Consider the following 53,559-nt stretch of genomic DNA (forward strand, 5'->3'; position numbering starts at 1 on the left):
GGCAGTAGGGCAGTAGGGCAGTAGGGCAGTAGGGCAGTAGGGCAGTAGGGCAGTAGGGCAGTAGGGCAGTAGGGCAGAGGCTCGAGCGCCCTTTAAACATATTGCCCTACTGCCCTACTCCCCTTAGCCACCAATCCCCCAGCGCCAACTGATCCGTGATCTCGAAGCGTTCGGAAACGCCGACACGGATCATGTTCAGGCTGCCCTCGCGGGTGTAGCGGAATTCACCTGATGCATTCGAGCCGGCGGGCCGACCGGCCTGGAATCTGATGACCCGGGTGCCGCCATCGGGCCAGGTCACGGTGACCTCGGCTTTGTCGCCCGTGTGGACAATGCCTGCCTTGCAACTGGTCATCGGCTGGCCGACATGGCGCGCGCAAGGAATTTCGTTGCGGGCACCCAGCGCCGGCGCGGGCCTGCCTGGCGGCTGCAGCCGCGCGACGGTTTGCGCGTTGGCCGGAGGCGCCGCATTGGCGGCGCGATTGCGGATGGGCTTGTCCGCTGCCGCGGGCGCCTGTGTCTCGCCGGCCGAAGGATTTTCGCTGGCAAAAAGCGCCAGGCGGTAAGCATCCTCGATGGCCGCCCTGCCGATTGCCTCAACGGCAGTCATCGTGGGTTCGCGACCGGTCGCATCCAGGCGCGCCGTCAGGTCCGGCGGCGGCTGATCTGCAGTTGCCGGGTTCGAGTCGCCGGCTGCAACGGCCGTGCTTTCGCCGGTCGCTTCGATATCCACCTCCGCAACTGCCGCCGGATTCTCGGGGTTCAGGTAGCGCGCGGGAGCCCATCCCGCCAGTTGCGGGTTGTCAATTTCTGCGACCTTGCACCAACGATAGCCATTGACGTCGTTGCAGCCGAGATTGTTGACGCTCGTGCCATTCGGCAGCCGAGCCTTGATCTTGCCCATCGCCGATGCCGTGGCGCGGACGTTCAGGAGATCGCCCGGAGCAAGATCGGTCACGATGGAGACGAAAGGCGCCTCCTCGGCCCTGGCCGGCAGCAGCGCCGTCAGCAGGAGAGGGGCGGCAATCAGCAGCGTCGTCCGGAGCGTAACTGTGCGCCTCATCATTTTGGCCGTGGGCGATAGAAGCATTGCCGAAGGCGCGGCCAGGCACCGAATCGCCACCGCATTCCAGGACGATTTTATAAGCGACGACATGGCGCTATGTAAGCCGGAAAATGCGGCTGGGGAATGGTGTTCGGTCCGCGGCATGAGCAAGCTCAGCGTGCGGCATGAACGCGTTGCGTTCAGCCGGACATGAACGCGTTGCGTTCAGCCGGACATGAACGTGTTGCGTTCAGCCGGGCGGCATGAACTCGTGCCTCGTTCAGCCTGGCATAAATCCGGTGCGCAGCGCGTAGGCCCATTCCGGCCGGCCCGCCTGTTCGGCCTGCCGCGCTGCCGCCTCATGGTTATAGTCGACGGCGATGGCTTCGAAGCGGTCGGAGCGGCCCGGCCCACCCAATTCGACGATGCCGTAACGTGCATGCGGAGAGCCTTGCTCGGAGACATGCGCCGGTGGCGTGTCGTCGCCATAAGCGGGGCAGCCGATGCTGCCCGGATTGAAGACCACCGGGCCGTCGGGGATACGGATCAGTTCGCTGCGGTGGCTGTGGCCACACAGCACGATGCGGCAAGCGGGATCGAGCGCGGCCAGCCGCCGCTTGATGGCGACCAGCGGCGCGCGCGCCAGCCGGCCGTCGGCCATCGTATCGGTCAGGTATTTTTCGTCATGGTCGGGTCGGGCATGAAAGGCGGTCACGGCTGGGGCGATCTCCAGCGTGAGGGGCAAGGCCAACAGTGCCTCGCGCTGGACCGATGTCAGCCGTTCCTGCGCATAGCGGTCGGACGGCCACATGGCTTCATCCGCGGTATCGCGGGCGACGCGGCGGTCGTGGTTGCCGCGAACTGTCGGCAGGGCGAGCGCTTCAAGCCGCTCCATGGTTTCGCGCGGCCAGAGCGGGCCGGAGACGCAATCGCCGAGATTGACGATGAGGTCAGCACCACCGCGCTGCCGCAGATCGTCGAGCACGGCGTCCAGGGCGAGGATGTTGCCGTGGATATCGGCGAGAACGGCAATGCGCATGGGAAGCTCCGTTGGGTCGACGAATGACGCGTCGGGAAGGGCGGACCTGGCAGGACTTTGGTTGCTCTCCTCTGTTACACCAGGGCTATCGCAGCTGGAAAGCGGAGGCTTTCGCTCTACGATGTACCCCCACCCCTAACCCTCCCCAGTCCAAACAGTGGGGAGGGTTAGGGGTCCACCTTCGCAAGAATCCAAAATGCGATTGCCCTGCCTGCTACACGGGGGCGAGTTTCGGCCTCAGGCGCGGACTTCGATCTCGGAGGCGCCGACCGCGGGCAGAGCCGGGTCGTCGACGGCTGCGGCGATGACGCTATCGAGCAGCCCCGGAAAGCGGACATTGAGATCGTCGCGGCGCAGCGTGATCAGCCGGCTGGTGCCGACGACCTCGGTGCGGGTGACGCCGGCCTCGCGCAATTTGGCCAGGTGGTAACTGAGATTGGTCTTTGAGCCGAGATCGAGGAACTGGCTGCAATTCAGCGGCACGCCCTCCTTGCTGGCGAGATAGCGCACGATGGCCAGCCGGGTGGGATCGCCGAGCACGGCAAGCACGTTCGGCAGGCTGATCTGGTCGGCGGTGGGGTGGGGCAGCGTCATGCCGGAGAACTAAGCGCAATCAGGGCCGATTTCAACGCATCTCCTCTTGGTGGTGCCCTCAGTTTCCACCTCCCGCTACCTTGTCCTGACATGGGGCTGTCAGCAGGGTTCGGCTATTCTCGGGCGGCTCATTGACAACATGCGCCATTATGTACAATTGTTCAATAACTTTTGAACTAAGGATTTCACCATGGACAAGCGCCTCTTCTGGCTTGCGCTCGGATCATTCACGATCGCGACCGAAGGCTTCGTCATCTCCAGCCTGCTGCCCGACATCGCGGGGGATGCCGGCATCTCGGTCCCGCTCGCCGGGACGCTGATCACCGCCTTCGCGCTCGCCTATGCGCTCGGCGCGCCGATCCTGGCGACGCTGACCGGCGAATGGGACCGGCGACGCGTCATCTTGTGGACGCTGGTGTTTTTCGTGCTGGGCAACCTGGCGGCGGCGCTCAGTTCCTCCTTCGAACTGCTGCTGATCGCGCGCATCGTCATGGCGCTGTCGTCCGGCCTGTTTGCGGCGACGGCGCAGGGGACGGCCGTGGCGCTTGTCGATGATCATCACCGCGCCCGCGCCATTGCCGTCGTCGTCGGCGGCACTACGGTGGCGGTGGCGGTCGGCGCACCGCTCGGCGCGCTTGTCGCGACGGTTGCCGGCTGGCGCGGCACGTTCTTTGCCATCGCCGGGCTCGGCGCACTGGCCGGCGCAATCCTGTGGTACCGGCTGCCGCGCGGCATCGTCGGCACCAAGCTGCCGCTCAGGCAGCGGCTGGCCGCAACGCTTCGCCCCGGCGTGCCGTCGATCCTGCTGACTACACTTTTGGCGCTCACCGGCGCCTTCACGGTCTTTGCCTTTGTCGCGCCGCTAGCCATCGAAGGTGGCGGCTTGAGCCCGATCGCGCTGCCCGGCATGCTGCTTGCCTTCGGCGTCGGCGCCGTCATCGGCAACATTGCCGGCGGTCAGGCCGCCGACCGCTTCGGCGCGACACGCACGGTCAGCTGGTCGCTGGCGCTGAGTGCGGTCATGCTGGTGATGCTTTCGGTCATCCCGGCCTTCCTGCCGCACAGCATCGCCGGGCCGGCGCTGATGGCCATGATGGTGCCGTGGGGCATCGTCGGCTGGGCCTTCCCGCCGGCGCAGGCCAGCCGCATCATCAGGCTGGCGCCCGACGCAGCGCCCATCGTGCTGTCGCTCAACGCTTCGGCGCTCTATCTCGGCGTGGCGCTGGGCGCCGTCGTCGGCGGCGCGGTGCTGCGCTATGGCGCGCCGGCTGATCTCGGCCTGGTCGCAGCGGTGTTCCCGATCCTGGGTCTTGGCGTCATGCTGGCCGGCCACCGGGCCGCCCGGGCGGTGGCCATGCCGGCGGAGTAAAGGGAGATCGCAGAAGCGTGGCGCTGTCCTCATCGCGCTGCCAGGCAGAATTTGGGCTCCTCTCCCTCACTCACATCTAGCCGAGCAAGGAACCCAGGTCCTGTAACCCCACACTACTTCCAGGTCCGGCGCCTCTCGATCTCGGCTTCGGATGGCTGTTGCTGGGCGAAGGAGCCAGTCTTGATCTCACCGGCGCGTTCATAGCTCGCTATGATGACGCCGGTGGTCGATGCCTGTGAGCGGTTCAGCTTGAAAGCCGCCGGGATTGCGCCGCTGCCAAACAGCCGCTTGCCCTTGCCCAGCACCAGCGGGAAGGTCAGCAGGCTGATCTCGTCGATCAGGTCGTTGGCGAGCAAGGTCTGGATGAGTTCGCTCGATCCCTGGATGAGCAGGTCCGGCCCGTCCTCCTGCTTGAGCTGGCGCAGGGTAGCCACGACGTCGTCGCCAAGCGACTGGCTGTTTTGCCACGACAGCGTGTCGGGCCGGTGGGTGGCCACATATTTGGTGACGGCGTTGAAACGATCGGCGATCGGATCGTCTTTCTGGTACGGCCAATGCGCGGCGAAGATGTCGTAGGTCTTGCGGCCGAAGAGCAGCGCGAAGGGTTTTGCGAAGGTCTCACCAATAAAGGCGCTCCCGACGTCGTCCCAGTAATGGAACGTCCAGCCACCGAATTCGAAGCCGCCGACCGGGTCTTCTTGCGGCCCACCGGGCGCCTGCATGACGCCGTCGAGGCTGACGAATGTCGCAGTGGTGATCTTCCTCATTGGATTCTCCCTTTAATCATCCGAGCCGTTGCCGCCGGATTTCGGCCAAAGGACGCGCGAGCGGACGCCTGTCCGACAGGGCCGGAAAATTTCTGGGCTCCGGCGCATGTCGAGCGGCAAGCACGGGACGCCTCGACGCGGCGACGTCATTGCGACCGCCTGCCGCCAACACTTTGCGACGAGAACCAGACGTCGCCGATGACGGCGGTGGCGGTGCGGTCCGGTGCCTTATCGGCCGTCAGCCAGATCTTGCGGCTGCGTGCCGCCTTGTCACGGTGGATTTTCGTCGAGGCCGCCGCGGCGCCGATGCAAGGGATAAACCATGATCGCATGAACGGATCGCAGGCAAACCCCTTATCCGTGCGTGTCACCATCACCGCGAGGCCAATGCGCTCGGCCGGACGCCACGGAAAGACCATGCGGCCGCCGGGCTTCAGCGCCTTCAGCCATTCGGCTGGGGGTGCCGCAACGCCGGCATTGACATAGATGATGTCGGACGGTGGCAGGCCGCCGACGACCCCATCGCCATGGATGACGGTCACATTGCCATAGGCTTCGAGATCCTTTCTTGCACGGTCGGCGAGACCGGAATCCAGTTCGAAGGCGGTGACTGCGCCGCCCGGCGAAACCAGTTTCGCCAGCAGAGCTGTGTAATAGCCGGTGCCGGCGCCGACATGAGTGACGACCTCGCCGGGTTTTGGCGCCACCTTGCCGATCCACATGGCATGCAGGAACGGCTCGCCATTGTTGATGCCCTTTTCGGCGTCGAGTGACACCAGCACGTTCTGATAGATGTGAACAGGATCGGCGCTCGGCGTTTCTACCTTGCCGTTGCCGGCGACGACCGTCCACGGCCCGGGCCCGAGAAAAGCTTCGCGCGGCACCGCGGCGAACACGTCCTCGAGGCGCGGATCGGCCGAACCTGCATTGGCAGCCATCAGTAGCGCGTAGAATTTTCGGGCTTCGGCAATTCTGGTCATGTCGCGTGAGAAGATAGCGCGATTGACCGAATTGTCGCGCAGCCCCACGAGCTGACTCAATGCAGGTCGAGAAAACCCTCAGCCGACGCGGCGAAGCGCGGCGCCGTGCGCTGCTCGAAGATTATATGCAGCTTGTCGCCGACCTGATCGAGAACGGCAACTAGGCCCGCCAGGTCGACATCGCGGCGCGGCTCGGCGTCGCCCAGCCGACGGTGGCCAAGATGCTGACGCGGCCGACAGTCCTGCCGGAACCGCCGCGCTGCCGCGGCGTTTGAGATCGTGCCAGCAATTGGCGCGAGACCGAGGAGGATACGATGGGCGTTGAACAGGCACCGACAGCGAAGGGCAAGCAAGCGGCCAAGGGATTGAAGCAGGCTGCGGCGAAGGACGAACGCAAGACCGAAGCGGATACTGGACGCCCGCTCAAGAAGGGCGGGGCCCGCTTCGAGGAGCGCTCGAAAAGCTCGGACGGCAAGAGCGCGGGCACCAAGCAGAAGATCTGAGCGTGACCGACAAGTCGAAGACCAAAAAAAGCGCCGGCAGGGCTCTCAGCCGCGGGTGTCGTGCAGGGATTGACCCCAGAGCCGGCGGCCCCGTCATGAGAAAAATACTGTGACTTGGCGCAACCATTGGGATAATTGTTTGTTGGGTCGGATCGGGCCATGAGATCGGCAAGATACCGATACGTGCATCGCGGGGAGTTGCCATGCTCTGGAAAGGTCGTCGTCAAAGTGACAACGTCGAGGACCAACGCGGCCAGGGCGGCGGGCTCAACCTGCCGCGCGGCGGCCCCGGCCGTCTCCGCATCCCGATCGGCGGCCGCTCCGGCGGCGGAATGTCGCTGTCGACCATCATCATTCTCGTGGTCCTCTATTTCGGGCTGAAGGCCATCGGCATCGACCCGCTTCAGATCCTGGCCGGTGGCGGCTTGGTGCCGGGTGGCGGCGGTCAGATCACCGACAACAGCGGAGAACAGGGCGGTGGCACCGGGGCGCCTGCCTCCGACGAGATGAAGCAGTTCGTTTCGACTGTCCTGGCCGAGACCGAGGACACCTGGACCGGCATTTTCCAGGCCGAGGGCCTGACCTACGAAGACCCCACGCTGGTGCTGTTCAGCGGCCAAATCCGTTCGGCTTGCGGCTTCGCCTCGTCCGCGGCCGGCCCGTTCTACTGCCCCGGCGACCGCAAGGTCTATCTCGACACCACCTTCTTCCAGCAGCTCGACCAGCAATTCGGCGCTTCAGGCGATTTTGCCCAGGCCTATGTGATCGCGCATGAGGTCGGCCACCATGTCCAGAACCTCACCGGCATCCTGCCCAAGTTCAACCAGATGCGGCAGCAGATGGGCGAGGCCGAGGCCAACCAAATGTCGGTGCAGGTCGAGCTCCAGGCGGATTGCTTCGCCGGCGTCTGGGCGCATTTCACCGGGCAGAAAGGCATTCTGGAACAGGGCGACATGGACGAGGCGCTGAACGCCGCCCAGCAGATCGGCGACGACACGATGCAGAAGAAGATGCAGGGCTATGTCGTGCCGGAAAGCTTCAACCATGGCACTTCGCAGCAGCGGCAGACCTGGCTGGCGCGTGGTTACAAGAGCGGCAAGCTGTCGGACTGCGATACGTTCAACACCCCGATCTGAGGTGTTTGGGCTCTCGTTGAAATGGCGTTGAAAGGGGCGGCGGTGCAGCCGCGCTATATCGACATTTGATGTCAGGATGAAAATTCCTGGCCTGTTCCCTTATTGTTCTGTGGGGCTTGCTCGCCTATAACGAGCTTTCCGCCTTCGCTGCGAGGCGGCTTCAGGAGTCGATACCGTCATGATCGAAGCCAAAACCGCCAGGCGGGGCCTTGCGCTTGTTTTCACCACGCTGCTGCTCGACATCACCGGCATCGGCATCATCATGCCGGTGCTGCCGGCCTATCTGCAGGAACTGACCGGCGTCGGGGTCAGCGAAGCGGCGATCGAAGGCGGCTGGCTGTTCTTCGTCTATGCGGCCATGCAGTTCCTGTTCGCGCCGCTGGTCGGCAATCTCAGCGACCGCTTCGGCCGTCGTCCGATCCTGCTGGCCTCGGTGCTGACCTTCGCCGTCGACAATCTGATCTGCGCGGTGGCCTGGTCGTATTGGGTCCTGTTCATCGGCCGGGTGCTGGCCGGCATCAGCGGCGCCAGCTATTCGACCGCCTCCGCCTTCATCGCCGATGTCAGCACCGACGAGAACAGGGCGAAGAATTTCGGCCTGCTTGGCATCGCCTTCGGCGTCGGTTTCGTCATCGGCCCGGTGCTGGGCGGGTTGCTCGGCGAATTCGGGCCGCGCGTGCCGTTCTGGGGCGCGGCGGTGCTTGCTCTGATCAACTTCATCGTCGGCTGGTTCTTCCTGCCGGAAACGCTGGAGCAGCATCACCGGCGCCGCTTCGAATGGCGCCGCGCCAATCCTCTCGGCGCCCTGAAGCAGATGCGCAATTACAAGGGGATCGGCTGGATCGGCCTGGTGTTCTTCCTGATGACGCTCGGTCACATGATGTACCCTGCCGTGTGGTCGTTCGTCGGCAGTTACCGCTACGGCTGGAGCGAACAGCAGATCGGCTTCTCACTCGGCGTCTTCGGCCTTGGCGGGGCGTTGGTGATGGGTTTTGTCCTGCCGCGCGTCATCCCACGGCTCGGCGAATGGCGGACCGCCGCCATCGGCCTTGCTTTTACCGCGCTCGCCGCCTTCGGCTATGCCGCGGCGTGGAAGGGCTGGATGATCTATGCGGTGATCGTGGCGACCTGCCTCGAGGCGCTGGCCGATCCGCCGCTGCGGAGCCTGGCGGCGGCCAAGGTGCCGCCCTCCGCGCAAGGCGAATTGCAAGGTGCGATGACGAGCGTGTTTTCGATCACCAGCATCATAACGCCGCTGCTTTATACGGGAATCTTCGCCTGGTTCACCGGGCCGAGCGCGCCGGTGACGTTCGGCGGCGCGCCCTTTGTGCTCGGCGGCATCTTTCTCGCCCTGTCGCTGATCGCATTCGTGCTCAGGGTCGAAAGACCGGCCGCGGTGAAAGACGTCGCGACGGCGACGGTGGCCTAAAGCGTGTCGCGTTTGAACGGACTCATGCGACGCGCTTTAAGTTCTGGTTTTGATGCATCTCGTTATCGCAAAACCGCTGCGTACTCTCGGGTCAGGCCCGAGGGCATGCTTTTGCGCGCCATGCATTGGCGCATGCCCTAGGGTTCAATCCATTGCCCCGGAATATCCAGTGCCTTCGCCAGCAGCGCCCGGGTCTGCGCCGATGGCTTACGGCGATTGGACTCAAGATCCGACAGGAAACCCTGGCTGACACCGATCGTGGTCGCCAATTCGGCCTGCGTCAGCCGCCGCCAGTTGCGCAGCGCCTTGAGCCGGCTGGAGCCCCGCAAAATTTCCATGGTCACGTCCGCAGGCAGGGGGTTTTCCGTTTTGAGATCAGCCTTTCGCGCGTCGTAGATCGCCACATCGGCAGCGTCTTCAAGAGCCTCTTCGGCCGCGTGCAACAGAGCCTCGTAGTCCGCTTTTGGGATAACGACAAGTTCTTCGCCAGTTGGCGTCGTTATGATTTGGGGGGCGTTCATGGTGTCCTGTCCTGCTATCACCGACGGTAGGTTGTCGTTTCTCGTTTGCCGATGTAGATCGCGAGGATCGTCGTGCGGTCTTCATCGAATATGATCCGGTAGCGACCGATCCGCAGTCTGTAGCCGTCCCTGCCGGCAAGGCGCTTGATATCTCCCCGCCCGCTGACGGCATAGGAGATCAGGCCTTCGGAGACCTGCTCGCGGACATCTGTCGGCAGGTTGTCGAGATCGCGAGCCGCCGATACCGAGAGGATAATCGTCTTCACGGTGATGATATCGCAGATTTATCGCCGAAAGTTAAGCGATATTATTGCCGAGACTTCTCGCGTACAGATAGTCAGCGCTCTGCCAGCGCCGGCTCGCCGCGCTTTTCGCGGATGAGATTGACGAAGCGGCGGAACAGATAATGCGAGTCCTGCGGGCCCGGCGAGGCTTCGGGATGGTGCTGGACCGAAAACACCGGCCTGCCGGTCAGGGTGATGCCGCAGTTCGAGCCGTCGAACAGCGAGACATGGGTTTCTTCGACGCCCGTGGGCAACGAGCCGGCATCGACGGCAAAGCCGTGGTTCATCGAGACGATCTCAACCTTGCCGGTGGTGTGATCCTTGACCGGATGATTGGCGCCGTGATGGCCTTGATGCATTTTGGCGGTCTTGCCGCCAAGCGCCAGCGCCAGCATCTGGTGGCCGAGGCAGATGCCGAAGACCGGGATGTCGGTCTTCAGCAAGTCCCGGATGACCGGAACGGCATAGTCGCCGGTGGCTTCCGGGTCGCCGGGACCGTTGGAGAGAAAGATGCCGTCGGGCCGCATGGCGAGGATATCCTCGGCGCCGGTGTTGGCCGGCACTACGGTGACCTTGGCGCCCAGGCCGGCAAGCAGGCGCAATATGTTGCGTTTTACGCCGTAGTCGATGGCGACGACATGCATGGACGGATCGGTCTGTTCGCCAAAGCCCTCGTCCCAGACCCACGGCGTCTCGCGCCAGACCGAGGACTGGCCGGAAGTGACGTCCTTGGCCAGGTCAAGCCCGATCAGGCCGGACCAGGCAACGGCGCCGCGCTTCAGCTCCTCGATGTCGAAGATGCCGTCGGGCGCGTGCGCGATGACGGCGTTGGGCATGCCCTTTTCGCGGATCAGCGCGGTCAGCGCGCGGGTGTCGATGCCCGAAAGCGCAACGATGCCGCGTTTCTTCAGCCATTGGTCGAGACCAGAAGCGGCGCGATAGCTGGACGGATTGGTGACGTCGGCCTTGAACACGGCGCCGACTGCGCCGGCGCGGGCAACCGGGTTGAGATCCTCGATGTCCTCGTCATTGGTGCCGATATTGCCGATATGCGGAAAGGTGAAGGTGACGATCTGGCCGGCATAGGACGGGTCGGTGAGGATTTCCTGATAGCCTGTCAGCGCGGTGTTGAAGCAGACTTCGGCGACGGCGGAGCCGGTGGCGCCAAGGCCGCGGCCCTCGATGACGGTGCCGTCGGCCAGCACCAGCAAGGCGGTCGGCTTCTCGGTGGCCCAAGTGGGGGTCGACGCGGCGGTCATCGTTGCCATGGCGGCACTCCTAAAGGCTGCGCCCTTCAATCGGTCCGGCGAACCATTCTGCGCAGCAAACCGCGCGCAGCGGCGATTTCGCAGCCAGCGCGCGCAAGCTTTTCGTATGGGCACGTCGTTGTCCCAAAACCGCTACGCACTTTTGGGCGAACGTGCACTAGAACTCAGTTCATGCAAGGCCCAGTACATAGGGGAAGGCGCCAGAGCGGTCAATGACGCTACGCCCGCAGGCGCGATTTATTTCGTCGAACAATATCAGCGGTTTGCCGGGCGGCGTCGAATTTGCCTTGGGCTTTCGGCACGGCTATTGTCCGTCGCATTCGAAGGAGAAAGCATCATGCGCGGCAAAATCGCCGAATCCCTGAAGAGCGCGATGAAGGCGCAGGACAAGCGCCGGCTGCCGACATTGCGGCTGATCCAGGCGGCCGTTCACGATCGCGACATCGCCAATCGCGGCGCCGGCAAGGAGCCGGCCAGCGACGACGAGATCCTGCAGATACTGGCCAAGATGGTGAAGCAGCGCGAAGAGTCGGCCAAGGCTTTCGACGACGGCAAACGGCCGGAGCTTGCCGCGCAGGAGCGCGACGAGATGGCCATCATCCGCGATTTCCTGCCGACGCAACTGGGGCAGGCCGAGACCGAAACGGCGATCCGCGCCGCCATCGCCGAGACCGGCGCCAGCGGCGTCAAGGACATGGGCAAGGTTATGGCCGTGCTCAAGGAGAAATACGCCGGCCAGATGGATTTCTCCACGGCGAGCGGCATCGTCAAGGGACTGCTGCAGTAGGATTTTGCCGCTGCAGCGAGTTCATAAAGCATTGGAGGAGGCGACAGCGAGGCGCCAGCCCTGGCCGCATATGATTGATTCTCAGGCGCTCTTTGGTTTCTGAGAGCGGGCGGGGCGGGCGGCAGCTCGCACCGACAGGTTCAGTGCCAAGGCGGCGCGAATGAGCGCCTTCAACGCCTCTTCATCGATCGTGTCGCCCTCATGGATGTCGATGGCGCGCCTGGTGTTGCCTTCGAGGCTGGAGTTGAAGAGGCCAGAAGGGTCCTCCAGCGAGGCGCCCTTGGCGAAGGTCATTTTCACGACATTCTTGTAGGTCTCACCGGTGCAGATAATTCCGGCGTGTTCCCACACCGGAACCCCTCTCCACTTCCACGCCTCGACCACTTCGGGATCGGCCTGCTCGATGAGGGTTCGGATCCGAGCGAGCATCTCGCCCCGCCAATCGCTCAGCTCGTTGATTCTCGCATCTATCAACTGAGAGGGAGTGTCTCCTCCTGCTCCCTCCGTCGAGGCGCTCTTTTTCATGGCTGTTGTCGCTTTGGTCATGATTGGTCCCAGTGGCTTTGTGCACGTCGGCGTCCGGCGTCTGGGCTTCGTTCCAATGCCGGGTGACAACTCTCAACATCGCGGAGGAACCTTCGTCCCTCCGGACCCGATTTGCAATTGGGATCACACGAAAATGGAGCTACGATTTGGCGGCGCTTATTGAACATTGTCGGCGTCGCCACCAGCGCCAGCGACCTTTCGCGACATGGGCTCGCAGAGATGCTCGCGAGCCGAGGCCGAACCATGAGGGGTCACGGCGATGTTGCACCGTCCCGATGGCAGACGCCCTTGGCTAATTCGCAATGCATCTCACATTCGCTCGCCGGGCAATTGGCTGGCTTGCTTCACCCAGGCGGCAAATTGAGCTTCGTCGACCTGGCCCTCATAAATGTCGAGGTAGCGCACGTCTTTGTGCTTGGACTCGCCGAGAGGGACAGGACGCAGCGACGTGCCCCGGAAGAAGGTCACTTTGACGTAGCGGGTGAAGACATGGAACGACAGGAACCAGCCCTGGCCCTCGATGCCGTAAAACGGCGAGTTCCATTTGACGGCCTTGTGCACGCCGGGGACGGTGCGCACGATGATTGCGTCGAGGAGCCGTCCGACATCGCTTTTCCAGCCCGGCATGGCCGCGATGTAGGCCTGCACGGGTGCGTCACCTTCGGCTTTCGCGATCTGGGGGTTGCCGCCTGCGAGGAGTGCCGGCTTCGCTTCCTTGCCGGACTGCGGCTTCGGCATCGCCTTGCGCGGTTTGGTTGCCGCGACCCGCACGGCGGCGGCCTTCGCCGATTTCTCGGACCTGTGGTCGGCCATTGTGTTCACTCCAAAGTAGGTGGACCCAATCGAAGACATTTGATTTTAGAAAGCCGCCCCTGAAGATCAACTTCAGAATCAGAGGGCGGCAGCGGAGCGATCGTACGTCATGGTTGAACTCGTCAAACCGGCGCTTGAACATCTGCCGTCGTATAAGGCCGCCCTTGAGCGCGGCTGGTCGCCGGACAATGTGCGGCTGATGGAGGCGACGCGCGAGCAGCTTGCGGCCATCGAAAAGAATCCAACGGCCTTCCTCGCCGATCTCGACGACCCCGATGCCAAGGGCGGTCCGATCACCTTGCCTGATGGGACGAAAGTGCCGCGCCTGCCGGGATTCCGGCGCTGGATCTGGGACGGCGAAGTCGCCGGCTCGATCGGCTTGCGCTGGCAACGCGGCACCGCCGAGCTGCCGCCACATGTGCTCGGCCACATCGGCTATGCCGTAGTACCATGGAAGCGGCGGCGCGGCTATGCGACAGAGGCAGTGAGGCTGATGCTCGGCGAGGCGAGGGCGCTCGGCCTGCCCTTCGTCGAGATCACCGCCAAGCCGGGTAATCTCGCCGCAGAAGGTGGTCCTGGCCAATGGCGGACGGCTCGTCGGGCGATTCTTCGAGGACGCTGTCTATGGCGGCGCCGAAAGCCTGCGCTATCGCATCGACCTGTAGCGCCTGCCGACTATTCGGCAGCGGCCGGCAGCGGCGGCATCGTGTTTCGGCGCCACTCCCAGATATGTGAGGCGAGCGCGACCGCCACGGCGACCAGCATGGCCATGGCGCCAACCACCGGCAGGCTGCGATAGCCATAACCGGCATTGAGCATGGCGGCGCCGAGCGAGGCGGCCAGCGCGATGCCGACATTGAAGCCGGCCGGGATAAGCGATGAGGCGAGATTGGAGGCGTCCGCCGTCCAGGTCAGGATACGGGTCTGGATCGGGGTGCCGATGGCAAAGCTGAGACCACCCCAGATAGTGATCGCAACGACCATCGGCACCGGGTACGGGCTGGCGGCGTAAATGACGGCAAGTGTCACCGCCTGCATGAAAAGCATGGTGATGAGCGACGGCATCAGTTTCCAGTCGGCGAGCCGCCCGCCAAGAAAGACGCCGATCGTCGCGCCGACACCGTTGAGCAGCAGCACCCAGGGCACCAGGGCCTCGCCGAGGCCGGTGACTTCAAGCAGCGTCGGCGTGATGTAGGTGAACAGGCCGAACTGGCCGATCATCAGCATCAGCATGAGGATTAGCGACGTCCAAACCTGCTGGCGTGCGAGCACGCGGACCTCGCTGCCGAAACTGACGGGCCGGCGCGACGATCCCGTCCGGCGCGGCAGGAGGGCGGCCATGGCGGCGATGGAAACCACACCAAGCGCGCACATCACCCAGAACGTCGCGCGCCACCCCCAAATATTGCCGATCGCCGTGCCGGCCGGCACGCCGATGACATTGGAGACCGTGAGGCCCGACAGGATGAGCGCCACGGCCATTCCACGCTGATCCTGGCGGACCAGGCCGACCGCAACCACCATCGCGACGCCGAAATAGGCGCCGTGCGCCACGGCCACTGCAATCCGCAACAGCAACATGGAGGCGAAGTCGGGCGCAAGGGCGCAGGCGGCCTGGCCGATGGTGAAGGCTGCGGCAAGGCCAAGCAGCAACGCCTTGCGGGAAAGCGTCTTGGTGGCGAGCGTCAACAGCGGTCCGCCGATCGCGATGCCGCCGGCGTAGCCGGAGACGAGGTAGCCGGCGGTTGGGATGGAGACGCCAAGGCCGTCCGCCACCTGCGGCAGCACGCCGGCGATGACGAACTCGGTGGTGCCGAATGCGAACGCAGCGATGAACAGGGCTATGAGGGGAAGCATGGCGCGGGAAGGCGATCCTTGAATGAGATGGCTCAAACCACGAACGAGAGCGGCGGGCAATCCAGAAATTCTCGATGCCGTTTTAGGTTTTCTTCATCGGTTCAGCCAGGCTCCGGCCGCACAAGACTAGACGGCCGTCGTCTTCCTTCCGTAGGGGATTTTCGACCACGCCCGCTCGTGAAAATAGTAGAGCAGCGATTTTGTGATGACCTCGGTCACGCCGATGGCCGCAGCGAGCTTGATGCTGCCTGTCACGATGAGCGAAATGATTATCGTGTCGACTGTGCCGGTAACGCGCCAGGAAAGCGCCTTGGCGAAACTGCGCGAATGGGTATCCATCGACGGCGGATTTGACCGATCCTTAGAGCGCCTTGCATTCTGGTGGAACCAAAGCCGCGCTCCAGGTCTTTGCTTGACGCGTGTTGTCGGACGCCAAGCGAAGACGGTTGGCTGAAAAATGCTCTAGCCGACAGACGGGAGGGTTAGCAAAGACTAATTTTCGCGCGCCGGCTCCAGGCAATTCCCGCGCTGGGCCCAATCTATCCGGCCTTCAGCCGCGAGCCGGTGAGCAGGCCGCGTTCCTCGAGCACGGGGTAGGCTATCGAGGCAAGCAGCGAATTGATCTGCTTCAGGTCGCGGATGGTGTCGAGATGGATGGAACTGGTCTCGACGCTCTTGGCGGTGCCGTCGCGCAGCCGCACGAAATGGCTGGCGCTGGTCTCCTTCTCGCGGTCGCGCAGCCGATCCTTTTCCAGCACCAGCTGGCGGGCGGTCTCCGGATCGCGCGAAACCAGCACGTTGAAGGCAAGCCGCGCGTTGGCGAGCACCGAGGCGTGGAAGGCGCTAAGCTCGCGCCAACCCTCGGGCGTGAACTCCAGCCCGCGCTCGAGCTTCTTCCTGACATGCACCAGCATGTTGCGCACGATGATGTCGCCGACCTGTTCGAGCTTGACGCAGGCGCCGATCAACTCCTGGCAACGCAGCGCCTCGTCCTCGCTCAGCGGGTTCCTGGTGACCTTGGCCAGATAGAGCTTTATCGACGCATGTTTCTTGTCGACGCGGTCGTCGAGCGCGGCCAGCGCCTTGATCTTGTCGGCGTCGGCGCTCTCATAGAGCTCGATGATGCGCTTCAGCATGATCTCGACCGTCTCGCAGACCCGCACCACCTCACGGGTGGCGTTGGCCAGCGCCTGGCTCGGCACATCGAGGGCGCTGTCGTTGAGCGCGGACAACTCGACGACGTCGAGCGCTTCTGCCGGCGCCGCTTTGGTGCCGAGCGCCACGATCTTTTCCGAAACGCGGTAGACGAGGCCGGCCAATGGCAGGCCGGCAACCAGGATCAGGATGTTGAAGAGGATATGGGCGTTGACGATCTGGTCGGGCACGGTGGCGCCGAGAAAGGCGACCGACGGTTTCAACCACAGGAACAGGATCAGCATGGCCAGCGAGCCCATGCCGCGCATCAGGAGATTGCCGATCGGTACGACACGCACGCCAGGCTCCGCATTGCGGGTGAGCAGCGGCGCGATGATCGACGAACCCAGATTGACGCCGAGCACCAGCATGATGCCGAGTTCGGGCGGGATGAAGCCGCGGCCGGCGAGCGTCACCATCAAAAGGACCGCGGCGATCGAGGAATGGAACAGCCAGGTAACCAGCGCCGCCAGCAGATAGGCGGTGACCGGATCGCTGGAGAAGTAGTCGACGACGACCGGCATCAGCGAGCTCTGGCGCAGCGGCTCCGAGGCCTGGCCGATCATTTCCAGCGACAACACCAGCAGGCCGATGCCGACCAGGATGCGGCCGAACTGGCGCCAGTCGCGCCGCTCGGTGGCCATGAACATGACGGTGCCGGCGACAAGACAGACCGGCACCAGCAGCGACAGGTCGAAGGTGAGCAGCTTGACCACCAGCGCCGAGCCGATCTCGGCGCCGCGCACGGCAAGCTGGCCCGATATGCCGCTGACGATGCCGGCGCCGGCGAAGGAGCCGACCAGCAAGGTGACGGCGGTGGAGCTTTGCAGGGCGATCGCCAGGCCGCAGCCGGCCAGAACCGCCATGAAAGGATTGCGCATGGTGGCGCGCAGCTTGTGGCGCAGCACATCGCCATAGGCGCGCTCGACACCTGTCTTCACCAAGCGGGTGGCAAACAGCATCAGCGCCACCGCGCCGGCAAGATGCAGCAAAACGACTGAACCGCTCATGTCAGGCTCGCATTCCGACAGCCACCAGCAATATGGGAGCCGTGATGGCAAAGGCGCAAAAGAGGGGGCGAATCAAGGACATTGCAAAGGTCGATACTACTCCGATTACTTTTAGCCGGATAATAAATTTTGCCCAATTCGGCCGGCTGTTGCGCGACAGGGCGTGTCGGAAATGGATGGATCGCAAAATGGTTGCATCGCCGGCCGGCTTCTTGATGGTCGCGCGTTCAAGTGCCGGCGACCGCTTCAGATCAGGTTTGAGCTGAGTGTTGAATTAGCTATTATAAATATTTGAAATCATTACTAAAATGTAATCCATGTGTTCAGTTTCGGTTCATTTTTCGGGCTCTATTGCTTGGGCATCGACAACCAAGGAGTACCCCGTCATGAAACGTATCATTCTTTCCGCAGTCGCCGTATCGATGCTGGCTGCGACGTCCCTGCAGGGCCAGGCAGCGCCGCTGAATGCGCCGAATGCACCGCAGTCGACCTACAGCCAGGTCGACTGGAAGAAGCCGGACAGGCACGTCAAGACGCGCGTCGTGGTGAAGAAGAAAGTCGTCGTCAAGATGAACCATTGGCGCAACGGCCAGAGATATTCGAGCTGGAGGCGCCACCAGCCGGTCCGCGACTATCGCCACTATGGCCTGCGTCGTCCGGGCCGTGGCCAGGAATGGATCCGCGTCGGCAACGACTATCTCTTGGTCAGCGTCGTCTCCGGCATCATCTTCGGCGCGATAGCCGCGCACTGACCGTCAAAAACGTCGACCGGCGCAATGCCGGATAGGAAGGAAGGCGGTTTGCAACGGCCGCCTTCTTTTTGCCCTGTGAAAACCGGGTATGGTTCGCATTAGGAGTCGTCGGGTTTCGCCGGCGTGATTATATGGAGGCAAACGAGCCGTTCCCGATGCGCTTTCCACCTGCCTTCCTCGACGAGATACGCGACCGCGTGCCGATTTCCTCGGTGATCGGCCAGCGCGTGGCGTGGGACAGGAAGAAGACCAACGCGCCGCGCGGCGATTATTGGGCGTGCTGTCCCTTCCATGGCGAGAAGAGCCCGTCCTTTCACTGCGAGGACAAGAAGGGACGCTATCATTGCTTCGGCTGCTCGGTTTCGGGCGACCACTTCAAATTCCTCACCGAACTCGACGGAATGAGCTTTCCCGAAGCGGTCGAGAAGATCGCCGACATGGCCGGGGTGCCGATGCCGTTGCGCGATGTCCAGGAGGAACGCCGCGAAAAGGAACGTGCCAGCCTGACCGAAGTCATGGAAATGGCGACCGCCTTCTTCCAGGAGCGGCTGCAGGGACCGGAAGGCGCAAAAGCCCGCGCCTATCTGCGCGACCGCGGGCTGACGCCGGCGACGCAGCAGTCGTTCCGGCTCGGCTATGCGCCCGACAGTCGCAATGCGCTGAAGGAGCATCTTGCCGCCAAGGGCGTGCCCAAGGCCGATATCGAGGCATGCGGGCTGGTGCGCCATGGCGAGGACGTTCCAATTTCCTACGATTGGTTCCGCGACCGCATCATGTTCCCGATCCCGGACTCCAGAGGCAAGATAATCGCCTTTGGCGGGCGGGCGCTGGCAGCCGATGCGCTCGCCAAATACATGAATTCGCCCGACACCGAGCTCTTCCACAAGGGCAACGTGCTCTATAATTTCGCCCGAGCGCGCCAAGCGCTGGGAAAGGGGGCGCTGGGAAAGGGGGCGCTGGCCAAGGGCGGCACGGTGATTGCCGTCGAGGGCTATATGGACGTGATCGCGCTGGCGCAGGCCGGTTTCGAAAATGTCGTGGCGCCTCTCGGCACCGCGCTGACCGAAAACCAGCTTGAACTGCTGTGGCGTATGGCCGGCGAGCCGGTGCTGTGCTTCGATGGCGACCAGGCCGGAATGAAGGCGGCATGGCGCGCCGCCGACATGGCGCTGCCGGCGGTCCAGGCAGGCCGCTCGGTGCGTTTTGCGCTTCTGCCCGAAGGCAAGGACCCCGACGATCTGGTCAAGGCCGAAGGGCCGGACGCGTTTGGCGCCGTGCTTTCCGAGGCGCGGCCGCTCGCCGACCTTTTGTGGATGCGCGAAACGGCCGGCGGCATCTTCGACACGCCGGAACGACGGGCGGAACTGGAAAAAACGCTGCGCGAACTGACCAGCCGCATCCGCGACGAGAGCTTGCGCTATCACTACCAACAGGAAATGCGCGAGCGAGTGCTAAGCTTTTTCGGCGCCCAGCGCGGCGCGCGCCAAACCTATCAAGGGGGGCGCCAAGATGGGCGGTCCGGCGGGCGCTTTCAGGGCAAGGGCTCAGCTGCTGGCGGGCAGTTCGCACGCGGCGGCAATGCCGGTGGACGCACCGCGATCACCGAAAGCCTTGGCCGCTCGGCGCTGGTCAAGCGCGGCAGCGAGGGGATGTCGGTGCGCGAGGCGACGATCATCGCAGCTCTTGTCAATCATCCGGCGCTGATCGACGAGAATTTCGCGCATGTCGAGTTCCTCGACCTCGCCAATACCGATCTGAAGCGATTGCACGCGGCGATCCTCGATGCGATGGCGCATGACATGGCCAACGACCGCAACGCGGTGATCGCGACGATCGAACGGGCCGGCTGCGGCGAGATCTGGGCGCGCGTGGTGGCGCTGATCAAACGGGCGCGGCAATGGCCGGCGCTGGAAACAGCCGGACTTGACGATGCCCGCGACGCCTTCAGCCAGGCGCTCCACTTGCAGCGCAGCGCGCGCACATTACATAAGGAGCTGAAACAGGCAGAAGCGGCGCTCGCCAGCGATCCCACGGACGAAAATTACCGGCATCTCGTCGAGATCCAGGCGCAATTTCGTGATGTGCAGGCAACGGAGGCGCTGATCGAAGGTTTCGGCGTGTCTTCGGGCCGGGCCGGGCGGGTGTAGGTCGAAGCTTACGAAAGAGTGAAAGTGCAGACCGTGCTTGCGCGTCGAATCAGCCGCGGCGCTTTAAGTCGGGTAATTGATTCGCTTTTTTCATGCGAATCATGCGAGAGGCGCTTGACCTTCTGGCAGAATGACGGAATCAGGACGATTCGAAACGTTAACCCGCGCCGGCGTCGACGGAAATGCAGCGATGTGAGGTACCGGTCACTGGACAGGCAGTCAGCCTGCCACAGATACCAGGGTTAATCTGGACTTAACGAGAGATGCAGTTACTGGCCCGGGGAAACGCGTTCTAGCGCGAGCGCATCTGATAAACCGGTACGGCAGCTTACGCGGCTTGATACTTATGCGGCTAGATACCTGGCCGCTTGGAGAAAATAAAGAATGGCGACAAAAGAAAAGGAAGAGGTCGAGACCGAACGTGAAGGCGCCACCGATGGCCCTCTGCTCGACCTTTCCGACGATGCTGTCAAGAAGATGATCAAGGCCGCCAAGAAGCGCGGCTATGTCACCATGGACGAACTGAATTCGGTGCTGCCCTCGGAGGAAGTCACCTCCGAGCAGATCGAGGACACGATGGCCATGCTCTCCGACATGGGCATCAACGTGGTCGAGGACGACGAGCAGGGCGAGGAGCCCGAAGCCGCCGACGCGGCTGCCGACGCCGAGGAAGACGCCAACGAACTGGCCGAGCAGACCGGTACCGCCGTTGCTGCGACGACCACCAAGAAAGAGCCGACCGATCGCACCGACGATCCGGTTCGCATGTATCTGCGCGAGATGGGCTCGGTCGAGCTTCTGTCGCGCGAGGGCGAAATCGCGATTGCCAAGCGCATCGAGGCTGGCCGCGAGACGATGATCGCGGGCCTGTGCGAAAGCCCGCTGACCTTCCAGGCCATCATCATCTGGCGTGACGAGCTCAACGAATCGAAGATCCTCTTGCGCGAGATCATCGACCTTGAAGCGACCTATGCCGGACCGGAGGCCAAGCAGGCGCCGGTGGTCGAGCGGATCGAGGAAGCCAAGACCGACGACAAGCCGCGCCGTTCGCGCGAGGACGAGGACGACATCACCAATGTCGGCGGCGACACCCGCGGTCTGACTGATGACGACGAGGAAGACGAGGACGAAGCCAGCCTGTCGCTGGCGGCGATGGAAGCGGAGCTGCGCCCGCAGGTGATGGAGACGCTCGACGTCATCGCCGACACCTACAAGAAGTTGCGCAAGCTGCAGGACCAGCAGGTCGAGAACCGGCTGGCTGCCGCCGGCACGCTGTCGCCCAGCCAGGACCGCCGGCTGAAGGAGCTGAAGGACCAGCTGATCAAGGCGGTGAAGTCGCTATCCCTGAACACGGCGCGCATCGAGGCATTGGTCGAGCAGCTCTACGACATCAACAAGCGCCTGGTGCAGAACGAAGGCAAGCTGTTGCGGCTGGCCGAAAGCTATGGCGTGCGCCGCGAGGAATTCCTGAAGGAGTATCAGGGCTCGGAGCTCGATCCCAACTGGACGCGCTCGATCGGCAATCTGACCTCGCGCGGCTGGAAGGAATTCACCAAGAACGAGAAGGACGCGATCCGCGACCTGCGCGCCGAGATCCAGAACCTCGCCACCGAAACGGCGATCTCGATCCTGGAATTCCGCAGGATCGTCAACCAGGTGCAGAAGGGCGAGCGCGAAGCCGCGATCGCCAAGAAGGAAATGGTCGAGGCCAATCTGCGCCTCGTCATTTCCATCGCCAAGAAATACACCAATCGCGGCCTGCAGTTCCTCGATCTGATCCAGGAAGGCAATATCGGCCTGATGAAGGCGGTCGACAAATTCGAATATCGCCGCGGCTACAAGTTCTCGACCTATGCGACGTGGTGGATCCGGCAAGCGATCACCCGCTCGATCGCCGACCAGGCGCGCACCATCCGCATTCCGGTGCATATGATCGAGACGATCAACAAGATCGTGCGCACCTCGCGCCAGATGCTGCACGAGATCGGCCGCGAGCCGACGCCGGAGGAACTGGCGGAAAAGCTCGCCATGCCGCTGGAAAAAGTGCGCAAGGTGCTGAAGATCGCCAAGGAACCGATCTCGCTCGAAACGCCGGTCGGCGACGAGGAGGATTCGCATCTGGGCGATTTCATCGAGGACAAGATGGCGATCCTGCCGATCGACGCAGCGATCCAGGCCAATCTGCGCGAGACGACGACGCGGGTGCTTGCTTCGCTCACCCCGCGTGAAGAGCGCGTGCTCAGAATGCGCTTCGGCATCGGAATGAACACCGACCACACGCTGGAGGAAGTCGGCCAGCAGTTCTCGGTCACCCGAGAGCGCATCCGCCAGATCGAAGCCAAGGCGCTGCGCAAGCTCAAGCACCCGAGCCGCTCGCGCAAGCTGCGGAGCTTCCTCGACAGCTGATGCCGGGCAACGAATAACAATTTAAAGGGCGCTGCGGCGCCCTTTTTCGTTCAGAGATTGTCTCGCCGGACGGTGCGGTTGTTGTTGCAGCATACCGCCTGTGGGAGGATAATCGGGTGTCGGATGCATTTTCTGGGCGACAAACCCGGATGCCCGCCCCGGCGGTGACGCCGAGCTCCGAGGCCTCCGGAGGGAGGTGTGCATGACAACCTATATCGTGCTGATCAACTGGACCGAGCAGGGCGCCAGAAATGTGCGCGAGTCGCCGAAGCGGCTCGATGCCGCCAAGAAGCTGCTGGGAGACATGGGCGGCTCGTTCAAGGCTTTTTATCTCACCATGGGCGAATGCGATATGGTGGCGGTCGTCGAAGCGCCCGACGATGCGGTGCTCGCTCGTTTCTCGCTGATGCTGGCGACAGGCGGCAATGTGAGGACGCGGACGCTCAAGGCGTTCCCGGAATTGGCCTATCGCGAAATCGTCGCCTCGCTCGGCTGAGGCGTGCGCGGCTATAGACCCGCGCAAGCTGACGGACATCGGACGGTCAGGCGCCGCTCGACGGCGCCCGGCCGGCCAGTCTGGCCCGAAGTGGCTTGCCCGAAATGTTGCGGGGCGAAGGTATTTCCCGGATAGTCAGCACAGCATTTCAACGCGCGTCTCGAGACACATGCCCAAGCCTCTGCTGACCGTCTGGTACAATACCCGTTGTCCGGTTTGCGATGCCGGCATCGTCAGGCAGAAGCGGCGGCTGGTCGAGGCGATCAAGGCCGGGCGGATCGCGTTTCGCGACATCAATACCGAACCGGCGGCGCTGGCCGGATACGGCGTGTCGCTGGACGACATCCGCCGCCGGCTGCATGCAACCGATGCGGACGGCAAGCTGCTGATCGGCGCCGACGTCGCAATTGCCGTCTGGCTAAGAACGCCGGGCGAGGGGTGGCTGGCAGCGCTGTTCGGCAACCGCGCCGCGCTGCCATTGACGCGCTATGCCTATGATCGCTTCGCCGATCTTCTCTATGCCTGGAACCGGCGCAAGGGCCGCTGGTAACCGGTATTAGCCAAGCTCGGTGACGAATCAATCTGGTGGCACCGTTCTCAGATACATCGTAAGATATATCTTGACTCAACGGCCTCATTCGCATAATTGAGATATATCGTAAGACATAACTCAAGGAGCAGGCAATGCACGGACATCATCATTTCGGCGGGCATGCCGAGCGCGTTTTCATGCATATGGCCGGCAAATTCGGCGGTCGTGGCGGCGGCTTCGGCCCATTCGGCCACGGCATGAGGGGTGGCGGGCGCGGCGGGCCGGGCGACATGTTCCGCGCCGGGCGTATGCTGGCCGACGGCGATCTCAAGCTGATCACGCTGTCGCTGCTGGCCGAGGCGCCGCGCCACGGCTATGACATCATCAAGGCGCTGGAGGAACGCACCAGCGGCGTCTACAGCCCGAGCCCCGGCGTGGTCTATCCGACGCTGACCTTCCTGGAAGAGGCCGGCTATGCCGTCTCGTCGGCGGAAGGCAACAAGAAGGTGTTTTCGATTACCGAGGCAGGGCAGGCGCATCTCAATGACAATCGCGAGATGATCGACCATGTGCTCGATCATCTCGAGCGTTTCGGCCGCAAGATGGCAAAGGCACGTGACTGGTTCGGCTGGAACGACGATGGCGAGGATAGCGGACGTCGCGGCCGCGGCGGTTCGGAAAAGCGTGACGAATTCCGCGCCGTGCGCCAGCGGCTACGCGCAGCCCTCGGCGACATTGTCGACGCGCCCGCTGAAAAACAGGCCGAGGCGATCGCGATATTGAAAGGGGCGGCCGAAGCCCTCGAAGCGCTGTCGCGCGACTGACTTCCAGGCCGGATGCGGGCCTTGCCCGTTTGCCTAAGGATCGCTAGTGAAATCATCCTGCACCACGCTATGTGATGCAGGATGATAGCCGTTGGAGGGCGCGCCCATGTCTTTTCTGAAACGTCTTTTCGGCGGTGGCGGCGGTGACGCGGGCGAGCCAAAGAGTGCTGCACCGGCAAAGCAGATCGAGCACAAGGGATTTTTGATCAGCGCCACGCCGTACAAGGCGGAGGGCCAATACCAGACCTGCGGCGTGGTTTCCAAGGAGATCGACGGCGTGATGAAGGAGCACAAATTCATCCGCGCCGATCGTTTTGCCGGGCTCGACGACGCTGTCGACATCTCGATCAAAAAGGGCATTCAGCTGGTCGACGAGCAGGGCGAGAAGATGTTCGGGTGAGACCCGATCGGTCTCCGGCGCATCTTGAAACGAACAAGGCAAGCGCCCTGTCGGGCGCCTGCCTTTAATTAGAGTTACCGACTGCTGGTGGCCTACGCCGCCACCGCGGCCTGTTTGCTTACGGTCGATGTCACCAAAGCATCCACCTTGGCTGATGCCTTGGCCAGAGCGGCAGTGACCGCGTCCGGCCCCATGCCGACGCCTTCGATGCGGATGACTTCGACGTCGGTCATGCCGATGAAGCCAAGCACGCTGCGCAGGTAAGGGATGGCGTGGTCCATCTGCACTGCAGCGCCTTCCGAATAGATGCCGCCCGAGGCCAGGACGATGTAGACCTTCTTGCCGGTGACGAGGCCCTTCGGGCCATTCTCGCCATAAGAGAAAGTCTTGCCGGTGCGGGAGACGTGGTCGACCCAGGATTTCAGCGTCGACGAGATGCCGAAATTGATGAATCCGGTGGCCAGGATGATGGTGTCGGCCGCAAACAGTTCATCGAGCACGCCGTCGGAAACGCCGACGACCTCGGCCTGGCGCTGGGTGCGGGCCTCGGCGGGCGTATAGATGCCGGTCGAATAGTCCGGATCGATGTGCGGCAGCGGGTTTGCGACGAGATCGCGTGCGACGAGCTTGGCCGAAGGATCCGCGGCGAGCAGCTTTTCTGCAAGTTCAGTGGCGATGCGGGTCGAATGCGAGGCATTGCCGCGCGGACTGGATGTGACGAGAAGGATGGACATGGCGGGTCTCCAGGGTTGGCTGAACTGTCCCGACCTATATGGGCGAGCTGACCCATTTGAAAAACCGGTACATTTTATGTATGTTCCATCCAAATAGTGGATAGAACGATGCAGCCAAACCCGACGCTCGATCAGCTTCAGATCCTTGTCACCGTCGCCGACACCGGCAGCTTCTCCGCCGCCGGCCGCAAGCTCAACCGAGCGCAGTCGGTCATCAGCTACGCCATCGCCAATCTCGAGGCACAGCTTGGGCTGAAACTGTTCGAGCGCGAGGGCACGCGCGAGCCGCATCTGACCGATGTCGGCCGGGCGACGCTGGAAGATGCGCGGCGCATGGTCGGCGTATTGCAGCGCATCCGCTCTCGCGTCGACAGCCACAAACAGGGCCTGGAGGCTGAAGTCGCGCTGTCGGTCGATGTGGCGCTGCCTTCCACCGTGCTGGTGCGCGTGTTGAAGGCGTTCGAGGCGCAATTTCCAACCGTGATGCTGCGCCTGCATATCGGCACACTCGGGCTGATCCCCGATCATGTCGTCAATGGACATGCCGATCTCGGTATTGGCGGCCTGCTGGGCGAGGTCGACGCGCATCTTGTGCGCATTGGCTTCATGTCGATGGTGCCGGCGGCCGCGCCAAGCCATCCGCTGGCGCTGCTTCCCAAGCCGGTGCCGCTGGAGGAGGTGCGCGAACACATCCAACTTGTCGTCAGCGACCAGTCCGAGCGCACCAAAGGGCGCGACTACGGCGTCTATGCCTACCGCACCTGGCGACTTACGGATATGCGAACCAAGCATGCGCTGATGCGCGAAGGGTTGGGCTGGGGCGGACTGCCGCGATGGTTGATTGCTGACGATGTGGCCAACGGCCGGCTGGTGGAACTCGATCTGGAGCCGTATCGCGAAGTCCGCGCGCCGCTTTATGCCATGCACCGCGCCGACCGCAGCCCGAAGCCGGCTGCGGCTTGGCTGATCGACCAGTTCAAGCGCCAGCTTGGCTGTTTCAACGAGTTCGAGCCGAACCAGGGGCCTGGGGCGACAGACCATCAATCAGCGCCATGAGAACGGCACGGTAGTCCTCGGTCGAAGCGCCTGCTTCGATGGCGAGCGCCGCGCGGTCGAAGGCGGCGGCAAGCAGCGCGGTCAGCGCTTCCACCGGCAATCTCATCATGGACTGCGAGCGCATCGCGGCAACCAGGCCTTCGCGCAACGAGCGGTTGCCGTGGCGGTCGTCGATCTCGTCCATGGCGGCGCGGCCGAGCACGGCCGGCCCGTCGAGCAGCAGCAGCCGGGTGCGACCGGGTGCGCGCATGGCGGCAAGATAGGCATCCGAGCCGGCGATCAGTGCGTCGCGGGCAAACAGCGAGGGCGGCGAGGCGCGCTCGATCTCTTCCGCCACAGCCGCCGCCTCCTGCTCGACCGCTGTGGCGAACAGCGCCTGCTTGTCGGCAAAGTGGTGATAGAGCGCGCCGCGGGTGACGCCGGCCGCAGCCACGATCTCGGGCGTGCCGGTCTCCGCATAGGACTTCTCGGTGAACAGTTTTCGCGCCGCTGATATCAGGTCGGCGCGCGTCGCTTCGGTGCGATCGCGGTTGGAGCGGCGCGCGGTTCTTTGTTGCATACATTCAGCCTGTATGTTAATACGTATTTGCATGCAGACTGTATGTTATTTGACGGGAGAAGGAAAGATGAAGACGACAAGCTATTACCCGGTGCTGATGACCGGCGACGTTGCCGGCACGAAGGCCTTCTATGTCGCGCATTTCAGCTTCAAGCCGCTGTTCGAGAGCGACTGGTATGTGCATCTGCAATCAACCGAGGATCGCCGCGTCAATCTCGGCATCGTCCACGGCGATCATGAAACCATTCCTGAGGAAGGGCGCGGCCGGACCTCCGGCCTGCTGATCAATTTCGAGGTCAAGAACCCCGATACTATCTACGAGCGGATCACCGCCGCCGGCCTGCCGATCCTGTGCAGCCTGCGCGACGAAGCCTTCGGCCAGCGCCATTTCATCACAAAAGACCCCAATGGCGTGCTGATCGACGTGATCAAGCCGATCCCGCCGAGCGCCGAGTTTCTGGAGCAGTTTGTTGAAGGCGCGGCGGCCTGAGCGAGACAGGGGCTGGCAGGAATTGTCTGTAGATATCACCTGAAGCCTTCAGCCGCGTGGCCGGTCATGTCTTTGCGGTCTATGCTGAGCTCATCAGCCTGGGCCCATTCCATGCGTGAAATCTGCCTTGTCCGCGCGCCCTCAAACCTTGGCCTCCGTCCGCTGAGGCCGGATCATATACCGGGGACGTGGCGTGCGCCGCAGGCGTTGACCGAAGCCGGGCTGATCGAGACGCTTTCGCCCCTCAAAGTGGTTGATCTTGATCGGCCCGCCTATAACACGGAGCCGCAGCCGGGCACCCGGCTGCGCAACGGCAATGCGATACGCAGCTTCAATCTCGGACTCGCCGAAGTGGTTGCCGGCGCGCTGAGACGAGGCGAGTTCCCGCTGGTCGTCGGCGGCGACTGCGCGGTTCTGCTTGGCGCGCTGGCTGGTGCACGGCGATCCGGTCCGCTGGCACTGGTCCATGTCGACGGCCACAGCGATTTCCGCCATCCGGGCAATTACGACGTCGATGCTTCGCTCGGCTCGGCCGCCGGCATGGACCTTGCGCTCGCCACCGGACGTGGTGAGCCGTTGCTGACCGACTGGCCTGAGATCAAGATCCCGCTTGTCGCGGACGAACAGGTGATTCAAATCGGCGAACGCGAGAACCGCGACCCCGACTTCGCCTGGCCCGACATCAATTCGACCGCGATGACGCTGATCGATGTTTTTGCCGTGCGGGAGCTCGGCGCGGCAAAGGTCCTGGAAAAGACCTGGACCACGCTGGCGCGAACCGGCTGGCCCTATTGGGTGCATTTCGACGTCGATGCGCTCGATCAGACCGTGATGCCGGCGGTGGATTCACCGGGCAGTCCCGGTATCGATCCCGACGATCTCGTCGCCATCCTCGCGGCGTTGGTGGCGGATCCGCGCTGCACTGGAATGGACATGACGATTTTCGATCCGGACCTTGATCCGACCGGCGAGCTGGCGGTGCTGCTGGTTTCGCTGCTTGGCCAGATGTTTGCGCCGCGATAGTTATTACGTCCGCGCCACCGGCATCAGCGTGACCTGAGAAATGCCGGAGCGGCGCACCACTGTGCACAGCGTTTCGCGGCCGATGCGCTCGGCGTCGAGCATGCGCACCAGATCGTCGACGCCGGTGACCGGGCGGCCGTCGATGGCGGCGATGATGTCGCCCTCTTTCAGGCCGGCTCTGGCGGCCGGGCTGTTCGCCTCAACACTGCGCAGGCGCACCGCCGTGCTGCTCGACACTTGCGACAAAAGGGCGGCGCGACGCGGCAGGGTTGTCGTGTCGGCCGAGACACCGATGAAGGCGCGGCGGACGCGGCCGAAGCGGATGATTTCCGAAATGACGAAATTGGCGGTGTTGGAGGCAACCGCGAAGGCGATGCCTTGCGCGCCATGGATCATGGCTGTGTTGACACCGATAACCTCGCCCGCCGACGACACCAGCGGTCCGCCGGAATTGCCGGGGTTGAGCGCTGCGTCGGTCTGGATGACATCGTCGATCAGCCGGCCGGTGGAGGCACGCATCGAGCGGCCCAGCGCCGAGACGACACCTGATGTGACGGTCCATTCGAAGCCGAGCGGGTTGCCGATGGCAATGGCGATCTGGCCGCGCCGCAGGCGCTTGGAATCGCCGAGCGGCGCGATATCGGCAAAGCTGCCGTCGGCACGCACCAGCGCGATGTCGGTGTCGGGGTCGCGGCCGAGAACGCGGCCTTCTCTGGAGACGCCGTCCGGCATGGTGACGCGGACGCTGCGGGCATCGCCGACGACGTGGAAATTGGTGACGACCAGCCCATCCGGTGTGATGACGAAGCCGGAGCCCAGCCCGCCGGCGCCACGGATGCGCTCGATGCGGCAGACGGCGGGACCGATGCGGTCCACGGCATCGGCGACCGTTGCCGAATAATCGTCGAGCAGCGCATCGTCGAACTGCAATTGCTGGGCGGGGAGGGACATGGCAGGGCTCCGTGTCTTTAGAGCAAGATGAAGGATGCCTATATGTGCGGAGCGGCCGGATCGGCCGCGACCTGACCAGATGGCCAGTCCAACGCCCAACTAGCCGTCAGGCGAGTACCCGCCAACGCGCTGCCGAGCGATATCTGGGGTAGAGCGACGAGCGTCCATTGGACGCTCAAAGTGCGCTCTAAGACTTTGAGCTCTCGCACCGTGTTTCCCGAAAATCGTTGCCGATTTTCGGGCCGAGGCGAAAAAGACCCAGGAGACCGACATGAGCGACTTCAATCTAAGCGCATTTTCCAACGCCATCGCCGATATCGCCGCCGCAGCGGCGCCGGCGACGGCGAGCTTTGCCACGCATCAGCATCGCACCGCGACCGCCTTCCATTGGCGCGACGGCTATTTTGTCGCTGCCGAGGAGGCGGTGGAGGCCGGCGAGGAGATCGAGCTGACGCTTTCTTCGGGCGACAAGGTGAAGGCTGAGCTGGTCGGCCGCGATCCATCCACCGGGACCGCCCTTCTGAAGCCGACCGGCGCGCCGGACGTGCCGCCGCTGACCAAGGCAGGCACGGCGCGGCCGGGCCATCTGGCCATTGCCGTCGGCAATAGCGACGGTGCGTCGCTCGCTGCATTCGGAACGGTTGGTGAGGTCGGTCCGGCCTGGCGCTCGATGCGCGGCGGCACGATCGACCGGCGCATCAATCTGGCCGTCAATGCCGGTGGCCGTTTCGAGGGCGGCCCGGTGCTCGACGCCAAGGGCGCACTGATCGGCATGCTGCTGTTCGGGCCGCGCCGGCGGGCGCTGGTTATGCCTTACGAGACGATCGAACGGGCGGTGGCGACGCTGCGCGAGAAGGGCCATGTCGCGCGCGGCTATCTCGGCGCCGGCCTGCACCCGATCCGCAACGGCGACACGCATGGCGCGATGGTGATGAGCCTCGACGACAATGGCCCGGCGAAGGCGGCCGGCCTGCACCTTGGCGACATCATCGCGTCGTGGAACGGCGAGGCCGTGCACGGCCCGCGCGAGCTGATCCGCAGGCTCGGGCCGGACAGCGCCGGCGCGTCGGTGACGCTCGGCGTGGTGCGCGGCGGCGAACGGCGCGACGTCGTGCTGACCATCGGCGAAAAGCCGCTAAACTGAGAAGATCGATGGCAAGTCACAGGGTCACGGGGCGGCGGCTGACGGTGCTGATCGCGCTCGATGACGTCGTGCGCGCCGAGCACCTGTCCACCGCGCTTGCCGCGACCGGCGATCTGCTGCCGATTGTGGCCGGTAGCACCAATAGCGCCGACAGAGCGGATGTCGCGATCGTCGATGGCGTTTACCTGGAAAGAGGCGGCGTGGAAGGCGGGCCCAGCGATCCCGCGATACCTCGGGTGCTCTTGTCGCAACGAGCGAGCCGGCAGCGGCCGGCCGATACCGTGTTTGCCGTGCTGCCGCCGGCAGTGGACGATCTGCTGATCGCTGCCGCCGCGCGACTGGCGGCGGCTGGCTATCGGATCTCGGGCGAGGGCCGCCCCTTGTCCGATCGACATGACGATTTCGCCTTCCATGACGACGATCTCTCCGACGAGGAGCCGGTCGGCGACAGCGCCAGCCGGCCAGTGCTGTCGCCGCGCGAGAGCGAAGTGCTGGCGCTTTTGGCCGAGGGCGCGCCCAACAAGGTGATCGCGCGGCGCCTGAACATTTCCGTGCATACGGCGAAGTTCCACGTCGCGGCGATCCTGATCAAGCTAGGTGCGGCCAACCGCACCGACGCCATCGCCATCGCCATGCGGCAAGGCCTGGTGCTGGTTTAGAGGATCACGGCAGGATGTCGGGCTATCATTGTCAAAGTTTGCGCCGCCCCTCGTCCGCCTGCCGGCACCTTCTCCCCGTATGGTGACGGGGAGAAGGAAGCTGAACGGAGCCACGGCTCGATTCTTGCGACGTTGCCAGTTGGCGAAAGCTGTGATCAAGGCGTCCTTCTCCCCGTCTCTATACGGGGAGAAGTGCCCGGCAGGGCGATGAGGGGCAGCGCAACGCCGCGAGAATCCTCCGCAGCGTCACCACCTCTCGATGCTCCCCGCTCTTGTGTCGGGCGACGGCACGCGGCAAGGATTGTGCAAAGAGGCCGGCACAGGAAAGGCGCAAGACATGTCGCTCAAGGGAAAGACGCTGTTCATCTCCGGCGGGTCGCGCGGCATCGGGCTGGCGATCGCGCTGCGCGCCGCGCGCGACGGCGCCAATGTGACCATCGCGGCCAAGACCGCCGAGCCCCACCCGAAGCTGCCGGGCACGATCTATACGGCGGCTGAGGAGATCGAGCAGGCCGGCGGCAAGGCATTGCCGATGCTGTGCGACATACGCGAGGAGGGGCAGGTGGCCGAGGCGGTCGCCAGAACCGTCGAAAAATTCGGCGGCATCGACCTCTGCATCAACAATGCCAGCGCCATCCAACTCACCGGCACGCTGGAAACCGACATGAAGCGCTACGACCTGATGCACCAGATCAACACACGCGGCACGTTCCTGGTTTCCAAAATGTGCATTCCGCACCTGAAGCTGGCCGACAATCCTCACATCTTGAATCTGGCGCCACCACTCGACATGAAGGCCAAATGGTTCAAGAACCATGTCGCCTATACGATGGCCAAATTCGGCATGTCGATGTGCACGCTGGGCATGAGCGCGGAGTTCGCCAGGGACGGCATCGCCGTCAATTCGCTGTGGCCGATCTCGACGATCGATACGGCAGCGGTGCGCAATCTTCTGGGCGGGGCGACGGTGGCGGCGATGAGCCGTTCGCCCGATATCATGGCCGATGCCGCGCATGCGATCCTGCTCAGGCCGTCGCGCGAAGCGACCGGCAATTTCTACATCGACGAGGAGGTGCTGCGCGCCGAGGGCGTCAGCGATTTTTCGATCTATGCGCCTGACGCGACAGGTCCGCTTGCCGGCGATTTCTTCGTGCCGGACGAGGTGTTTGCGAATTCGAAAACCAACGTGAAAAATATCTACTGACTGGCACCGGCATAGCCCTCGTTTCCCAACCGAAGCCGGAAACAAAAACCCCGCCGGCGAGGGGGTACCGGCGGGGCTCATGTGTCCCGCTGGAGTCGGGACAGGGCAGGGAAGCCCTAGCCAGAATCTGGGGTGGACGACCTCGCGATTCAATGCCTGGTTAAATCGCGACTTACATTCTCCTTCAACCTCGGCTGATTGCCGGAAATTGCCCAACCCGGAGAAACCGGGGTGGGCTATGTCTTCCCGTATAGATTCCAGAAACCAGTTCAGGTTTCTGAAACTGCGAGTTAATTCGCGCTGGCGACCGGCGCTACCAGCGAGGTGATGCGGCGGATGGCGACGCGACGGTTCTCGCGCTCCGGCTCCGATGTATCGACCTTGAGATACTCCTCGCCATAGCCCTGTGTCGTCAGGTTCTCCGGCGGGATGCTGAAGGCATTGCTCAGGGCTTCGGCGACAGCCTCCGCGCGACGGTCGGACAGAGCGAGGTTCGCCTCCGGCTTGCCGACGGCATCGGTATGGCCTTCGATCAGGAAGGTTTCCGCCGGGTTCTTCTCCAGCAGCTTCTCCATGGCGCTGGCGACGCCTTCCAGTTTCTGCACCTCGGTTTCGGGGATCGAGGCTGAACCGAATTCGAAGTTCAGCGTGTCGAGGTCGATGCGGCGGGCGATGTCGCGCACGCGGGCCGAGCGCTTGACTTCGTCGATCGAGTAGAGGCGCTGCACCCTCTCCACCGGCGGCTGTTCAAGGAAGGCATAGTAGTCGTCCGGATCCTCGACCTCCTCGGAATCCAGAATGTACTCCTCGCGCGGAATGTCGATCCGAATCGGCGGCAGGTCGTCGCCTGGATCGCGCCAGTCGCCATCGTCCTCATAGTGCCGCTCGTCGACATAGCTCAGCACATATTCGCGTCCGTCGGGCGCGATGCGTGAACGCTGGACGACATCACCGTAGCGGTTGCGGATGGTGACGATCTGGATACCATTGTCACGCTCGACGATTTCCCGGGTGCGATTGCTCGACAACTCCTCATAGTAGACGTTCCGCGCGCCACGCCGCATGCGCGGCGCATCGTCGCTTTCCACGATCGTCCGGTTGTTGAACTGGAGGATAACACGGTCGCCGAGTTCCCTGACGACGTCGACCCCGCGCGGGCGTTCACGACGGCGGCGAACGTTTTCCTCGTCGGGCGCACGCTCAACGCGTCTGCCCTTTTCCTCCGTCGCCCGAACCATCCTCTCAAGCTTGATCGCCTGCTGGGCCGCCCTGTCATCGGTGGGCGGCGGTCCCTGATCGACCGGAGCCGGCCTCGGGGCTTCCGCCTGTTCGCCGTTCTGCTGCGTCGGCTGTCCACCCGCGTCCTGGCCGCTGGTTTCTTGCGCGTTGTCCCTGCCGCCCCTGCGCTTGCGCACGGCATCCTTCTGGCTGTCGAACACGGGAGCCTCGCCTTGGGCCGGACCTTCCCCTTCGGCGGGCGCGGCCTGCTCGCGCTCGGCGGGCTGCTCGCCGGTTGAGGGCTGCTCGCCTGTCACCGGCTGTTCGTCGATAGGCTTCTTGCGACGGTCCTTAGCCTGATCTCGGGGCTTTTCGCCCTCGGCGGGAGCCGTTTGCTGGTCGGTCGGAAGCGGCTCGTCCTGCTCGCCGGCTTCCTTCCTGGCTGGCTGTTCGGATGGTGCGGCTTCGATCTGTTGATCCTGCTCCCGCTTCTTCCTGCGCGGCGTGGCCTGCTCGTTGTCATTTGCAGGTGCGGCCTCTTCGCCGGGCGCGGCCTGCTCGGCGGGCTTTTCGGCAGGTGCTGCCTCCTGCTGCTGCTCCCGCTCCCGCTTCTTTCTGCGCGGTTCGGGCTGTTCGTCGCTGGCAGGCGCGGCCTGCTCGGCGGGCTTTTCGGCAGGTGCTGCTTCCTTCTGCTGCTCCCGCTCCCGCTTCTTTCTGCGCGGTTCGGGCTGTTCGTCGCTGGCAGGTGCGGCCTGCTCGGCGGGCGGTTCGGCCGGTGCGGCTTCCTCCTGCTGTTGCCGGTCACGTTTCTTTCTGCGTGGCTCGGGCTGTTCATCGCTGGCCGGTGCGGCTCGCTCGGCCTCCTGCTGTTGCTGCTCGCGCTTCTTTCTGCGCGGCTCGGGCTGTTCGTCGCTCGCAGGTGCGGCCCGCTCGGCGGGTGCGGCTTCCTCTTGCTGTTGCTGCTCGCGCTTCTTCCTGCGCTGACCGCCCTGCTGCTCCTCGCCGGAAGGCGCGGCCTGTTCCTCGCGCTTCTTGCGAGGCTTCTGCTCCGGTTCCGCCTGCGGTGCGCAGCCTTCCGCCGACTCGCCTTCGGGGCAATTCGATTGCACGGGGATCAACGGCGTGGCGGTACTCTGCGGTGGGTCGAAAGCGGCGCTGCCCTGCAACGGGAATGCGCCCAACGGCGCGGACGCCATCAGCAGGCCAAATGCCGTGCCTGCCAGAATCCGTGGTTGGCGTTTCATTAAAAATCCTCCTTTGGCGTCCCATCCCGGCCCAAACTGTTCATCAACCGGATTGGTTCCGGTTAGCGGGCATTAACGGCTACGAAGGGCAATTGGCCGGCGTTTTGAAGGCGACTTCGTGTTATTCCTATGGTGCCGGCCTATGGGGCTGGCCGGGCCTGCGTCTGTTGCGGTGCTTGACCTTCACCCGGCCAGGGGCCACATCCCGTCGATGGAAACGCCGTTCTGGAAAACCAAGACGCTCGAGGCGATGACCCCGGCCGAGTGGGAATCGCTTTGCGACGGCTGCGGCAAATGCTGCCTGTCGAAACTCGAGGACGAAGACACCGGCGCGATTTACTGGACGAGCGTCGGCTGCCGGCTGTTCGACGCCGAAACCTGTCGCTGTTCCGATTATGCCAACCGGTTGGCGCGCGTCCCGGACTGCGTCGGTCTGACGCCGCAGAATGTGCGCACCATCAGTTGGCTGCCCAAAACCTGCGCCTACCGGCTGGTCGCCGAGGGCCACGATCTCTACTGGTGGCACAGGCTGGTGTCAGGCAGTGCCGAGACGGTGCATGAGGCCGGCATCTCCATGCGGGGCCGGGTCAGCGCCAGCGAGACCGATCTTGCCGAGCCCGACGACTATTTCGAGCACATGCTGGACGACGAGCCCTAGCGACGGGCCTTCAGGACCCGGAACCGGCTGCCCGACAGCGCGTTTTCTATCCAATGGTTCAGAACCGACCGGATTGTTCAGAACCGGACGCCGAGAAGACTGCGCAATTGCTTATTGCTACATGAACCAGAAATGAACGGCCGGTTCGTCGAAAGTTCAGATACGCAAGCGCATTCTCCTCGCCATCGGTAAGACACATTGGTTCGATCAAAGGCGGGCGGAAGCCCTGAACAAGGAGAGAAGACATGTTCAACACGATCAAGACGGCGGCCCTTTCGGCGCTTATCGGCCTCGGCACGCTTGCCGCCATCCCCGCCACAGCCCATGCAGACAGCATCTACCTCGGCTTCGGCAACGATGACGATCCGCGCGTCGGCGTCTATTCTGGCGATGATGACGATGGTTACTACCGCGAACGCCGCCGCGAACGCGACTGGCGCCGGTCCTGCTCGCCAAACCGTGCTCTCGGCAAGGCAGAGCGCATGGGTCTGCGCCGTGCCCGCATCATCGACGTCGGCCGCCGCACCGTGAAAGTAGCGGGCCGCCAGTATGGCGACCGCGTCGTGGTCGTGTTCGCCAATGAGCGCGGCTGCCCGGTCCTCTACCGGTAAGCGTTCGCACGTTGCCTACCGGCACGGCCTGCCTGGCAGTATGACCTTCTGCGAAGGTCAGCTTTAGGACATGACCTTCGCAGAAGGTCGGTCTGGAGACACGACCTTCGCAGAAGGTCGGTCTGGAGTAGAGCCCCCGAGATAGAAGGGTGCGGCTCGAAAAAACCCCGGAGGACCAGTCCTCGGGGTTTTTTAATGCAGCAAAGTCAATGTTGCCGGTTACCCGCGCTTCAGCGGGCGGTCACTTCAACTCGAAGGTGACTGTGACCTGCACCGTGTAGGAATTCTCGCCAGCCTGCACCGGAACCGATTCGCGGGCCGCATCAAAGGCCTTGGCGGTCATCGGTATCGGCGGCGGCGCGACGTTCTGGTCGGTGATTTCCAGCACCCGCCCGATGCTGACGCCGGCGGCTTCGGCCAGCGTCCTGGCCTTGGCCATTGCGTCGGCGACCGCCTTCTTGCGGGCTTCGGTGACAGTTGCCGTTGGATCCTCGTTGGAGAACGAGATGCCGCCGCCCTGGTTGACGCCGAGCGATACCGCCTTGTCGAGAATCTCGCCTGTCTTGTCGATGTCGCGGATCCGCACCGAAAGCGTGTTGGTCACCTGGTAGGCGATGAGTTCGGCTTCCTGGCTGCCGTCCGGCTTGTTGGTATAATTGTAGCGCGGGCTGATCTGGATGCCGGCTGTCTGCAGGTCGCGCTCCTTGATGCCGGCCGACTTCATTGCGGCGATCACCGAGGCCATGGCGTCGTTGTTGGCATCGAGCGCGGCACGCGCGGTCTTGGCCTCGCGCATGACGCTGAGCGTCAGCAGCGCCAGATCGGGGGCCGCGGTCGCTTCGCCTTCGCCAGTGACGACGATGCGGGCCGGCGGCGGCGAATCGGCCGCGCCGGCCATCGCCGGAAAAGCGATTGCGGCGGCGAGCGCCAAGGGCAAAAGATGTCTGGTCATAAAAATCTCCTCGGTCTGCGATCCAGTCGCGCTTGTCGACTACCGCATCGGCATAAAAATCGGAATCGATTTTCGGAAAGCTCGATGCGTAGATTCAAAGCGGTAGAGCGTATTTTGTATTTTGCGCGTCTAAGTGGACGCACCTCGCTCTAATGTCTGAATATGGGCTGATTTGGACGATTTCGGCCAGCCCATCCGGAAAGCCTTGTGCGGTTCGGGGAAAAACATTAATCCAGCCGCGTGTGGGGCCTGTAGCTCAATGGTTAGAGCCGGCGGCTCATAACCGCTTGGTTGGGGGTTCGAGTCCCTCCGGGCCCACCATAACCTTTGATTTTATTGAGGAAAATTGGCCTTTGCCCACGCTTTGCCCACGGTTTGCCCACGGCGCTTTGGCAGCAAAAAATCCTCTGAACGGGCGTGCTTGGAACAGTTCGCGATTCTTCGTGCTTCATTGTGAGCCGACGATGCTCAAATTGGCCCGCCGCTTCGCCTGATCGCGCTTTTCTTCGCGCTGGTTTATCGCTCTAGCAATGTCGACGGCAATGCGCTTCTTGTTCGCCTCACGGACGTATTCGTCGGTCACCGTCATCGACGAATGTCCCATAGCCTCCATTATGGCACGCGCTTGGATGTTGCACTCGGCGAGGTAGGTTCCAAACGTGCGGCGCAGGCCATGAAGCGTATAGCCATCCGGTATTCCAGCCTGCCGGGTCCAATGACGCATCATGCCGGTTAGGCTCTTTTCCGAGAAAGCGCTTCCATAAGCAGTCTTCAAAACGGTGCCGCCTTTCGATCGGTCGAGAGGTTCAAGCGCGGCTGCCAGCTTGTCTACGACCGGAATGAACATCTCTCGACCCCCGTGGCGATTGCGGTTTTTCTTCTGCCGAAAGTCAAAGGCTTCGATCAACACCAGCGAGCCGTCGAACAGCTCGATCTCCTCGCTCACCATATCGCACCATTCAAGAGCAGCGATATCGCCGCGCCGATTGCCGAGCCAGAAACCGAGTGCGTAGCAGGTCCGAGCAGGGGTACCAATTGGATGCCGCTCTTCGTACTTTTCTCTGATCCCGATTGGCCAGGCCGGGTTCTTGGTGGACCTGGGCACGCGTACACGAATGGACAGCGATGGGTCATCCTGCGGCTTGATCCATTTCTCGACTTGAATTGCCACCCACAGCAGTTTTTTGATCGCGACGAGAAGGTGCTTGGCGACCGTCCGGTTGGCAAGAAAGATGCCCTCGATTAGCGCGCGCAGACGATCGGTATCGAGATGTTCCACCGGGGTATCGCGCCACGTCAGTGGATAGTCAGGATCGACCTGCATCTCAAGGAAGCGTTCAATGAGCCGCAGGTTCTTCCGCTGCGTTGCCTCGTCAAAGTCCAGCCATTCCATGGTAGTTTCGAGTCGCCGTGCTGCATGCCCAAAAGTACGCGGCAAGGCGCGCCCCGGCATGTTGATAATTTCCGCCCCGCCAGCGCGACCTTCAACGGCACGCCGGTAGGCGATCTCAAACGCTTCGTCGCCGGGCCGGCCGGGTAAGGTTATTTGCCGAGCATGGCGATTAGCTCGAAAGCGCCAGTACTCCTTGCCATTGACGAGGCGCGAAGAAGATCCAGGGTAATCAGGATGTTTGGCCATTGAATTACTGTCCGCTAGTCCTTGCGTACGGGCTTCTGCAACAAGTCCTCACTTTTCATCGCAACGCGCAGCAGGACTGGATATGGAAAGCCTCTGCCTTGTTCTATGCCTTCAAAGGTGCGCTTCGGTATTCCCAGCACCTTGGCCGCGGCTTCGGCAGTGAACCCTTCCTTGGCCCGCCATGCTTTCACGTCTTGCGCAAGTTTCTCATTCTCGTTCACGTCATCACTTCCGCGCCGGCCATCATCATACTACGCCTGCAGCGCATACGCAACCAGCGTAGTTGCTATCGTTATTCTACGGCCCGTTTGCTTCGTTGCAACAGCTCTTGAAGGCCGCTATCTTTGTCCGGTAACGACGTGAAAGCGATATCCAGGGCTACACGATCCCAGACAGCGCGGCTGTTGATGCGCTTGGGCTTCGGCATGCGCCCATCGGCAACCATCTCGTCAAAAAGCGTCGATCCGACACCGATGTAACGAGCTGCTTCCTCACGAGATAGCCCTCGTGGGGCATACGAGATTGCGTCACTCTTCATGGACGCCGCCTCGGTCCTGATATTCCGGGCGTGGTGATATCGAAGCACAAAGCCACATCCTAGTTGCCATTTCGTAGCGGGGAGATCGTGTTGGAGTAAAATAACAAGAGCCTCGTTAAGCGGAAGCGTCCTGACTAGTTCGTTCGGCGTGAACTGGCAGCAACGTGCGAATGGGGGCATCCCGGCAGGGTAGCAATCCGTGCGGCCAGTCGGCGGGCGGCATTTCGCTGAGCTGGCGATCGGTGAGCCACTAGTCAGACGTCGCGTTCGGGTCACGTCTTCGGACGGTCTGCTTTCCGGCGCCGAGGATCGAATAGCGGACGTTGAAGAAGGATTGATCTCAACGACGGCTCCCGTGAAGAGTTTCGGGCGCCGGCAGGCGTACGAAAGTCCCCGAGGAAGGAACCCGCGGGCCACAGGCGAATGTCTATGGATATTTCGATTTTCGGCTGATGTCGGCGACGGCGCGACCGCCGCCGGGAAGCGCGGGGATGGAAGTGGACAGGCCGCTTCGTAGCGCGTCCGCGCGACGTTGCCGGCCCGGCACGTGGCTGGTTGCGGCCCTGTCGACATCGATGATCACCACGGGCGCGCCTGGGTCTGTTGCCGGAGGCTGGAAGCCTGCGGCTGAACGCCATCTCATGCCATGCCGGGTCATGGACACTTCTCCCGGTTCGTCGCTCTCGCATCCGGCGGTCCGCGCGGCTGCCTCCAGCGTTCGAACACCTCGACGACGATCATGCGTCCGCCACAGCAGGGGCATGGCGGCCGGAAGTCCTCCGTTTCGCCTGGTGTCTCGTCATCGGCTGGCGCGGCGACGTCCAGGAGTTCGCGCGCCAGCGCGAGGCTGGCCTTGCGGGCGGAGCCGGCGAGCAGGCCGTAATGCCGGATGCGATGGAAGCCACGCGGCAGGACATGGAGCAGGAAGCGGCGGATGAACTCGTCGGTTGCGAGCGTCATGACCTGCTGCCGCTCGACCCCGTCGCGGCGATAGTCCTTGTAGCGGAAGGTGACGCCGCTCTCATCGAAGCGGATGAGGCGGCGGTTCGATATTGCCACCCGGTGCGTGTAGCGCGACAGATAGGCAAGCACCGCCTCCGGTCCCGCGAACGGCGCCTTGGCATAGACCACCCAGCGCTTCTTTCTGACGGCAGCAAGGTGGCGCTGGAAGGCGTGTCGCTTGGTGAGGTGCGCCATCGACCCGAAGAAGCTGAGCCGGCCCGCTTCGTGCAGCGCAACCAGCCGGGTGAGGAACAGGCGGCGGAACAGCTTGCCGAGTACGCATACCGGGAGCAGGAAGGCCGGGCGCGACGAGACCCAGCGCCTCCCGTCCGGCGCAATGCCGCCACCCGGCACGATCATGTGGACATGCGGATGGTACATCATCGCCGAGCCCCAGGTGTGGAGCACGGCGGTGATGCCGATGCGCGCGCCGAGGTGTCTTGGATCGGCGGCGATAGTCAACATCGTCTCCGATGCCGCCTTGAACAGCAGGTCGTAGACGAGCGCCTTGTTGTGGAAGGCGACGTCGGCGATCTCGGCCGGCAGCGTGAACACGACATGGAAGTAGCCGACCGGCAGCAGGTCGGCCTCGCGCTCGGTCAGCCATGTCCGCGCCGCCGCGCCCTGGCACTTCGGACAGTGCCGGCTGCGGCAGGAGTTGTAGGCGATGCGCCACTGGCCGCAGTCCTCGCAGGCCTCGACGTGGCCGCCGAGCGCTGCGGTGCGGCAGTGCTCGATCGCCGACATCACCTTGAGCTGCTGCAGTGTCAGATGCCCTGTATGGGCGGCCCGGTAGGCGGGCCCGGCAGTGCGGAAGATGTCGGCGACCTCGACCGAGGCGCGCACTGCTCAGCCGTCGGGCGAGATCTCTGCCTCCTTGAACAGCCCGAGCTTGTCGAGCGGACTCGTGACGGTGCGCACCGTGCGGGTTGCAACCTTGGTGTAGAAGGCGGTGCTATTTAGCTTGGCGTGCCCGAGCAGGACCTGGATGATCCGGATATCGGTGCCGTCCTCCAGCAGGTGGGTGGCGAAGCTGTGGCGCAGCGTGTGCGGCCCGACCCGCTTGGCGATGTCGGCCGCCTGCGCTGCCTCGACGACCACCCGATAGAGCTGGCGGGTGCTGATGGGCTTCATCGCATGCTGCCCCGGAAACAGCCAGCCCTCGCGATGCATCACTCCCTGCTGGCGTCCGACCTTCCACCACTGGCGCAACAGCGTAAGCAGGTCGGCCGACAGCATGGCATTGCGGTATCGCCCGCCCTTGCCGCGCTCGACACGTAGCAGCATGCGCTCGCTGTCGACGTCGGCGATCTTCAGCGTCGACACCTCCGCCACGCGCAGGCCCGCGCCATAAGCGACCGAGAGCGCGGCCTGGTGCTTGAGGCAGGTGGTGGCGTTGAGTAGCCGAGATACTTCGTCGCGGCTCAGGACCACGGGCAGCCTGCGCGGGTGCACCAGCCGGACGAGCCTGCGCGCCAGGTCGGGACGATCGACCGTATGCGTGAAGAAGAAGCGCAGCGCCGACACGATGCTGTTCATCGTCGGCACCGGAACACCGTCGTCCTGCTGCTCGATCTGGAACCGGCGCAGGTCGTCGGCGGTCGCTGTATCTGGTGAACGCCCGAGGAACGTCGCCAGGTGTCCGATGTCGCGGAGATAGTTGCGCTGCGTCTCCCGTGAGAAACGCCGCATGTTCATGTCGTCGATCAGCCGCTGACGAACTGGACTGATAGGTGCATCAAGAACAGGATAGGGCATGGCTAGGCTCCTTGTTGAAGAAGCCCGTAATGCTCTGCCGCTGCCGGACGACGCTCAATGCAGGCGCGACGACGGCCGGCCTGTGCCCTCTACCTCAACCCTAGGCGCCCTCCCGCGCAGCGGGTTCGTTCACCGACCCATCATGGTCGTTACACGGTCTACGATGCGCCTAAATCCGATATGAATACAGTTCAAATAACCATCTGCGCCCTGAAGGCAGCAGCCCGCGCGCTACGATCCTGTAAATAGATGCGGTATCGAGCGAGAAGACCGTCGTGGTCTGTTCCTTCCCCCATCAGCTTATCCGTTTCGGCCAAAGCAAGCTCGTATGTGAGACAGCCGGACCCATCTCCCGCCAGTTGGTTCGCCAAGCGACGCTCGATCTCGACCTTTACCGTTGCGGGAAGAACTCCGCGGGCTTCGGAATATACGAGGCGCAACCCAAACCACCGCAAGCGCTCGTCTTCCAAGCTTTGCACGATAGAGAGACGATCCGGCCATGAGACTTGGTGGAAGGCGTTCATGCGCCCCTCGTCATCCGGCCCTGGGAAGCCGTTGTAGATTCGCTCCTCGAGATGAGGCGACAGCGGGTATGGTTCGCGGGCGGCGATGGAAGCGGCCACAAGCCGCGTGCGCAGATCAGCGTCCGCTTTCACGCGACGAGCTTGGTCTTCGATGTGGCCGATCGACCCGCCATCCAACATATGTTCAGGAGCATCGAAAAATGCGGTCAGCGTTGGCGCGGCGTTGATCCTGAAGCGACGGATCGGACTGCGCTTCTGCGCCAGATGGGCCTGGAGTTCGAAGTCACTCATCCCAGCAAGCTGGCCGACGTCGTGATTAAGGCTGAGGCAAAGCCGGCCGTTGGCTTGGTCGGGATCGACACCGATACAGACGACCGGCGTGTAATAAGCCTGCCCGCCAAAGAACTCAGTCAGCACGAAGCCATCTTCGGCGTCGACGAAATCCGCAACGGTGGCCTTGTTCGAGAAGCGAACGAACCGCTGCCACAGCTCCGGAGACCGCTGATAAACAAGTCGGCATAGTTCGACCGTTGCAAGCACATCAGACATGGCGTCGTGCGCCCGGGCATGGGAGACATCATTCGCCGCCGCAAGATGCTGCAAACGGAAGGTCCGCCGCCCCTCCTCGCTAAGCGGCACAACAAGCTGCGCGGGCGATACGGCATCGGCCGCCATCACCAGACTGAGCACATCAGCGCGGCAATTGCGGTGGGTACTCGTCAGATAGGCTGGATACAGGCACTGAAAGAGTGCGTGGCGCAGCATCTCTTCGTCGAAGCGGATGGAGTTGAAGCCGACGAAGACGGCCGGACTCCACGACATAAGGGTCCGGCGAATATCTCCTACCATCGCGTAGTGCGACGGCAGGTTGGTGTCGGTCAGCCGTTCGATCGGCAGCCCGTTGGTGCGCAGCGCCGAGGGATGGGGAAGCACATGAGGCTGTACGCGCGAGCGAGCTTCGAAGCGCGCCACCTCGTTCAGGTTCGCGTCAGTGCGAACAGCCGCGAAATGGAGAATCTGATCGAAACCACGCTTGAGCCCCGTCGTCTCGGTATCGAAGAAGACAAAGCTCATGGGCGTGCTACCAACGAGTTAGCCGAAAGCGCATTGCGGCCGGACTTACTCTGAACCGACGCGCTAACGCGTCGATCGCTGCCTCGTCCTCAAGGTCGACTCCTCCCCCCTCCAAAGTGGCGGCTAGAAGATCGCCGGGGATCAACAGCTCCGAAGCGAAGGCGTTCGCCTCGATTTCCATCGGCTCGGTCCCGAGAGCCGAAACATCGTCGCGGAACAAGACGCGGATCCCCTTGTCGACATGCACGGCTTGGCTGATCTCAGGAGCATGGAGCATGTGATGGGCCAGCTCGTGGGCAGCCGAGAATCGCTGTCGGTTCGGATGATGTAGCGCGTTCACGCCGATGATGCCTACGCCATCCTTGATATATGCCATGCCGGAGAGGTCCTCATCGAGCGGTGCATACTGAAGGACGATTTTGCGAGACTTAATTATCCGCTCGACCGGGACCGGTGGCGCCGATACGCCATACTCCCGGAGGATCGAACGCGCAGAGGCGCGCGCCCGATCAGGATCGGCATCGGCCATGATCAGGCCTTCCCGCGTCGGGGCTGCAACGCGGTTGAGATCAGATCAGCGACTTGCGCTTCAGCGTCTTGCGAAAGCGTCTGCTTGGATAGTGCCTGATTGGAAAGCATCATCTTCAGCCCCTCCCCTAAAGGCTTTTGCGGCATCGGCGGCAGCAGCTCTGCTACCTTGGTGAAATCGAGTGCGGCGGCGAGCGCGTAAACGTGATGCAAGAGGATGTTCTGTCGGCCGCTCTCGATGTTGGCGATCGAGGCGCGCGACATGTTCACCTTACCAGCCAGTTCCGCTTGGGTGAGGTCGAGCGCTTTCCTTCGGGTCGAAACCGCGCTGCCAAATGCCTTGTAGAGTGCTTCGCCTGCCATGAATCATGTTTGCGCTACGTTCTCGACGATGTCAACCTCGCAAACATTATGTGCTTATTGCAAACTATACATTGTGATTGGTAGTTGACATTCTGGATCGCGTCGGGAATCCTCTGGGCTCGGGCGTGGTGCCCGTGACGAGTCGAAGGAATCGAGATGTCGAAGCGGATTCACGTAGTGCCCCATGGTTCGGGCTGGGCGACGCGTCGCGAAGGCGCCGCTCGGGTCGGTTCGACCCACAACACCCAGGCCGATGCGACGCAGACCGCGCGCGGTACCGCCGTTCGCGAACGCGGCGAAGTCATCATCCACCGTCCGGACGGTCGCATCCGGGACGCCAATTCTTACGGCAACGACCCCTTTCCGCCGAAGGGCTGACTGGACCGGACCGCTTTAGAAGCGGTCCGGCTCGGCTGCATGGATGAGGCAACGGATGGACAGAGAGAAAACATCGCGCAGATGGTGGAAGGCGAGCAAGATCAGGGTGCTGAGCGGCCATATCGAGTGCTCAGCTTGGACGGCGGAGGGATGCGGGGCATCTATACGGCGGCGTTTCTCGCCCGCCTGACGGATCAGTTCGCTCGCATTCGGGGCGAATCGGCCCTCGATCTGGGACGCGGCTTCGACTTGATCACCGGGACCAGCACCGGCGCGATCGTCGGCTGCGCGCTGGCCGTCGGGCGGCCGATGACGGAAGTGGTGGCGCTTTATCGCGAGCACGGCCCCAAGATCTTCCCACATCGGATCGCGGGCAAGCGCAGCGCGATCTACCGTGCGAGCCAGGGCAGCCGTTTCGTGCGAGAGGGCGACAAGGCGTTGCGCGAGGCGCTGCGAGGCGTGCTTGCCGATGTCACGATGCTCGAAGTGTTCGCAGGCCGTGGCATCTCGCTCGCGATCCCCACGGTGCTGATGAGTGAACACCGAGCCTGGGTGTTTAAGAAGACTCCCAAGAGCGGGGTACGCGACGAGCGCTATCCGCTGGTGGACGTCTGCATGGCGACGAGCGCCGCGCCAATCTACCGCTCGCTTGCCGCCATCGACGACCCGAACGCGCCGGGCGGACCTAAGCAGGTGTTCGCCGACGGGGGACTTTGGGCCAATAATCCGATCATGGTCGGGCTCGTCGACGCGCTGACGGTGGCGCCACCCGAGCGCCCGATCGAAATCTATTCGCTCGGCACCTGCCCGCGGCCCGAAGGCGATCACCTCGACGCCGAGAGCGCACACCGCTCCATGCTTGACTGGTCGCTCGGCGCCGATGTCGCGTCGCTCAGCATCTCAGCCCAGGAGTTTGCGTTCGACCATATGGCGCGGCTTCTGACCAACGCGATCAGCAACTGCGGCCGCTCGATCCGGCGCGTGCGCTTCCCAAACAAGCCGGTGCCGGCGAGCATGATGCCGTATCTCGCCCTCGACGACACCCGGCCAGAGGCGATGGATCGGCTAGTCGGCCAGGCGCACACCGACGCCGATCTGACCAAGAGCGCCTGCGACGATTCCAACAACGCGGAGGGGCGCATGATTCGTCAACTCATGCACGATCTGCCGGCGATGCCGGCCACCGGCGCCGTCTGGCGTCCCACTTTCACCGAAAATCAGAAAGGATAGGTGATGTTCGACTGCGCCAAAGATGTGCGTGCGTACCACGACCAGGATGTGACCCTGCCCAAGAGCGAGCAGGATGCAATGCGCGACCGCCGCGACTCCAACCGGACACGGCTGCGGAACGGCCTGGATAAGGCTGGCAAGCCCAAGCCGATCGAGTTCGTTAAACAGGGCAGCTACGCCATGAAGACGATGTGCCGCGACCCAGATAACGACTATGACATCGACGACGGGGTCTACTTCCACAAGAAGGATCTGGTCGGCGACCGCGGGGCCGAGATGACGTCCCTACAGGCGCGCTGGATGGTGCGCGACGCGGTCAACGACGGCAAGTTCAAGCGTGCGCCTGAGGTGCGGTCGAACTGCGTGCGTGTCTTCTACGAGAAGGGTTACCACGTCGATCTGCCGGTCTATCGCCGCGTCGTCACTGAGACCGTCTTCGGCGAAGAGGTGCATTACGAGTTGGCGGCGAGCAGCGGTTGGAAGAGGTCCGACGCGCGCGAAGTGTCGGACTGGTACGAGGACCAGCGCGCCGCATCGGCCGACGGCATCCAGCTGCGCCGCATCAATCGCGATCTGAAGAAATACGCCCGCAGCCGCTACAGCTGGCGCGGCTCGATCCTCAGCGGCTTTGGCATCTCGGTTCTGACAACCGAGAAGTTTCGCGCGAACGACCGCGAGGACCGCGCGCTCTACGACACCATGGTCGCCATCCGTGATCGGCTGAACTGGAACCTCGTCGTCGCCCACCCAGTGACCCCGGGCGACACCATCACCAGTGGGTCCGACGACGCCAAGGCGCGCTGCTTCCGCGAGAAGCTGACGGAGGCGATCAACACACTTGAGCCGCTCTTCGAAGCCGACTGCACGCGCGAGAAGGCACTCAAATGCTGGGATAAGGTGTTCGCGACCACCTTCTTCAGCGAGCGCCTGGAAGAGGAGCAGCGCGCGTCCCTGGCCGCTCCCGCCATCATCGGCTCCGCCGCCCTGTTAAACGCGACGGCGGCGGCGGCCAGCGCGATCAGCAGTGCCGGCGGCGGCCGTCATGCCTAAGGACTGGCTCGCGCTTGATTGGCGACGGGCGGCGCTCCTGCTCGAAACGACCCTGCGGGAGCGGGCGGGGCAGGCGCCCGAGCGCCTCGACCGCGCGACGATCTCCAGCGACTATCCGGGCCGTGACTGGATCGTCGCCGCTTGGCGGATCAACGTAGTGTTTTCCGACGGAGTAACCCGCCGAATCGACCTTGTGGCCGGCGCGAAGTTTCCGACAACGCCGGTCAGGACCGCGCTGGTCGACCATCCCGAGTCCATGACTTGGCCGCACGTCGAAAGCGACGGCATCCTGTGCCTGTTGCCGAACATGGCCGAGTGGGATCCTGATGATCCCTCCGAGGTCGCGATGGATCTACTAAACCGCTCGGTCCGGCTGGTCGAGGAGCTGCTGGAGGGCGGCATCGTCGAGCGCGACTTCCGAGAAGAGTTTGTCACCTACTGGGGTTACCGGGTGCATTCGCAGGGCGATAACCTGTTTAGCCTGGTCGCGCCCGAGCCGCCCTCGCGTCTGGTGCGTGTGTGGCGCGGCAAGGGTCTGGAAGTCGTCGGAGAGGATCAGGACGCGATTGCGAAATGGGTGTGTCACCGCTTTGGCGACAAGACCCCGGTGAAGACGGAAGCGGCCGCGTTCCTCTGGCTCGACGCGCCACTGCTTCCTGCGGAATACCCAGAGACGGCCGCCGATCTGTATCATTTGGCGGAGCGAACCGCTGGCAAGGCGAGGACGGTCTTGGAGCAGGCGGCGAAAGGCGAGCCGGACGAGGTGCTGGCGCTCGTCGGCGCCATTGGACGCGGGGGCGCCGCGTCGATCGGGGTGAAGGCGCTCAATCCAAAGCGGCGCAAGGGCCGGCCGCGCGCGCCCGACGACCCCCTCTCCGTGGGATTCCGGCCTGGCCATACCCCACAACCGTTGCTGCTTGGCCGCTTTTTCGGCGCAGTTCCGCTCGTCAGGACCCTGGTGCAGCGCGCCGATGCCGATTGGGTGCATGGGCGCGGTCAAGATGCCCGCACGCGCCGGCTGCTCGGCGCAACGGTCGCGATGATCGGCTGCGGTTCGGTCGGGGCTCCGGTCGCCTGCGCGCTGGCCCAGGCGGGCGTCGGCCGCCTCATCGTGGTCGATCCCGAGCCGTTGACTTGGCCCAACGTCGGGCGCCATCCGCTCGGCGCGACCGCCGTGGGGCGCAACAAAGCCGAAGCCTTGGCCGAACGGTTGCAGACCGACTTTCCACATTTGAAAGTCGAACATCGCGCTTGCGGCCTGCATCAGCTGATCGCGCACAACAAGGATCTGCTCGAAGTGGCCGATATGATCGTCGCTGCGACCGGAAACTGGGTCGCGGAGAGCGCGCTCAATCGCTGGCATGTCCGGCAAGGGCGCGGACGGCCTATTGTCTACGGGTGGACCGAGGCGCATGCCTGCGCTGGCCACGCGGTCGCCATCGGCCAGAGGGGCGGCTGCCTGCAATGCCACATCGGGCGCACCGGTGCGCCTAAACTCGCGGCAGTGGAGTGGCCAGATGGCGGAAACATCGCTCAGGAAGAGCCGGCATGCGGCGCGCATTATCAGCCCTATGGGCCGGTGGAGCTCGCCTACGTGAACGCGATGATCGCGGACGTTGCGCTGGACTGTCTTCTCGTTCCACCAGCGCAATCTTTCGGTCGCGTATTCGTCGCGTCGCCGCGCCGCATCACGTCACTTGGCGGGCAGCTGACCGAAGGCTGGCGCTCCGCTTTTGGCGAAGTTGAAGAGGGCGTTCGGACCGTCGATCGGCCCTGGCCTTCTGCTAATTGCGCAGCTTGCGGGCCTGGGCGTCTCGACGAAGCTGCCTAATGCTCCGCGGAGATCAAGCTTCACAGACCTCAGCCGACCAGCAACAGCGTTGAGCTGGGCCCGCTTCAAGCGCTAAACAGGCTTTGCAGCGATATCTTACCGCGCTCTGCCGACGGACGCTTTTAGGATTCGATAAGGGCGCCTCGAACGATGGAAATGAGGCGCTTAACCGCCATTTTTTACCGAATGTCGGAAGACACGCCAACCCCATCCCAGCGATTGGTGCCTGCTTAACCGATCGCGCTGAGACGATAATTTTTGAGGCGACTCTGGGGCCGCTATAAGATCGGCATCTTCTCACCAGGACGCTCGCGAGAAGCAGTCGAACGACTGCTATGCGTGATCATCGCGATGCGGCGGCGTGCCGGCGACTTGAAGTTCTATTCCCCGACGCCCTTGGATATTCGGCGAGTCGTTGCGGGCAGTCCGAGAGTTGACTTCTCAGCGGCGCCTCTGAGCTGCCGCGGCTATTTGCCGTCAGGTGGCCGTACCCGCGGTCAACTTCCCGGCCTTCTGGATGCCGTGAGCGGCGACCAGTGCCTGACGCTGTGCTTCCATGTCCGCCATCAGCTTGCGCCCTTCCGCGAGCTGCTCCTCGGGCAGGTCGGCGTCCATGATTTTGCCGAGCTCGGATTCGACCTGCCTGCCAACACCTTCGAACGAGAAGTCGTGCTGGTGTGCACGATGCATGACCCAGTTCAGCAGCCTTGCGGTCTCCTGTCCGATATCCTTGCCGCTGAAGATGCGCTTGAAGCACCACAGGACAACGTCGACCACCTGCAGACCTGCGCTTTCTTCCTCAGTGGCCGTCCGGAACGTGCTTCCGGTCACCTTCTGAACTATCAATGGCTTGCTTTCGCCTGGCCATGAAAGTCCCTCTGTATTTGCAAGCTCGGGCTTGGAGACGGTCGCATGCCACGTCGCGAACACCTCCTCGACCTCAGCCTGTTTATCGTGGACGATCTCGCGAACAGGCCGCTTCCAACGCTCCGAGGCATTCTGCAGACCCTCCAGCAGGTTCGTGAACGCCACGAAATTCGGCGAGTGCTGATACCGCCGAGCCTTCTCTGACATGTGGGTCGAGAACTCCTCCGGGTTCGCGATCGCCCACTCAAGCGCGTCAGTGATGATCTCGCGGCTGCGGGCATCGGGCACGAACTGGACATTGTCCAGCATCGCTTCTGCGCCTTGGACGAAGTGCTTTTTCGAAGTGAACTCGCTCTTGGCTGTAACGCAGTCCCAGACGATCGCCGCAATTTCCGGCGTGATGACGAAGCTTGCCATCTTGAACGTCAGCAGAAGGCGCAGATGGCGGAGCCAGTACGCCGACCACGGCACCGCCTTGTTCTCACCCTGATCGAAATAGACGTCGATCACCTTGCAGGCAGCGAGATACTTCTTCTCCACGCGAGAGATGAAGAAGCGGCAGTCCGTCTTTTTCAGGAGCTTCAGGAGGTCGGGCGCGATCTGCTCGATCTTGGCTGCGCCGAGGACGTTCGCATGCAACGCGTTCGTGCCAACCTTCTTGGAAATGGCAGCGATGTTCGCTTTCGCAAGGAGGTCGAAGTTCGCCTTCGTTATGAAAGCTGCGGTGATAAACAGCGGCTGATCTTCATCGAAGAGGTTATTCAGCGTGTTGCCTGTCTCATCTACGTACGCCCACATGCCCTTTCTCCGGTCATTAAGGGGCGCGGCTTGTAGCATGAAAAACGGTGGTCTCGCCACTTACTTCTCGCAAATATATTTCTTTGAATACCCTTCGCTCGAAAGTGACTACCGTCGGTCATACAAAGCAAGGGGCGCTTACGAGCCGACCGGCTTGCCGATTATCTGCCTTGGGCCGCAATCGTCGCGCCCGGCATCGTCCTCAGCAAGGACGGCAGCTTTCAGCGCACCTTTCGGTTCCGCGGCCCCGATCTCGGAAGCGCGACTGAAGCCGTACTTGTTGGCATGTGCGCGCTGGCAAACAATGCGCTGAGAAGCTTGGCTCTGGCTGGGCATTGTTCGTTGAGGCCGAGCGCATCGAAGCGCTGGGCTATCCTAACTCGCATTTTCCCGACGCGGCCTCATGGCTAGTCGATGAAGAACGGCACGGCGCTTTCGAAGGCAAAGTCGCGCATTACGAGAGCAGCTATCATCTGACCTTGCTGTTCATGCCGTCGCCGGACAGCCAAGCGCGTGCGGAAAGCGCGCTCGTGGACTCGCATCATTCCGAAGGCGAGACAGACTCATACGTTCGTAGGTGAGACGATGGGGACTATCGCTCGCGCGCCACGGGGATCACGGGAGTTCTACTGGGAGGTCCTTTTCTGCCCGACGACGGTGGCGGGATGACCTACGCCGATCTGGTCGTGCGGTTGGAGATTCATCTCGGTGTTTGGTGTGCCGTCGCTGTTGGGTTCAAAGTGGACGGTCGCGATGGTGTATGAACGGCAGGCTTGCCGCGTCGCCCGATCGAGTTCACTAGCGCGCTTTTGCTCTCGAGTTCATCCAAATAATCTGCCCACCACTGCATCATCTTGACACGCTCTTCCCAATGCTCAGCCCGGGCGTAGGCACGACGAACGTCGTTGTTTTCGATGTGGGCCAGTTGCCGCTCTATGGCATCCGAATGCCAATTTCCGCATTCGTTTAGCAGAGTTGATGCCGTTGCTCGAAAACCGTGCGCGGTAGCTTCCTCTTTGCCATAGCCCATACGGCGAAGGGCGGCGTTTAGCGTGTTGTCGGAAATCGGGCGCGAACCCGATCGAACACTGGGAAACAACAGCGATCCACCACCAGAGATTTCTCTAAGTGAGGTCAGGACGCTGACCGCCTGCCTGGAAAGAGGTACACGGTGCGGCCTTCGCATCTTCATGCGTCCTTCAGGGATGCTCCACACCGACCTTTCAAAATCGAACTCGTCCCATCCGGCCGCGCGCAGCTCGCCGGGGCGGGGAAACAGCAGGGCCATCAGCTCCAGGGCGGCTCGGGTTGTTGGCTGTCCATCAAACGCATTGATCGCCCTCAGCAAGCCTCCCAAGGCCTTAGGATCGGTAACTGCGGCACGCGGCGTGACCGTCGGACCGACGAGTGCCCCCCTCAGGGCGATCGTCGGATCTACATCGGCGCGTGCGGTTGCGATTGCATATCGAAACACGCTGCCGATGGTGGAGCGCAGTCGCCTAGCCGACTCGTATCGACCGCGAACCTCCACGCTGCGGAGAGCGGCAAGAACTGTGGCCGGATCGATCTCCCTTATGCTTTTGTCCCCAAATGTTGGATAGGCAAAGTCGAGCAACCATTTGACCTTGGTGATGGTCCGATCGGCACGTCCCTCCTTCTTCAGCTTGTCGACATAATCCTCCGCGATTGAGCGAAAGGTGTCCTCTGCCGAAGCCTTTTGCGACTTACGCTCCTGTGCGGGGTCGATGCCACGTAGGAGAAGACGTTTGGCGGTATCGCGCGCCTCGCGTGCCTCAGCGAGGGAGATGAGGGGATAGCTGCCCAATGCCAGAAGCTTCTGCTTGCCCCCAAAACGATAGGCGAGGCGCCATAGCCGAGATCCGGTCGGCTGCACCCAAAGCTGGAGCCCGCCACCATCAGAAAATTTCACGAGCTTGGAGGCGGGTCGGGCATTTCGGCATTTCACGTCGGACAGCGCCATTTTCGGGAGCTCCATTTGGCTGCATCGATACCATCAGGATCTCCAATACCACCGAAAATACCAGCCCTCCGCCTCGTTGGACCAACTACGCCGACATTCCACAAAACACGACCAACCGCGCCTTGCGTGCGAAAATCACCAAGGATTTCAGATATTTGCCGAGAGAAAAGCGTAGATGCTTCGGCGGAAGAGACTGTCGGGAGAAGGGGGGATGGTGCCCAGAGGCGGATTCGAACCACCGACACGCGGATTTTCAGTCCGCTGCTCTACCAACTGAGCTATCTGGGCCTGTTCCGGCACGCGGGCAGTTCTGCACGCCGGATTTCTTGAAAGCGCCGCAGGCGCCCCTTGAAAGCGCGTGGGTTATAGCACGGGAATCCGGCCTGTCCAGCGCCTAAGCGTTGATTTCAAGCGGCAAACGAGCAATCACTGGACAGGTCGATTCATGGGACGCGGTCGAAGTCACCAAGCCGTGCCGAACAGCTTCATTTGGGAGGGTCGTTGTCCGTTTCGTCCTCGTCGTCGCGGCCCGGAATGACATAGGCGCCCTTGAGCCAGCGGTTGAGGTCGATGTCCTTGCAGCGCACGGAGCAGAACGGGTAGGTCTCGCGCGCCGACGGCTTGCCGCATTCGGGGCAGGGCCGCTTGGGGCGCAGCGGCGTGACCTTGTCGCCCGCACCCGAGTTCATGGCCGAACTGACTGCCAGTTGGCATGCACCTTGAAGCCCTCGCCGGCCAGCAGCGCCACCGTCTCATACAGCGGCAGGCCGACGACGTTGGTGTAGGAGCCGACAAG

Annotated in this window: 56 protein-coding genes, 2 tRNA genes and 3 pseudogenes (1 of these 61 only partly in view); 30 read left to right on the forward strand and 31 right to left on the reverse strand. The window is 63.1% G+C overall.

All coding sequences use genetic code 11. From position 1 onward, the window contains the following. Nucleotides 1-106: 106 nt before the first annotated feature. Nucleotides 107-904 (reverse strand): SH3 domain-containing protein, encoded by a 798-nt coding sequence (locus tag AC0L18_RS26285; RefSeq protein ID WP_473494821.1) that lies wholly within the window; start codon nucleotides 902-904, stop codon nucleotides 107-109. 55 nt (nucleotides 905-959) lie between these two features. Here AC0L18_RS26285 and AC0L18_RS26290 point away from each other — a divergent pair, with 55 nt between their 5' ends. Continuing rightward, complete coding sequence (locus AC0L18_RS26290; RefSeq protein WP_473494822.1) at nucleotides 960-1,259, forward strand: hypothetical protein; 300 nt, start codon at nucleotides 960-962, stop codon at nucleotides 1,257-1,259. 66 nt (nucleotides 1,260-1,325) lie between these two features. Here AC0L18_RS26290 and AC0L18_RS26295 read toward each other — a convergent pair whose 3' ends face one another. Together AC0L18_RS26295 and AC0L18_RS26300 are read right to left on the reverse strand one after the other, a co-directional pair. Continuing rightward, nucleotides 1,326-2,084 (reverse strand): metallophosphoesterase family protein, encoded by a 759-nt coding sequence (locus tag AC0L18_RS26295; RefSeq protein WP_473494823.1) that lies wholly within the window; start codon nucleotides 2,082-2,084, stop codon nucleotides 1,326-1,328. 237 nt (nucleotides 2,085-2,321) lie between these two features. Further along, nucleotides 2,322-2,678 carry an ArsR/SmtB family transcription factor gene (locus AC0L18_RS26300; protein WP_473494824.1) on the reverse strand — a complete coding sequence of 119 codons (357 nt, stop codon included), beginning with the start codon at nucleotides 2,676-2,678 and terminating at the stop codon, nucleotides 2,322-2,324. Nucleotides 2,679-2,868: 190 nt separating this feature from the next. Between AC0L18_RS26300 and AC0L18_RS26305 the strand changes: the two genes are divergently transcribed. Continuing rightward, nucleotides 2,869-4,047, forward strand: a complete 1,179-nt coding sequence (locus AC0L18_RS26305; protein WP_287309939.1) for an MFS transporter — start codon at nucleotides 2,869-2,871, stop codon at nucleotides 4,045-4,047. A 113-nt stretch (nucleotides 4,048-4,160) separates the two neighbouring features. Here the strand turns inward: AC0L18_RS26305 and AC0L18_RS26310 are convergent, their stop codons facing one another. Both AC0L18_RS26310 and AC0L18_RS26315 read right to left on the reverse strand, forming a co-directional pair. Then, nucleotides 4,161-4,814, reverse strand: a complete 654-nt coding sequence (locus AC0L18_RS26310) for a dihydrofolate reductase family protein (RefSeq protein ID WP_473494825.1) — start codon at nucleotides 4,812-4,814, stop codon at nucleotides 4,161-4,163. Between the two features lie 146 nt (nucleotides 4,815-4,960). Continuing rightward, nucleotides 4,961-5,794, reverse strand: coding sequence for a protein-L-isoaspartate O-methyltransferase family protein (locus AC0L18_RS26315; RefSeq protein ID WP_473494874.1), 834 nt, complete (start codon nucleotides 5,792-5,794; stop codon nucleotides 4,961-4,963). A gap of 59 nt (nucleotides 5,795-5,853) precedes the next feature. Between AC0L18_RS26315 and AC0L18_RS26320 the strand changes: the two are divergent. The 4 genes and pseudogenes from AC0L18_RS26320 to AC0L18_RS26335 all read left to right on the forward strand — a co-directional run. After that, a pseudogene (locus AC0L18_RS26320) lies at nucleotides 5,854-6,027 on the forward strand (manganese-binding transcriptional regulator MntR); the annotation flags it as partial. A gap of 81 nt (nucleotides 6,028-6,108) precedes the next feature. Continuing rightward, complete coding sequence (locus AC0L18_RS26325; protein ID WP_023799765.1) at nucleotides 6,109-6,297, forward strand: hypothetical protein; 189 nt, start codon at nucleotides 6,109-6,111, stop codon at nucleotides 6,295-6,297. A 203-nt stretch (nucleotides 6,298-6,500) separates the two neighbouring features. Beyond that, on the forward strand, nucleotides 6,501-7,433 hold the full coding sequence (gene ypfJ, locus AC0L18_RS26330) for a KPN_02809 family neutral zinc metallopeptidase (RefSeq protein WP_473494826.1): 933 nt from the start codon (nucleotides 6,501-6,503) through the stop codon (nucleotides 7,431-7,433). 178 nt (nucleotides 7,434-7,611) lie between these two features. Continuing rightward, complete coding sequence (locus AC0L18_RS26335; RefSeq protein ID WP_473494827.1) at nucleotides 7,612-8,862, forward strand: TCR/Tet family MFS transporter; 1,251 nt, start codon at nucleotides 7,612-7,614, stop codon at nucleotides 8,860-8,862. A gap of 137 nt (nucleotides 8,863-8,999) precedes the next feature. Here the strand turns inward: AC0L18_RS26335 and AC0L18_RS26340 are convergent, their stop codons facing one another. The 3 genes from AC0L18_RS26340 to carA all read right to left on the reverse strand — a co-directional run bounded on the left by AC0L18_RS26340 (nucleotide 9,000) and on the right by carA (nucleotide 10,935). Then, nucleotides 9,000-9,383, reverse strand: a complete 384-nt coding sequence (locus AC0L18_RS26340; RefSeq protein ID WP_473494828.1) for a helix-turn-helix domain-containing protein — start codon at nucleotides 9,381-9,383, stop codon at nucleotides 9,000-9,002. Nucleotides 9,384-9,400: 17 nt separating this feature from the next. After that, the gene (locus AC0L18_RS26345; protein ID WP_027151153.1) at nucleotides 9,401-9,649 is read right to left on the reverse strand and encodes a type II toxin-antitoxin system RelE family toxin; all 249 of its coding nucleotides are present in this window, start codon (nucleotides 9,647-9,649) and stop codon (nucleotides 9,401-9,403) included. A 71-nt stretch (nucleotides 9,650-9,720) separates the two neighbouring features. Beyond that, entirely contained in the window at nucleotides 9,721-10,935 is a 1,215-nt protein-coding gene (gene carA / locus AC0L18_RS26350) for a glutamine-hydrolyzing carbamoyl-phosphate synthase small subunit (protein ID WP_473494829.1), read from the reverse strand. A gap of 337 nt (nucleotides 10,936-11,272) precedes the next feature. Between carA and AC0L18_RS26355 the strand changes: the two genes are divergently transcribed. After that, nucleotides 11,273-11,722 (forward strand): GatB/YqeY domain-containing protein, encoded by a 450-nt coding sequence (locus AC0L18_RS26355; protein WP_473494830.1) that lies wholly within the window; start codon nucleotides 11,273-11,275, stop codon nucleotides 11,720-11,722. Nucleotides 11,723-11,803: 81 nt separating this feature from the next. Here AC0L18_RS26355 and AC0L18_RS26360 read toward each other — a convergent pair whose 3' ends face one another. Together AC0L18_RS26360 and AC0L18_RS26365 are read right to left on the reverse strand one after the other, a co-directional pair. Then, a complete protein-coding gene (locus tag AC0L18_RS26360) occupies nucleotides 11,804-12,268 on the reverse strand; it encodes a DUF1801 domain-containing protein (RefSeq protein ID WP_473494831.1) in 465 nt (154 codons plus the stop codon). 309 nt (nucleotides 12,269-12,577) lie between these two features. Beyond that, nucleotides 12,578-13,006 carry a DUF1801 domain-containing protein gene (locus tag AC0L18_RS26365; protein WP_473494875.1) on the reverse strand — a complete coding sequence of 143 codons (429 nt, stop codon included), beginning with the start codon at nucleotides 13,004-13,006 and terminating at the stop codon, nucleotides 12,578-12,580. Nucleotides 13,007-13,190: 184 nt separating this feature from the next. On the opposite strand from AC0L18_RS26365, the pseudogene AC0L18_RS26370 reads away from it, so the two are divergent. Further along, nucleotides 13,191-13,746, forward strand: a pseudogene (locus AC0L18_RS26370) (GNAT family N-acetyltransferase). Nucleotides 13,747-13,756: 10 nt separating this feature from the next. On the opposite strand, the gene AC0L18_RS26375 reads toward AC0L18_RS26370, so the two are convergent. From AC0L18_RS26375 to AC0L18_RS26385, 3 genes are all read right to left on the reverse strand, one after another. Then, a complete protein-coding gene (locus AC0L18_RS26375; protein ID WP_473494832.1) occupies nucleotides 13,757-14,938 on the reverse strand; it encodes an MFS transporter in 1,182 nt (393 codons plus the stop codon). A gap of 126 nt (nucleotides 14,939-15,064) precedes the next feature. Next, nucleotides 15,065-15,277, reverse strand: coding sequence for a DUF2061 domain-containing protein (locus AC0L18_RS26380; protein WP_473494833.1), 213 nt, complete (start codon nucleotides 15,275-15,277; stop codon nucleotides 15,065-15,067). Between the two features lie 200 nt (nucleotides 15,278-15,477). Then, nucleotides 15,478-17,142, reverse strand: a complete 1,665-nt coding sequence (locus AC0L18_RS26385; RefSeq protein ID WP_473494834.1) for a Na/Pi cotransporter family protein — start codon at nucleotides 17,140-17,142, stop codon at nucleotides 15,478-15,480. Nucleotides 17,143-17,528: 386 nt separating this feature from the next. Between AC0L18_RS26385 and AC0L18_RS26390 the strand changes: the two genes are divergently transcribed. The 7 genes from AC0L18_RS26390 to AC0L18_RS26420 all read left to right on the forward strand — a co-directional run bounded on the left by AC0L18_RS26390 (nucleotide 17,529) and on the right by AC0L18_RS26420 (nucleotide 24,699). After that, on the forward strand, nucleotides 17,529-17,894 hold the full coding sequence (locus AC0L18_RS26390) for an RcnB family protein (protein WP_473494835.1): 366 nt from the start codon (nucleotides 17,529-17,531) through the stop codon (nucleotides 17,892-17,894). A 155-nt stretch (nucleotides 17,895-18,049) separates the two neighbouring features. Then, nucleotides 18,050-20,041: a DNA primase gene (dnaG, locus tag AC0L18_RS26395; protein WP_473494836.1), complete on the forward strand. Its 1,992-nt coding sequence runs from the start codon at nucleotides 18,050-18,052 to the stop codon at nucleotides 20,039-20,041. A gap of 384 nt (nucleotides 20,042-20,425) precedes the next feature. Further along, nucleotides 20,426-22,447, forward strand: a complete 2,022-nt coding sequence (gene rpoD, locus AC0L18_RS26400) for an RNA polymerase sigma factor RpoD (RefSeq protein WP_023799750.1) — start codon at nucleotides 20,426-20,428, stop codon at nucleotides 22,445-22,447. A 202-nt stretch (nucleotides 22,448-22,649) separates the two neighbouring features. Next, nucleotides 22,650-22,943 (forward strand): GYD domain-containing protein, encoded by a 294-nt coding sequence (locus AC0L18_RS26405; RefSeq protein ID WP_091595053.1) that lies wholly within the window; start codon nucleotides 22,650-22,652, stop codon nucleotides 22,941-22,943. A 169-nt stretch (nucleotides 22,944-23,112) separates the two neighbouring features. Continuing rightward, nucleotides 23,113-23,493, forward strand: coding sequence for a thiol-disulfide oxidoreductase DCC family protein (locus tag AC0L18_RS26410; protein WP_473494837.1), 381 nt, complete (start codon nucleotides 23,113-23,115; stop codon nucleotides 23,491-23,493). Nucleotides 23,494-23,627: 134 nt separating this feature from the next. Beyond that, the gene (locus AC0L18_RS26415; protein WP_473494838.1) at nucleotides 23,628-24,299 is read left to right on the forward strand and encodes a PadR family transcriptional regulator; all 672 of its coding nucleotides are present in this window, start codon (nucleotides 23,628-23,630) and stop codon (nucleotides 24,297-24,299) included. A 106-nt stretch (nucleotides 24,300-24,405) separates the two neighbouring features. Next, nucleotides 24,406-24,699, forward strand: a complete 294-nt coding sequence (locus AC0L18_RS26420) for an HlyU family transcriptional regulator (protein WP_065009209.1) — start codon at nucleotides 24,406-24,408, stop codon at nucleotides 24,697-24,699. A gap of 92 nt (nucleotides 24,700-24,791) precedes the next feature. Here AC0L18_RS26420 and AC0L18_RS26425 read toward each other — a convergent pair whose 3' ends face one another. Continuing rightward, nucleotides 24,792-25,433 carry an FMN-dependent NADH-azoreductase gene (locus AC0L18_RS26425; protein ID WP_473494839.1) on the reverse strand — a complete coding sequence of 214 codons (642 nt, stop codon included), beginning with the start codon at nucleotides 25,431-25,433 and terminating at the stop codon, nucleotides 24,792-24,794. A 108-nt stretch (nucleotides 25,434-25,541) separates the two neighbouring features. On the opposite strand from AC0L18_RS26425, the gene AC0L18_RS26430 reads away from it, so the two are divergent. Then, the gene (locus AC0L18_RS26430; RefSeq protein WP_473494840.1) at nucleotides 25,542-26,489 is read left to right on the forward strand and encodes a LysR family transcriptional regulator; all 948 of its coding nucleotides are present in this window, start codon (nucleotides 25,542-25,544) and stop codon (nucleotides 26,487-26,489) included. Here the strand turns inward: AC0L18_RS26430 and AC0L18_RS26435 are convergent. Next, nucleotides 26,431-27,048: a TetR/AcrR family transcriptional regulator gene (locus AC0L18_RS26435; RefSeq protein WP_473494841.1), complete on the reverse strand. Its 618-nt coding sequence runs from the start codon at nucleotides 27,046-27,048 to the stop codon at nucleotides 26,431-26,433. The genes AC0L18_RS26430 and AC0L18_RS26435 overlap by 59 nt on opposite strands. Before the next feature lie 67 nt (nucleotides 27,049-27,115). Between AC0L18_RS26435 and AC0L18_RS26440 the strand changes: the two genes are divergently transcribed. Then, nucleotides 27,116-27,538, forward strand: coding sequence for a VOC family protein (locus AC0L18_RS26440; protein ID WP_473494842.1), 423 nt, complete (start codon nucleotides 27,116-27,118; stop codon nucleotides 27,536-27,538). Between the two features lie 111 nt (nucleotides 27,539-27,649). After that, entirely contained in the window at nucleotides 27,650-28,561 is a 912-nt protein-coding gene (locus tag AC0L18_RS26445; protein WP_473494843.1) for an arginase family protein, read from the forward strand. Between the two features lie 3 nt (nucleotides 28,562-28,564). On the opposite strand, the gene AC0L18_RS26450 is transcribed toward AC0L18_RS26445, so the two are convergent. Then, nucleotides 28,565-29,512 (reverse strand): S1C family serine protease, encoded by a 948-nt coding sequence (locus AC0L18_RS26450; protein ID WP_473494844.1) that lies wholly within the window; start codon nucleotides 29,510-29,512, stop codon nucleotides 28,565-28,567. Between the two features lie 271 nt (nucleotides 29,513-29,783). Between AC0L18_RS26450 and AC0L18_RS26455 the strand changes: the two genes are divergently transcribed. The 3 genes from AC0L18_RS26455 (at nucleotide 29,784) to AC0L18_RS26465 (ending at nucleotide 32,519) form a co-directional block, all read left to right on the forward strand. After that, nucleotides 29,784-30,656: a S1C family serine protease gene (locus AC0L18_RS26455; RefSeq protein WP_473494845.1), complete on the forward strand. Its 873-nt coding sequence runs from the start codon at nucleotides 29,784-29,786 to the stop codon at nucleotides 30,654-30,656. Nucleotides 30,657-30,664: 8 nt separating this feature from the next. After that, on the forward strand, nucleotides 30,665-31,315 hold the full coding sequence (locus tag AC0L18_RS26460; RefSeq protein WP_473494846.1) for a helix-turn-helix transcriptional regulator: 651 nt from the start codon (nucleotides 30,665-30,667) through the stop codon (nucleotides 31,313-31,315). A 337-nt stretch (nucleotides 31,316-31,652) separates the two neighbouring features. Further along, complete coding sequence (locus AC0L18_RS26465) at nucleotides 31,653-32,519, forward strand: SDR family oxidoreductase (protein WP_473494847.1); 867 nt, start codon at nucleotides 31,653-31,655, stop codon at nucleotides 32,517-32,519. Nucleotides 32,520-32,809: 290 nt separating this feature from the next. On the opposite strand, the gene AC0L18_RS26470 is transcribed toward AC0L18_RS26465, so the two are convergent. Continuing rightward, on the reverse strand, nucleotides 32,810-34,981 hold the full coding sequence (locus AC0L18_RS26470) for an OmpA family protein (protein WP_473494848.1): 2,172 nt from the start codon (nucleotides 34,979-34,981) through the stop codon (nucleotides 32,810-32,812). A gap of 211 nt (nucleotides 34,982-35,192) precedes the next feature. On the opposite strand from AC0L18_RS26470, the gene AC0L18_RS26475 reads away from it, so the two are divergent. Together AC0L18_RS26475 and AC0L18_RS26480 are read left to right on the forward strand one after the other, a co-directional pair. Continuing rightward, nucleotides 35,193-35,639 (forward strand): YcgN family cysteine cluster protein, encoded by a 447-nt coding sequence (locus tag AC0L18_RS26475; RefSeq protein ID WP_091595075.1) that lies wholly within the window; start codon nucleotides 35,193-35,195, stop codon nucleotides 35,637-35,639. Nucleotides 35,640-35,884: 245 nt separating this feature from the next. Beyond that, complete coding sequence (locus AC0L18_RS26480) at nucleotides 35,885-36,250, forward strand: hypothetical protein (RefSeq protein ID WP_287299340.1); 366 nt, start codon at nucleotides 35,885-35,887, stop codon at nucleotides 36,248-36,250. Nucleotides 36,251-36,491: 241 nt separating this feature from the next. Here AC0L18_RS26480 and AC0L18_RS26485 read toward each other — a convergent pair whose 3' ends face one another. Next, nucleotides 36,492-37,202: an SIMPL domain-containing protein gene (locus tag AC0L18_RS26485; RefSeq protein WP_473494849.1), complete on the reverse strand. Its 711-nt coding sequence runs from the start codon at nucleotides 37,200-37,202 to the stop codon at nucleotides 36,492-36,494. Between the two features lie 245 nt (nucleotides 37,203-37,447). Here AC0L18_RS26485 and AC0L18_RS26490 point away from each other — a divergent pair. Then, nucleotides 37,448-37,523: transfer RNA gene (locus AC0L18_RS26490), tRNA-Ile, on the forward strand. Between the two features lie 127 nt (nucleotides 37,524-37,650). Here the strand turns inward: AC0L18_RS26490 and AC0L18_RS26495 are convergent. From AC0L18_RS26495 to AC0L18_RS26530, 8 genes are all read right to left on the reverse strand, one after another. Continuing rightward, a complete protein-coding gene (locus AC0L18_RS26495; protein ID WP_473494850.1) occupies nucleotides 37,651-38,841 on the reverse strand; it encodes a tyrosine-type recombinase/integrase in 1,191 nt (396 codons plus the stop codon). Between the two features lie 14 nt (nucleotides 38,842-38,855). Then, the gene (locus tag AC0L18_RS26500; RefSeq protein ID WP_473494851.1) at nucleotides 38,856-39,062 is read right to left on the reverse strand and encodes a helix-turn-helix domain-containing protein; all 207 of its coding nucleotides are present in this window, start codon (nucleotides 39,060-39,062) and stop codon (nucleotides 38,856-38,858) included. 71 nt (nucleotides 39,063-39,133) lie between these two features. After that, nucleotides 39,134-39,379 carry a helix-turn-helix transcriptional regulator gene (locus tag AC0L18_RS26505; RefSeq protein ID WP_473494852.1) on the reverse strand — a complete coding sequence of 82 codons (246 nt, stop codon included), beginning with the start codon at nucleotides 39,377-39,379 and terminating at the stop codon, nucleotides 39,134-39,136. Nucleotides 39,380-40,033: 654 nt separating this feature from the next. After that, nucleotides 40,034-41,227, reverse strand: coding sequence for an IS91 family transposase (locus AC0L18_RS26510; protein ID WP_473494853.1), 1,194 nt, complete (start codon nucleotides 41,225-41,227; stop codon nucleotides 40,034-40,036). Between the two features lie 3 nt (nucleotides 41,228-41,230). Further along, nucleotides 41,231-42,139, reverse strand: a complete 909-nt coding sequence (locus AC0L18_RS26515; RefSeq protein ID WP_473494854.1) for a tyrosine-type recombinase/integrase — start codon at nucleotides 42,137-42,139, stop codon at nucleotides 41,231-41,233. Nucleotides 42,140-42,330: 191 nt separating this feature from the next. Next, nucleotides 42,331-43,737 carry an exonuclease domain-containing protein gene (locus tag AC0L18_RS26520; protein WP_473494855.1) on the reverse strand — a complete coding sequence of 469 codons (1,407 nt, stop codon included), beginning with the start codon at nucleotides 43,735-43,737 and terminating at the stop codon, nucleotides 42,331-42,333. Between the two features lie 7 nt (nucleotides 43,738-43,744). Then, complete coding sequence (locus tag AC0L18_RS26525; RefSeq protein ID WP_473494856.1) at nucleotides 43,745-44,266, reverse strand: ImmA/IrrE family metallo-endopeptidase; 522 nt, start codon at nucleotides 44,264-44,266, stop codon at nucleotides 43,745-43,747. Between the two features lie 2 nt (nucleotides 44,267-44,268). Further along, nucleotides 44,269-44,628, reverse strand: coding sequence for a helix-turn-helix transcriptional regulator (locus AC0L18_RS26530; RefSeq protein ID WP_473494857.1), 360 nt, complete (start codon nucleotides 44,626-44,628; stop codon nucleotides 44,269-44,271). Between the two features lie 156 nt (nucleotides 44,629-44,784). On the opposite strand from AC0L18_RS26530, the gene AC0L18_RS26535 reads away from it, so the two are divergent. The 4 genes from AC0L18_RS26535 to AC0L18_RS26550 are packed head-to-tail and all read left to right on the forward strand — an operon-like array spanning nucleotide 44,785 to nucleotide 49,117. Further along, entirely contained in the window at nucleotides 44,785-45,006 is a 222-nt protein-coding gene (locus tag AC0L18_RS26535) for a DUF2188 domain-containing protein (RefSeq protein ID WP_473494858.1), read from the forward strand. 39 nt (nucleotides 45,007-45,045) lie between these two features. Beyond that, entirely contained in the window at nucleotides 45,046-46,236 is a 1,191-nt protein-coding gene (locus AC0L18_RS26540) for a patatin-like phospholipase family protein (RefSeq protein ID WP_473494859.1), read from the forward strand. Nucleotides 46,237-46,239: 3 nt separating this feature from the next. After that, on the forward strand, nucleotides 46,240-47,286 hold the full coding sequence (locus AC0L18_RS26545; RefSeq protein ID WP_473494860.1) for a cyclic GMP-AMP synthase DncV-like nucleotidyltransferase: 1,047 nt from the start codon (nucleotides 46,240-46,242) through the stop codon (nucleotides 47,284-47,286). After that, nucleotides 47,279-49,117, forward strand: a complete 1,839-nt coding sequence (locus AC0L18_RS26550) for a ThiF family adenylyltransferase (RefSeq protein ID WP_473494861.1) — start codon at nucleotides 47,279-47,281, stop codon at nucleotides 49,115-49,117. The genes AC0L18_RS26545 and AC0L18_RS26550 overlap by 8 nt, the downstream gene beginning before the upstream one ends. Before the next feature lie 477 nt (nucleotides 49,118-49,594). Here the strand turns inward: AC0L18_RS26550 and AC0L18_RS26555 are convergent, their stop codons facing one another. Next, nucleotides 49,595-50,782 (reverse strand): DUF3800 domain-containing protein, encoded by a 1,188-nt coding sequence (locus AC0L18_RS26555; protein ID WP_473494862.1) that lies wholly within the window; start codon nucleotides 50,780-50,782, stop codon nucleotides 49,595-49,597. A 120-nt stretch (nucleotides 50,783-50,902) separates the two neighbouring features. Here AC0L18_RS26555 and AC0L18_RS26560 point away from each other — a divergent pair. Beyond that, nucleotides 50,903-51,345: pseudogene (locus tag AC0L18_RS26560) on the forward strand (conjugal transfer protein TrbE); the annotation flags it as partial. 22 nt (nucleotides 51,346-51,367) lie between these two features. Then, on the forward strand, nucleotides 51,368-51,451 hold the full coding sequence (locus AC0L18_RS26565; protein ID WP_473494876.1) for a hypothetical protein: 84 nt from the start codon (nucleotides 51,368-51,370) through the stop codon (nucleotides 51,449-51,451). A gap of 31 nt (nucleotides 51,452-51,482) precedes the next feature. On the opposite strand, the gene AC0L18_RS26570 is transcribed toward AC0L18_RS26565, so the two are convergent. The 4 genes from AC0L18_RS26570 to AC0L18_RS26585 all read right to left on the reverse strand — a co-directional run. Further along, entirely contained in the window at nucleotides 51,483-52,763 is a 1,281-nt protein-coding gene (locus tag AC0L18_RS26570; protein ID WP_473494863.1) for a tyrosine-type recombinase/integrase, read from the reverse strand. Between the two features lie 212 nt (nucleotides 52,764-52,975). Next, nucleotides 52,976-53,051 (reverse strand) — tRNA-Phe (locus AC0L18_RS26575). Between the two features lie 197 nt (nucleotides 53,052-53,248). Next, entirely contained in the window at nucleotides 53,249-53,452 is a 204-nt protein-coding gene (gene yacG / locus AC0L18_RS26580; protein WP_473494864.1) for a DNA gyrase inhibitor YacG, read from the reverse strand. Beyond that, nucleotides 53,449-53,559 carry the end of a Maf-like protein gene (locus tag AC0L18_RS26585; protein ID WP_023803279.1) on the reverse strand. Its footprint extends 516 nt past the window's final position, so only the last 111 of its 627 coding nucleotides appear in the window; its start codon lies beyond the right edge, outside the window; the stop codon is at nucleotides 53,449-53,451. The genes yacG and AC0L18_RS26585 overlap by 4 nt, the downstream gene beginning before the upstream one ends.

It is taken from the genome of Mesorhizobium sp. WSM4819, from assembly GCF_055811215.1.

Bases quoted from the DNA above. Each gene is read 5' to 3' on its own strand.
- AC0L18_RS26285 (WP_473494821.1), bottom strand. From the start codon at position 904: ATGGGCAAGATCAAGGCTCGGCTGCCGAATGGCACGAGCGTCAACAAT.
- AC0L18_RS26290 (WP_473494822.1), top strand. From the start codon at position 960: ATGGAGACGAAAGGCGCCTCCTCGGCCCTGGCCGGCAGCAGCGCCGTC.
- AC0L18_RS26295 (WP_473494823.1), bottom strand. From the start codon at position 2,084: ATGCGCATTGCCGTTCTCGCCGATATCCACGGCAACATCCTCGCCCTG.
- AC0L18_RS26300 (WP_473494824.1), bottom strand. From the start codon at position 2,678: ATGACGCTGCCCCACCCCACCGCCGACCAGATCAGCCTGCCGAACGTG.
- AC0L18_RS26305 (WP_287309939.1), top strand. From the start codon at position 2,869: ATGGACAAGCGCCTCTTCTGGCTTGCGCTCGGATCATTCACGATCGCG.
- AC0L18_RS26310 (WP_473494825.1), bottom strand. From the start codon at position 4,814: ATGAGGAAGATCACCACTGCGACATTCGTCAGCCTCGACGGCGTCATG.
- AC0L18_RS26315 (WP_473494874.1), bottom strand. From the start codon at position 5,794: ATGACCAGAATTGCCGAAGCCCGAAAATTCTACGCGCTACTGATGGCT.
- AC0L18_RS26325 (WP_023799765.1), top strand. From the start codon at position 6,109: ATGGGCGTTGAACAGGCACCGACAGCGAAGGGCAAGCAAGCGGCCAAG.
- ypfJ (WP_473494826.1), top strand. From the start codon at position 6,501: ATGCTCTGGAAAGGTCGTCGTCAAAGTGACAACGTCGAGGACCAACGC.
- AC0L18_RS26335 (WP_473494827.1), top strand. From the start codon at position 7,612: ATGATCGAAGCCAAAACCGCCAGGCGGGGCCTTGCGCTTGTTTTCACC.
- AC0L18_RS26340 (WP_473494828.1), bottom strand. From the start codon at position 9,383: ATGAACGCCCCCCAAATCATAACGACGCCAACTGGCGAAGAACTTGTC.
- carA (WP_473494829.1), bottom strand. From the start codon at position 10,935: ATGGCAACGATGACCGCCGCGTCGACCCCCACTTGGGCCACCGAGAAG.
- AC0L18_RS26355 (WP_473494830.1), top strand. From the start codon at position 11,273: ATGCGCGGCAAAATCGCCGAATCCCTGAAGAGCGCGATGAAGGCGCAG.
- AC0L18_RS26360 (WP_473494831.1), bottom strand. From the start codon at position 12,268: ATGACCAAAGCGACAACAGCCATGAAAAAGAGCGCCTCGACGGAGGGA.
- AC0L18_RS26365 (WP_473494875.1), bottom strand. From the start codon at position 13,006: ATGCCGAAGCCGCAGTCCGGCAAGGAAGCGAAGCCGGCACTCCTCGCA.
- AC0L18_RS26375 (WP_473494832.1), bottom strand. From the start codon at position 14,938: ATGCTTCCCCTCATAGCCCTGTTCATCGCTGCGTTCGCATTCGGCACC.
- AC0L18_RS26380 (WP_473494833.1), bottom strand. From the start codon at position 15,277: ATGGATACCCATTCGCGCAGTTTCGCCAAGGCGCTTTCCTGGCGCGTT.
- AC0L18_RS26385 (WP_473494834.1), bottom strand. From the start codon at position 17,142: ATGAGCGGTTCAGTCGTTTTGCTGCATCTTGCCGGCGCGGTGGCGCTG.
- AC0L18_RS26390 (WP_473494835.1), top strand. From the start codon at position 17,529: ATGAAACGTATCATTCTTTCCGCAGTCGCCGTATCGATGCTGGCTGCG.
- dnaG (WP_473494836.1), top strand. From the start codon at position 18,050: ATGCGCTTTCCACCTGCCTTCCTCGACGAGATACGCGACCGCGTGCCG.
- rpoD (WP_023799750.1), top strand. From the start codon at position 20,426: ATGGCGACAAAAGAAAAGGAAGAGGTCGAGACCGAACGTGAAGGCGCC.
- AC0L18_RS26405 (WP_091595053.1), top strand. From the start codon at position 22,650: ATGACAACCTATATCGTGCTGATCAACTGGACCGAGCAGGGCGCCAGA.
- AC0L18_RS26410 (WP_473494837.1), top strand. From the start codon at position 23,113: ATGCCCAAGCCTCTGCTGACCGTCTGGTACAATACCCGTTGTCCGGTT.
- AC0L18_RS26415 (WP_473494838.1), top strand. From the start codon at position 23,628: ATGCACGGACATCATCATTTCGGCGGGCATGCCGAGCGCGTTTTCATG.
- AC0L18_RS26420 (WP_065009209.1), top strand. From the start codon at position 24,406: ATGTCTTTTCTGAAACGTCTTTTCGGCGGTGGCGGCGGTGACGCGGGC.
- AC0L18_RS26425 (WP_473494839.1), bottom strand. From the start codon at position 25,433: ATGTCCATCCTTCTCGTCACATCCAGTCCGCGCGGCAATGCCTCGCAT.
- AC0L18_RS26430 (WP_473494840.1), top strand. From the start codon at position 25,542: ATGCAGCCAAACCCGACGCTCGATCAGCTTCAGATCCTTGTCACCGTC.
- AC0L18_RS26435 (WP_473494841.1), bottom strand. From the start codon at position 27,048: ATGCAACAAAGAACCGCGCGCCGCTCCAACCGCGATCGCACCGAAGCG.
- AC0L18_RS26440 (WP_473494842.1), top strand. From the start codon at position 27,116: ATGAAGACGACAAGCTATTACCCGGTGCTGATGACCGGCGACGTTGCC.
- AC0L18_RS26445 (WP_473494843.1), top strand. From the start codon at position 27,650: ATGCGTGAAATCTGCCTTGTCCGCGCGCCCTCAAACCTTGGCCTCCGT.
- AC0L18_RS26450 (WP_473494844.1), bottom strand. From the start codon at position 29,512: ATGTCCCTCCCCGCCCAGCAATTGCAGTTCGACGATGCGCTGCTCGAC.
- AC0L18_RS26455 (WP_473494845.1), top strand. From the start codon at position 29,784: ATGAGCGACTTCAATCTAAGCGCATTTTCCAACGCCATCGCCGATATC.
- AC0L18_RS26460 (WP_473494846.1), top strand. From the start codon at position 30,665: ATGGCAAGTCACAGGGTCACGGGGCGGCGGCTGACGGTGCTGATCGCG.
- AC0L18_RS26465 (WP_473494847.1), top strand. From the start codon at position 31,653: ATGTCGCTCAAGGGAAAGACGCTGTTCATCTCCGGCGGGTCGCGCGGC.
- AC0L18_RS26470 (WP_473494848.1), bottom strand. From the start codon at position 34,981: ATGAAACGCCAACCACGGATTCTGGCAGGCACGGCATTTGGCCTGCTG.
- AC0L18_RS26475 (WP_091595075.1), top strand. From the start codon at position 35,193: ATGGAAACGCCGTTCTGGAAAACCAAGACGCTCGAGGCGATGACCCCG.
- AC0L18_RS26480 (WP_287299340.1), top strand. From the start codon at position 35,885: ATGTTCAACACGATCAAGACGGCGGCCCTTTCGGCGCTTATCGGCCTC.
- AC0L18_RS26485 (WP_473494849.1), bottom strand. From the start codon at position 37,202: ATGACCAGACATCTTTTGCCCTTGGCGCTCGCCGCCGCAATCGCTTTT.
- AC0L18_RS26495 (WP_473494850.1), bottom strand. From the start codon at position 38,841: ATGGCCAAACATCCTGATTACCCTGGATCTTCTTCGCGCCTCGTCAAT.
- AC0L18_RS26505 (WP_473494852.1), bottom strand. From the start codon at position 39,379: ATGAAGAGTGACGCAATCTCGTATGCCCCACGAGGGCTATCTCGTGAG.
- AC0L18_RS26515 (WP_473494854.1), bottom strand. From the start codon at position 42,139: ATGCCCTATCCTGTTCTTGATGCACCTATCAGTCCAGTTCGTCAGCGG.
- AC0L18_RS26520 (WP_473494855.1), bottom strand. From the start codon at position 43,737: ATGAGCTTTGTCTTCTTCGATACCGAGACGACGGGGCTCAAGCGTGGT.
- AC0L18_RS26525 (WP_473494856.1), bottom strand. From the start codon at position 44,266: ATGGCCGATGCCGATCCTGATCGGGCGCGCGCCTCTGCGCGTTCGATC.
- AC0L18_RS26530 (WP_473494857.1), bottom strand. From the start codon at position 44,628: ATGGCAGGCGAAGCACTCTACAAGGCATTTGGCAGCGCGGTTTCGACC.
- AC0L18_RS26535 (WP_473494858.1), top strand. From the start codon at position 44,785: ATGTCGAAGCGGATTCACGTAGTGCCCCATGGTTCGGGCTGGGCGACG.
- AC0L18_RS26540 (WP_473494859.1), top strand. From the start codon at position 45,046: ATGGATGAGGCAACGGATGGACAGAGAGAAAACATCGCGCAGATGGTG.
- AC0L18_RS26545 (WP_473494860.1), top strand. From the start codon at position 46,240: ATGTTCGACTGCGCCAAAGATGTGCGTGCGTACCACGACCAGGATGTG.
- AC0L18_RS26550 (WP_473494861.1), top strand. From the start codon at position 47,279: ATGCCTAAGGACTGGCTCGCGCTTGATTGGCGACGGGCGGCGCTCCTG.
- AC0L18_RS26555 (WP_473494862.1), bottom strand. From the start codon at position 50,782: ATGTGGGCGTACGTAGATGAGACAGGCAACACGCTGAATAACCTCTTC.
- AC0L18_RS26565 (WP_473494876.1), top strand. From the start codon at position 51,368: ATGGGGACTATCGCTCGCGCGCCACGGGGATCACGGGAGTTCTACTGG.
- AC0L18_RS26570 (WP_473494863.1), bottom strand. From the start codon at position 52,763: ATGGCGCTGTCCGACGTGAAATGCCGAAATGCCCGACCCGCCTCCAAG.
- yacG (WP_473494864.1), bottom strand. From the start codon at position 53,452: ATGAACTCGGGTGCGGGCGACAAGGTCACGCCGCTGCGCCCCAAGCGG.